We start from the raw sequence: 57,671 nt of genomic DNA, 5'->3' as shown, positions 1-57,671 counted from the left end.
CCTCGATCCCCATTCCGGCTGAAGAATTAATTGATATTATGTTAACCTTATCTTTGCTAGATAGTAGATAAATTTCCAAAGGTAATTTATTAGATAAAAATCTCACTCCTTTTTCTTTGAAAGATAAATAATCTGAATCACTTTCCTTTGGGTGCAACTTCAAAATTGGGGTGAAACCTTTACGTTTACTCTCTAATATTAATTTACTATAGATTTCATAAAAGAAATCATTGTCTTTAAGCTTACCTTTTAATTTGTTAAATATGGGTTGCGTGGCGATGATTAATGTCTTATTGTCGAAATTACTAGTATTATCAAACTTAAAGCATTGTTGGATCTTTGATATTTTTGCTTTATCTTTTGATAAAACAAGTCTTCTTCCTTTGTGTTGTACTGATTTTGGTAACTTTTCTGGGTGTATTACATAAATGTGGTCACATTGCTTTCTTTCACCAAATACGTAATGCTTAGGCGGTTGATTTGATAGCAAACGAAATAATTGTTTGGGCTTGTCATCAATCTGGTGCTTAACGTAATTCCCCATTCCATCTTCTATCATTGAATAAGATTTAACTAGAAGGCGAAATAACCTAGACATCTTATTGTTATCATTGAATAAGAATAGTTTATTTATCCCACCCGTTAAGTCTACGTTTTTATTGCTTTCATATATTGATGCCACCAAGATTTTTTTAAATTTATCTGGCATTGGCCAACCACGAAGAGAGCAAAATAAAATATATTTACCAATATATCCCATTTTCTTTATATGATTAACTAGCGATTCCCTATTCATTAACACTAACTCTATTTTTTTAGGGAGTTGATCTGTGTCTATGTCTTTAGGATCTATATCTTGATAATCGTAGAAATGAATTATGGTCGACGGATTCATCTCATCTTGTGCTTTATACAAACTAAGTAATAAGTGCCTTACCGTCGAGCAGACATAAATATCTTTATGTGTTAAGTTCATGATTTACTTCTACTCAGTTTGAATTTTAAATTATGTAAGTGACGTTGAATAGTTTCGCTTAAATTGAAGTATTCACGCTTACACTTCTTAATAAAACTTCGAGTAGTAGTACGCTTAGTATAGCCAATGTCTGAGTCGAACTTAGGGTCATTAGTTAAACAAGGAGCTTCAGTCCCATAGCATTCAACGCCATGTTTCCAGAATCGATCCATGTAAATATCGACAGCCATATACCATTCATTTGAATTATTAAGTAGTTTTTTTGCTCCTGAGGGTGTTAGGAAATAACCTGTAGCACTCATATGACCTTTAGTGAACTTATGTATGCTGGTTGAGCAACACTCAAAGATAGAATAAGAACGAAATTTACGACGTTTATTGTTAAATAACCGAACACATTCTACATTTTTAGGAAGTTCAGGAATGTCCTTTATAAAATTAAGAATTTCCTCCTTAAATATAAGAGCATCATCTTCAATTACGATTATTGGTTGATTGAGTTCAACACATTTTCCCCATAATAAAAAATGGCTCGCATAGCACCCTAGTTGCCCGGCACTAAGTGTCTTTGCCCGGAAGGTTTGGCTCAACTCATCATTATAATAGCTGAGAAGCGGGTGAGAGGGAGATGTTCTTCCATCTACTGCAGAAAATAGCTCAAAAGGAAGAGATAGTTCGTCTAATTGACGACTAATGTTCTTTTTTCTTTCTGTGGAAGATTCTAAATTTATGACGAAAATTTTAGTCATTGATAACTCTCTTACATCTTGAGCAAATAGGGACTAGAAATAACAAATACAACATCATGGGCTGAGAATGATTAAAAGGAACATCAGTTAAACCAGCAATGAAAAATAGACTAACTAAACCAATTACTATATATGCATCGAGTGATGATAATTTTTTCACCATCATTAGTGGATAAAGTAGAAGTCCAATTACAAGTATTAGCCCTATAACCCCAGACTTAACCATTTTATCTAAAACTTGATTATGGTAGTGAGCTGAAGCGAAGTGAAATAGTTGATTAGATATTCCACCATTTTTTAACTTATCTTTTAATATTTCCCGTTGCTCTTGTCCATGCCCTAGTATTGGTTTTTGTTTTATTAGATCTGGTGCCAACATCCACATTTGCAACCTAAGACCAACAGAAGTGCTATAGTCATCGGCTTGAATTCTGTTGATTTCATAGATGGTGCTATCATATCGTTGATTTATTTTATCTTTAAATAAAAAAGTACCAGAAGAGGTTAAAATGGCTGTAAATATAAAGGTAGATAATATTTGTTTTCTTGACGGAGGGTTTTTAATACATTTAACTACGATTATAATAAAGATACTCAAAGTGAGCGCTAACCAGATACCTCTAGTCTCACTTAGGATTATAGGAGGCAATGAGAGTAAAAAAGCTACCAAAGGAAGAGCTTTTCCCTTTAAGGAGGAACTCTCTAGCAGTAAAGAGAAAGCTATTATGGATATTAAAGCGCACGCTGTTGCGTATGGTATCGGGTTGATATAACCAGCATCACGGCCTATATTCATATAAAGATTAAAATAGATACTATTGATACATACAGCAAAACTACCAACTAAAACTATCCATTGAATCACTTTTTGAGTCAGGATTTGATATGGGAAAAATAAAAGAAATAGGGTGGAACCAAGTAGTGCTCTCATTTCTCTAGAGCTTGAACCATGGTAATAGTAACTAAATATTGTATATGCACATAATAGAGATAATAACCATATAAATGGCGATTTTAGATTTTTAATTATTAGCTCTTTTTTATACAAAAAAATACTAATGATTATGCTAAGTATAATAAATGGGATAAGCTTTTTATCACCGCTATCTAATACAAGCATGACTGTTACTGCAATAAAATAAGGTAGTATCAGTAATATGGACAGGTTACGTTTGATAAGAGTCATTATGATTATTAAGCACTAGTTATGATAAGGGTTTACATTACTTTCAGGACGAGTCTTAATCAGTCTTAAGATCCACATATATTGTTCCGGGTTCTTATTCACGTAATCTTCAATACATTGATTCATCATTCGTGCGTCCTCCTCTTCGCTCCCTGTTGGGAATGGTAGAGCAGGGTAGAAGTCCAGGGTGTATTGGCCAGTATTACTATCGTATTGAGCAAACAAAGGAACGATTTTGGCCTTGCTCAGTTTTGATAGGCGACCAAGGCCCGAAATTGTTGCTTTTTGAGTAGCAAAGAAATCAACGAACACACTGTGCTCACGACCAAGATCTTCATCAGGGAGATAATAACCAAGGTACCCGTCACGAACTGACTTGATGAAAGGCTTGATTCCTCCACTACGGTCATAAACACGACCGCCATATTGCACGCGCTGTCGGTGCATTAGCCAGTCACTGAGTTTGTTTTTCTGAGCTTTCGCCATCGCAGACACAGGTAAATTGCGTGATGCTAATAATACCGCTGGGATATCGATAGCCCATGTATGAGGTACCAACAAGATAACATTTTCACCGCTGTCCGTAATATCAGTTAGGTTACTCAGGCCGTTTATCGAGGTGTTATTCTCTAGCCAAGTTTTACTCTTTAGTGTCAGTGAAGCAAATCCCATCAAAAATGAGATGGAAGTAACGTATGACTGATAGAGAGTTTCTTCACGTTGTTCTACAGATTGCTCAGGAAAGCACATCTCAAGGTTTACGCGAGCTCGGCGGTTAGCCTTATTCTTGATTTTTACAGCCTGCTTAGCCATAAACTTAGCGAGTGCTAAACGAACGCTATTAGGCAAGAAGCAGACTAAAGACGATAACAAAACAGCAATCCAAGTGCCCCAGTATTTAGGTGCCAGAAATCCCCATTCAAACTCAGGATTGTAAGCTTTTGGATCAAAATCATTGCGTTGTGTGGTCATTCGTTCACTACATTATTTAAATCAGAGAGTTAACTTTATATCGGTCACTCAGGGAATGATTATGTTTATTAGATTGTCCAATAATGCACCCCAAAAAGTAGGAGCACTATTGGTCTTAATCTTAAATATAAAGCTTACAGCTATGCGTTTACGAGCTTCATGTACTCAGCGACGCCATCTGCCACTGTTCTAAACTCGATGTCGCAACCTGTGTTGCGTAGCTTAGTTAAGTCAGCTTGAGTGAATTCTTGGTAAGCACCTTTCAAATGCTCAGGGAAAGGAATCGTTTCGATTTCGCCTTTACCGTGGTGCTTGATTACGGCTTTTGCTACTTCTTCAAAAGACTCTGCGTTGCCTGTACCTAGGTTGAAGATGCCTGATACGCCATTTTCTAAGAACCATAGGTTTACCGCCGCGACATCACCTACATACACAAAATCACGCTTGAAGGTCTCGCTACCAGCGAACAACTTAGGGTTTTCACCGGCATTCATTTGGTTGTTTAGGTGGAATGCTACCGACGCCATGCTGCTTTTGTGTTGCTCACGAGGGCCGTAAACATTGAAGTAACGGAAGCCAACGATTTGTGGAAGTGCTTCGTTATGAGCTGCTGCATCTGCGGTTAAACGGCGAACATAGTTATCAAACTGTTGTTTTGAATAGCCGTAGACATTCAATGCGCCTTCGAATTCTCTCTCCTCGATAAAAGTATCGGTTTCGCCATAAGTCGCAGCTGAAGAGGCGTATAAGAACGGAATTTCACGTTCAACACAGTAATGAAGTAGCTCTTTTGAATACTCATAGTTGTTGAGCATCATGTATTTGCCATCCCACTCAGTGGTCGCAGAGCACGCACCTTCATGGAAAACAGCCTCAATATGACCGAAATCATCACCGGCCATAACTTGAGTTAAAAAGTCATCACGATCCATGTAATCAGTGATGTCTAGGTCTACAAGGTTCTTAAATTTCTTACCATCTTTTAAGTTGTCGACGACTAGAATATCGTTGTGGCCCGCTTCATTGAGCGCCTTAACAATATTGCTGCCAATCATGCCAGCACCACCAGTTACGATAATCATAATTTTCTAACTCTTTTGAATACAAAACTATAACGAGTATAGCAAGGAATGGATAAGGCGGGCTAGTGGAATAATTCCCCAACCAGAGTATGATACGGCAAGCTAAGTTATAAATTATGTTGAGTTAATTACTCAAAACTATAGGTATTATCATGAAGATTGCAGTAGCCGGTACTGGGTATGTGGGTTTATCAAACGCTATGCTTTTGGCACAACATCATGAAGTTATTGCGGTAGATATCATCGATGAAAAAGTGGCAATGCTAAACAATAAGCAGTCACCGATTGTAGACAATGAGATTGAGCACTTTCTATCAAATAAGTCGCTGAATTTCAGGGCGACAACAGATAAGTCGGCTTACAAAGATGCTGAGTTTGTCATTATTGCTACTCCAACCGATTATGATCCAAAAAACAATTATTTTGATACCAGCTCTGTAGAATCGGTCATTAAAGACGTCATGGGTATCAATCCAAATGCCGTCATGGTGATCAAATCAACTGTGCCTGTTGGTTATACTGAGCGTGTTAAGCAAGAGCTGAACTGTGAAAATATTATGTTCTCCCCAGAATTTTTGCGCGAAGGCAAAGCTTTATACGACAACTTACACCCATCACGAATTATCGTAGGTGAGTGCTCTCAGCGAGCTAAAGTGTTTGCGAATCTGCTGGTTGAAGGCGCAGAAAAAGAGAACATCGATGTTTTGTTTACTAACTCAACAGAAGCAGAAGCAGTAAAACTGTTCTCAAATACCTACCTAGCGATGCGAGTTTCTTACTTCAATGAACTTGACTCTTACGCAGAAGCTCACGGTTTGGATTCTCGCCAGATTATCGAAGGTGTTGGCTTAGACCCTCGAATTGGTAATCACTACAACAACCCTTCATTTGGTTATGGTGGTTACTGCTTACCAAAAGATACCAAGCAACTGTTGGCGAATTACGAAGATGTACCTAACAATATTGTGGGTGCCATTGTCGATGCTAACCGCACTCGTAAGGACTTCATTGCGGATTCAATTATTAAGCGCTCGCCTAAAATTGTAGGTATTTATCGTTTGATCATGAAGGCCGGTTCAGACAATTTCCGTGCATCGTCGATTCAAGGGATTATGAAGCGTTTGAAAGCTAAAGGCATAGAAGTGGTGGTGTTCGAACCAGTATTGGAAGAAGAGCATTTCTTTAACTCGAAGGTTTATTCTGACCTAGAAGAGTTCAAAGCTGTATCGGATGTGATTGTATCCAACAGAATGGTAGAAGAGATTGCAGACGTTGCAGATAAGGTTTACACACGAGATCTGTTTGGCAGTGATTGATTACAGTAGTGATTGATTCGGCTCTATTTTAGCTAATGCTAATTAGACCAGATGTTAACAGCTCGATCTATCCGTTTAGTGGCGATATACTGAGCCACTAAACGGATAGGGATACTAATAACTAATGAAAACACGTGACAAGATTGTTTACGCTGCTCTAGAGCTTTTTAATGAGCATGGCGAGCGCAGTATTACGACCAATCATATTGCTGAGCATATCGAGATTAGCCCTGGTAACCTCTACTACCACTTCCGTAACAAACAAGAAATTGTCCGTGACATCTTCACTCTCTATTCAACAGAGTTGCTTGAAAGGTTCACGCCGATTCAAGGCCAACAAGAAAGCCTGACGCTACTAAAGACCTACTTAGATTCTATCTTCACACTGATGTGGAAGTACCGATTCTTCTATGCGAATCTGCCTGAAATATTGTCACGTGATGAAAAACTCCACCTTGATTACATGGCCGTGCAAGAAAGATTGCAAACCAACCTTGTCGATATCATGAGGGCCTTTGTTGAGTTGAACTTGCTTAAAGCGACAGACTCAGAGATGAAGTCGATGGTAACGTCGCTTCACTTGATCGCATCGGGTTGGTTAGCTTATCAGTCTGCGATGTCTCCAAAAGCTCAAATTACTGAGCAGGTTGTACATCAAGGAATGTTGCAGATGATCGCGACCGTTAAACCAATTGCGACAGCTCAAGGTTTTGAGCAGCTGACATTATTGGAAGATGGTGTGAGAGCGTTGAACTCTAAGTAGAAAGAGACGAGTAAGCGAGATACGGGTAACGAAGAGCGGGAAAGAGCAGATTCGAGTTACGGGATACGAGTAAACGAAAAGCAGGGTAGAGCGACGACGAGGCTCCGTTTTTCATGTAACGTTTTACTCTGATTTGTGTCGGATTTTAAGCTCTTTGTGTCTTGGTGACTCGAACCTTACGTCTGCTCCTAAGCTCTTCGCATCTCGATTACTCGCACCCCATATCTGATCTTTACCTAACCAACCAACTCTTCGGGTTTTGAGCTTGGCTGTTTCGGCGGATTTCAAAGTACAATGATGGACGAGTTTGGCCGCCAGTGTCACCAGCAAGCGCAATCGCTTCGCCAGCTTTAACTTTGTCACCTTCTTTCTTTAAAAGTGCTTGGTTAAAGCCATAGAGCGTCATATCGCCTTTACCATGGTCAAGCAGTACCACTAAGCCATAACCACGTAGATACTCGGCAAAGACCACAGTCCCTGAGTAAACAGATTTTACTTGCTGACCATACTTGGCGTTGATCACCATGCCTTTCCAGTTAACTTGACCAGTTTGGCGTGAGCCATAGTTGTGCAATACTCTGTCTTTGATTGGCCAAGGTAGTTTGCCTTTGCGTTTAGCTAAACCATCCATAGGAACGGCGTTACGTCTTTCGCGAGCCGCTTTCTCCGCTTTCGCTATTTCAGCTTTCAGGCGAGTCTCATTTCGTTGAAGTTCAGCCAAGTAATTTTTGTCACCCGAGATGTTTTTCTTAATACTACCAACAGTTTTCTTACGTTGTGTTTGGGTTTTGGCTAACGTATCGCGCTTGGTGGTTTGTTGTTTTAGCAGTGTTGCTATCTGTTCTTGCTCAAGTTGACGCTGCTTATGGCTCTCTTCTAATTCAAGTTGTGTCTGTTCAATCGTTTTGATTGTTGCGGAGCGAGCTTTGGCAAGGTGTTGGTAGTAGTGACTGATACGATCTTCTTCCACACCTGTGTTGAGGATGTGAGAAGACGCTTTAGCTCGACTTGTCATGTAGTAAGTCTGAATCAGTTGTTCTAATTTGTCGGTATGAACTTTTTTCTGAGCAGTAAGCGCTTTAATCTTAGTGTCTAAGTTAGCAATATTTGCATTGGCCGTATTGAGGTGCTTTTTACTGTCTAGAATCGCTTTTTCAAGCGAAGCGATGGAGAGCTCTTGTTTCTTGAGGTTTGCTTGTAGGCTATCGAGTTTTTTCTGCTGTGAGGAAAGGTTCTTTTGTTGGCGAGATATTTCGCTCGATACGCCTTTAAGTTCACCTTGAGATGCTGCAATTGACGATGTAGATAAAAGAGCAACACCAAGGCTGGCAGATATCAGAAGAGTCCGGCTAATGGCTCGAATTTGTTTCATCATTATCTTCATTTTGCTCTTATTTATTCATTCATTAACAGCTGTTGTGAGTCTTTTCGCACTTCGGTTACTCGTATCCCGAACCGGCTCTTAGTCTTTTCGAATCTCGGTTACTCGAATCCCGTACCTGCTTTTAAGCTCTTCGCATCTCGGTTACGCGCATCCCGTATCTGCTCTTAAATCCCATCACCATGGATGAAGTTTTGTGAGCGACCATTGAACCCTTGGTCCATATCTAGAGATGGCTTATCTGTCTTAGGCTTGCCGACAATCTTTGCGGGGACACCAGCGACAGTCGTATGAGGCGGTACGGCTTGTAGAACCACAGAGCAAGAACCAATTTTTGCGCCTTCACCGACCTCAATGTTGCCGAGTATTTTAGCACCGGCACCGATCATTACACCCTCTCGGATTTTGGGGTGACGATCCCCACCTTCTTTACCCGTACCACCTAAGGTAACGTCTTGAAGGATCGATACATCATTTTCGACGACAGCAGTTTCACCAATCACGATACCAGTCGCGTGGTCGAGCATGATCGCTTTGCCGATACGAGCGGCTGGGTGAATATCCACTTGGCAAGCAACCGAAATTTGGTTCTGTAGGTAAGTGGCAAGTGCGATACGACCTTGTTTCCATAACCAGTTCGCCACTCGGTAACCTTGCAGAGCGTGGTAGCCTTTTAGATAAAGCAGAGGCATCGAGTACATCTCGACCGCAGGATCTCGATTTACTGTCGCGCAAATATCACAAGCTGCCGCATCGATAATCGATTGATCCTGCTTAAATGCTTGTTCAACCACTTCACGCACTGCCATTGCTGGCATTGACGCTGTCTTTAACTTGTTTGCCAGAATGTAGCTGAGGGCTGCCCCCAAGCTTTCATGGTTGATAATGGTGGCATGATAAAAACTCGCAAGCATAGGTTCTTGCTCTGACTGTTGTCGAGCTTCCTTCACAATGCATTGCCAAACTTTTTGTTGTTCACAGTGTTTCATTTTACCATCCATTATTTTTAAGGGGCTGATACAAGTGGGCTTAGAAGAGCAGATTAGAGTAGCAAAAACCATTTTCGTCGAACTTTGAATGTGCTTTCATCCTTTCGTATCTCGTTTACCCGAATCTCTCTACTGCTCTTATTCTCTTCGTATCTCGATTACTCGAATCCCGTATCTGCTCTTATTATCTTTCTGACTTCTTGTCTCGAGCAAGTAAGTCTTGTGCTGCTAAGTGTGCATCTTTTCCTTGATACAACACTTGATAAATTTGTTCAACAATTGGCATCTCAACGCCCATGCGTTCTGATAATAACCAAACTTCTTTGGTGTTGCGATAACCTTCAACAACTTGACCAATTTCTTCTTGTGCAGTGTCGACGTCTTTACCTGAGCCTAAAGCTAATCCAAAGCGACGGTTACGTGATTGGTTGTCGGTACATGTCAGTACTAAGTCACCCAATCCGGCCATGCCCATGAAAGTCTCTGGTTGTGCACCAAGTGCGGCGCCTAAGCGACTCATTTCAGCTAAACCACGCGTGATCAGGGCTGTACGAGCATTGGCACCAAAGCCAATACCATCCGACATTCCTGCGCCAATTGCGATAACGTTTTTAACCGCGCCGCCAAGCTGCATGCCAATGAAATCTGAGTTTGCGTACACACGGAATGTTTTGCCACAGTGAATCTTCTCTTGCAGCTCTTCTAGGAATACTTCATCAGGTGAAGCAACTGAAATTGCAGTCGGCATGCCCATCGCTAGCTCTTTAGCAAAAGTAGGACCAGATAAAACAGCCAGTGAGTAGCCATCACCAAGCACATCATGCGCGACATCTTTAAGTAAACGACCGGTTTCTGGCTCTAAGCCTTTAGTTGCCCAGCAGATACGAGAGCTTGTCGTTAAGTGTGGTTTCAGGCTATTTAGAACGATACCAAACACGTGGCTCGGTACAACAACGAGAAGGTCACGACTTGCTGTTACAGCTTTCTCAAGGTCTGATTCGATAATCAGACTTTCTGGAAAGTCGATATTTGGCAGAAACTCATTATTCGCACGTTCAGATTCAAGGCGATCCATATGAACAGGATCATGCCCCCAAAGAACAACATTTGCACCGTTACGCGCTAGAGATATCGCTAAAGAGGTTCCGTAGGAACCTGCACCAATTACAGTCATGGCGATGTCTTTGCCGTAAGCGCTGTCTTTACCGTAAGCGCCTGTCGTGTTCGTCGGGCGAGTTGTTTCTGTCATGCTTCCACCTAAAAATAATGAGGGAAATCGAAGAGTTTTGGAAAAGCTATCCACTAAAATAAGCAGAGCTTTCAATCTTAGTACAGTGTAAAGAAAAAATGCACATCGCAGAAGTTACGACGTGCATTTAAAAGCTAACTAGCGCTTGATACGTTAGAGTTAAGTTCTACTTTGAGACTTAAGCCTGTTCGCCTTCAGCTTGCTGAGCTTGGTTCTGTAGGTAGTTCATGAACAAAGCATCAAAGTTTACTGGTGCAAGGTTCAGTTGTGGGAACGTACCTTTAACCACTAGGCTAGAAATTGTTTCACGAGCGTATGGGAATAGGATGTTCGGGCAGAATGCACCTAGGCAATGAGCTAGTTGACCAGCTTCCATTTCGCTTGCAGAGAAGATACCGCCTTGTTGAACTTCACAAAGGAATGCAGTGTCTTCTGCATTCTTAACCGTAACAGTTAGACGTAGGATTACTTCGTAAACGCCTTCGCCAAGTTCACGGCTTTGAGTGTCTAGGTCCAGTTTTACATCTGGGTTCCACTCTTTTTGAAACATGTCTGGAGAGTTTGGCGCTTCAAAAGAGACGTCTTTTAGGAAGATACGTTGGATTGCGAAGTTTTGTTGTGCGTCTTGTTGTGCTGCTTCAGCCATTTTCTTGTCCTTAAAAATTTATAATTAGGTTTTGTTCGTTATATTTGCCGAACAAAACCTTAAAGTCATATTCGTTGAATCAGGTCAGCTTACTTCTTGCCTTTAACCAAAGGTAGATTCGCTTCGCTCCAAGCCACTAAGCCGCTTTTCAGCACGCTTACGTTTTCGAAACCTGCTTTAACCAGTAGGTTCGCGCTTTCTTGAGCGGTTTGACCTGTCTTGCATACTACGATGATTGGGTCTGCTTTGTGGCTTTCAAGGCTACCAAAGCTATTTGCTTTGATGTCTGACGGCAAAATGTGAACTGCGTCCGTAATATGGCCCTTTTTGAACTCATCCTTAGTACGAATATCAACCACAATGCCGTTTTCACGGTTAATCATGTGTGTGGTTTGCGCTGCCGTGATCTCTTTGTAGGCTGCGTTTGATGTCTTGATAACGTTCGCAATGATGGCAACAACCAAGCCGATCCATACGATGGCTAAAATCATATTCTCTTGAACAAATGGAACTAACTCTTGCATATCTTGAACTCTTATTCGTTATTGGGTGAAAAACTATAGGTCAGGAGTATAGCGATAAAGGATAGGAGAATACAGAGGAAGGGTGCTGTGGTGCAAAAAGCGTTATCTCAAGAAGGTTTTATAAGGTATTGCTTATGATTTACTCATTTACTTGATTGTGGTTATTATCTATCATGATCAATCAGTTGTTTAAGCTGAGCAACTGATTGAGGGTGTGAAAATCATCTTCTACATATAAACGTTTATATCAATGGAAATCATTATGAAAAAGATGGCTCTAGCAGCTGCATTAGCAGTTAGCTTCTCAGGTGCTGCATTTGCAGCTGAAACTACAGCGGCAGCGGGTACTGGTTCAGGTACTGGTACAGCAGCAGGCGCTGGTGCATCTGCAGCAGCAGCTGGCACAGCTACAACAGTTGCAGTAGCGACAGCAGCAGTAGCGGCAGCAGCAGCAGTAGCGGTTGCTTCTAACGAAAGCGGTGCAACAACTACAACAACTACTCGATAATTTTTGAGTAGGCGTTTAAAACCATTTTATGTGAAAGCATAAAGTGGTTTTTTTATATCTAATTGATTAATTTTCCATATTGGACAGCAGCAACCAGATTTCTAGGAAGCAGAACTCGTCATGCTTAAACCTCTACTCATATCTCTTGGTCTTTTTCTCGCTGGTTGTTCTCAGCAGTTTCAAGACGTTAACTCTACTTTTGATGAAGCCTTTTTTGGAAGCTCTGATGTTGAGCTATCCAAGGAATACATTCAAACCTTACCTTATTCCAGCATTTATGCAGAAGTGAATGACCAAGGTAAAATCTTCATGGTTTTGGCCTACGTCGGTGAAAACCCTCAAACGGGTGCAGAGCAGTTAAAGTGGATGTCTTCTGACAAAGCGATGATCGTCACTGAAAATGGACGCATCGTACAAACGCTATTGCTTCCTTATGAAAACCTCTCTGGTTTGGCATTCCAACCGTTGGATTCATTCTCTTTTGCAAACAGCTCGTCACCAGATTCTTCTTCTGCGTTTGATGTGTCAGGCAGATCCGGAGCCCAAAAGTGGCAAGCGGTTTACGACTGGCAGCCTAACTATCGAATTGGCTATAAAGCAAATATCACCCGAACGTATGCAGGGAATGAAACGGTAGAAACACCGTTAGCATCTATCGATACCAAGAAGTTCCAAGAAAAAATCAACTTCCCAATGTTAGAGCAAGAGATGACCAACGAATATTGGGTCGACGGCAAAGGAAAAGTGGTCAAAACCATACAATATTTAGGCCCTAATATGACAAGGCTTGAGTTAACCGTCCTTAAGCATTATCAAAGCAATTAACGAACAGGGTAATGAACTAAAATGATGAATTATATTAGTCACGCATCAAAAATGACGGGGCGTCGGTTGCCTTTGGTGAGAGCTCTATTAACGGTGAGATCTACGTTAACGATGAGAGCTCTGTTGACGTTGAGTGCGTTGTTATCTCTGTGTACTTTTAGTTACGTTTCTGCGGCATCTAACGTTGTTACGCCTTCGGTTAAAACTACAATAGAGCTTCCTCTTCGAGGTGTGACGCTTGAGTATAAAGCTAACGTTCGATTGCTTCAGGTATTAGACGACGCGAATGCTAGCTCTAACGAAAATGCTATCGGCAGTATTGGTTACTTCCCCCTTTCAGCTCAACTGTTTGATAAAACCAATACTGAAGCTAACGAATCTAAGAAAGCTATCGAAGCCAAAAAGCGCAATGTATTTAACCAACTTGATGCTTTCTCGGTAGAAGAACCAGAAGCAAAGTTGGTAAAGCAACAATTAGCTTCTTTCCAATATCTCAATCGAGTTTTTATTGAATTAGACCGCAATGCGGTTATCTCGCAATCAGATAAGAACCCGTTACTTGTTTCAAGTTCTCATACTAACAAGTCGTCGACCAGTCAAACTCAAATGTTTTCTCTGTACTTACCACAACGACCAACTTCCATTCAGTTGATGGGTGCAATGAAAGAGTCGGTAACAATGAGTCTGATTGAGCATGGAACGTTGAATGATTATCTCGATGCATTACCGAACGGCTTTGTTGGTGAATCCGCAGATAAAAGCGTGGCTTATGTTGTTCAGCCAGATGGCGTGGTACAAACCATTCAATACGCTTACTGGAACGAACAGCCGGTTTACCTAGCACCAGGTGCCATCGTATTTATGGCGTTTTACTCTTTGCCATCGGAATACTCAACGTTGAACCAAGATATCGTCGATTTGCTACGTCATAAGGTTGTCCTGTAATGCTGAAACAGAAATCATTCCCTCTATCGGCAGTGTGCACATCGGTTACCTGTGCCTTGTTAATGTCCAGTAGTGTGTCGGTTTTTGCCGAAACAGCCATTGATTCGTCTTCGATCAGAGCAGAAAAATCATCATTCGATGACACTGAATACCGAACGTCGCAAATGAACTTTGGTGGTGTTGGCCTAATGCAAATGCCAACAGGCCGAATGGCACCAGAAGGGGAGTTCAACTTTAGCGCCTCATTTAATAACGAATACTACTTTTATAACGTCAGCCTACAGGTGATGCCTTGGCTTGAAACCACCATTCGTTATACACAAGTACAAGATCTGCTTTATAGCGGAGGCGCAGACCAAGACTGCTCACAAAACTCATTCAGTGGTTGTACCAAATACACAGATAAAGGCATCGACTTTAAACTGCGTTTGATCGAAGAAGGGTACTACTTGCCTGAAGTATCAGTCGGTATGCGTGATTTTGGTGGTACTGGGCTATTTGATGGCGAATTTGTCGCGGCCACCAAACGCTTTGGCCCTATTGATTTTACCTTGGGCATGGCTTGGGGATACATGGGCACCAGTGGTAACTTCACTAACCCATTGTGTAAAACCAGTGACAAGTATTGTGAACGTCCATCTGACACCAAAGGTAATGGCGGCAGTGTCGATTTTGAACGCTGGTTTAAAGGTGATGCAGCAATTTATGGCGGCTTTGAATATCAAACCCCTTATAAGCCGCTAACCTTGAAGCTTGAATACGATGGCAATGATTACTCTCAAGACTTCCCAGTAGTACGTGGTGGTGTCGACATGACACAGCACACACCATGGAACGTGGGTGCGGTGTACCGTTTCACCGATTGGAGTTCGGCTAAAGTGAGCTACGAGCGAGGTGATACTCTGACCCTTGGCTTTGACCTCTCGACTAACTTCAATGAAATGTATTCTGTGTGGCGAGACACTGAAACAGCAGAATTGCGCCCAAGCGATGTCGAGACGGTTGACGATATTGACATGGAAGCCCTCGCGGAAGAGCTTGAAACGATCGCTGGCTATGAACAAGCGCAAATTTTGGTCGACGATAACAGCATTGTGGTTAAGGGTACTCAGGTTAAGTACCGAGACAGAGATATCGCCCTTGAGCGCGGTGCGACCGTGATTGCCAACGCGGTACCAAGTTACATCGACACCTACAAAATCATTGAAAACGACAAATCGTTGGAACTCACCGAGACAACGGTAGATGCCCAAGTGTTCAAAGCGGCAGCTAACAATAGTTATCTCAATGCTCAAACCAGTGATGCAACAAACACCCACGAATTAGAGCGCAAGAAATCCGTTATTTATCATGATGGGCGTGAACGATTCGACGTGTCGATTTCACCAAACCTAGCTCAATCGTTCGGTTCGGCTGAAAACTTCTACTTATACAGTTTGGGCTTATATACCAACGCTTCGTTCTGGGCGTTAAACAATGTTGAACTGTCGGGCTCTCTTTACGTTAACTTAGTCGATAACTACGACAAGTTTAATTACGAAATCCCATCAGACGGCACTGACCAAACGCCAAGAGTAAGAACCTTGTTCCGCTCTTATGTGGATGATCCGGTTCGTTTAGACCGTTTACAACTGACTTGGTTTGAAGACTACGGCAGCGGTGTCTACACCCAAGCCTACGGTGGTTACCTAGAGAGCATGTTCGCGGGTGTGGGGGGCGAAATCCTGTATCGCCCATTCAACCAAAACTGGGCCATTGGCGCAGACATGACGGCAATAAGCCAGCGCGACCCTGAAAGCTGGTTTGGTACGTTTGATCAAGAGATCCAAGTCAACCCAGACGACAGCAGCAGAACATACAAAGTCATCGATAAAGGCACGACTGGCTTCATCACCGGTTACTACACCCCACAATGGGATTTTTTGAGCGATACTTTGCTTAAAGTGGGCGTCGGTAAATTCCTTGCGGGTGATATCGGTACTCGTGTCGATTTCTCTAAGCAGTTTAAGAGTGGTGTGATTGCTGGCGCGTTTGTCAGCCTAACCGACATGACAACCGAAGAATACGGTGAAGGCAGCTACACCAAAGGCTTCTACGTGTCGATTCCGTTTGATTTAGTCACCGTGAAACCAAGTTCAAGCCGCGCTGGCTTTACCTGGTTACCGATCACGCGTGACGGCGGACAAGTGCTGAATAAACAGTACAACTTGTTCGATCAAACCGATGCTCGCTCACCTTGGTTCCAAAGACCAAGTAGCGTTAAGTAGATCGAAAGCAGATGCGGGTAAACGAGTAATCGTGTATCGAAGAGCAGGGAAAAAGCAGTAACGAGATTCGGGTAATCGAGTAACGAATAGCTTAAGAGCTAGTGATATTAATTGGGTCTAGCTTTTGGTTCTCCTCCTTGAACGCCGTTCGTGTTTGAGCGGTGATGTTCATCAAAGGGGGAGTTAAGGGGGATGTTAATCTATGTGTTACCAACCCCTCCCAGCCTCCCCTTATTTTGGTATTTTCTGCCAAGCAATAGCTGTGATAAAGGGGAGGAGAGGAGCTAAAAGCATCCCGTCACGGCTTTACCTGCTCTTCGCATTTCGTTTACCCGCATCCCGAATCTGCTCTTGCGCTTTTCGTATCTCGTTTACTCGAATCTCGCATCTGCTCTTATCTACACTTAAACCATTCAACTAGGTTGATAATAACCACAATTTGTGGATAATGCTTACGGATTAAACTGACCTTATGCAAGTATACTTTTTACTACTTTTTACTACTTTTTACTACTTTTTATACAAAATACCCCTAATCAACCCCATCCTGATAGGAGTAACATAACTACGCAGTGTGATGTCGCGGAATATCAAGGGGCGGTAGCGTTCCTATCTTTGATATTAAGTGGGAGCGAGGTCACGGTAATCGCTCTCCTTAACTCTCCTAAATACTTCGTAGCTGATAAAATTGTTTGTTCTAACTTCTTTGGGTGTCCTTTGGGATATCACGACACATTCCGTTTCTATGACTTGGTTAACATGAAGATTAATAAAAATCGTCTCCTTTTAGCGCTCCTTCCTGCATTGCTTGCAGGGTGTACTACTCCAGGAACTCACCTTTCTACTGGCAACAAGAATGTGATTCAGCCCTCAGAGGAACAGCAAGAATCTGATATCTCTGATGTGGTTAACCTTTACCCTCTGACCGCTCAATCAGTATCGAGTTATCGAAATGAATCTTTATCGGTTTCCCAAGCTAACCCGAGGTTAGATGTTGATATTGCAAAGTATGAATATCAAGTGGGTGTCGGTGACATATTAAACATCACCATTTGGGATCACCCTGAACTGACAATTCCTGCGGGTTCTTACCGTAGTAGTACCGAAGCAGGTAACTGGGTTCATGCGGATGGCACCATCTTCTATCCGTACATTGGTACCGTGGAAGTGGCGGGAAAAACCGTTCGTGAAGTGCGTGCTGATATTGCCAGTCGCTTAGCAAAGTACATCGAAAGCCCTCAAGTTGATGTTAATGTAGCGGCTTTTCGATCTAAGAAAGCCTACATTACTGGTGAGGTCTCAAAGCCAGGTCAGCAAGCTATCACCAACATCCCTTTGACCTTATTGGATGCCGTGAACCGTTCTGGCGGTTTGTCTGAAGATGCCGACTGGCGTAATGTTTCATTAACGCGTAATGGCGTGGAAGAAAACCTCTCACTTTACGGCTTAATGCAACGTGGTGACCTAACTCAAAACCGCTTATTGCAAGCCGGTGACATTGTTCACGTGCCGCGTAATGATAAGCAGAAAGTGTTCGTGATGGGTGAAGTTAAAGAACCGAAGCTCTTGAAGATCGATAGAGTGGGGATGAGCCTGACGGAAGCGCTCAGTAATGTTGGTGGAATAAATGAACTGACAGCTGATGCAACCGGAGTGTTTGTAATTCGTACTTCTGATGATAAATCAGAACGCATGGCGGATATCTACCAGCTTAATATAGAAGATGCTTCAGCTTTGGTGATCGGCACCGAGTTCGGCTTAAAACCTTATGATATTGTATACGTTACAGCCGCTCCTATCAGTCGTTGGAACCGTGTTGTTGGGCAGCTTCTTCCAACCATTAGTGGGTTTAATAACTTGACTGAAGGTGCGTTACGTGTCCGTAATTGGCCTTAGGCTAAGATAGAACAGTAATCAGGCCGCACTTCACGTGTGGCTTGATTTTTTATGTTTAGAATTACATTCGGCTTATAAGTACGTGCAGCTTATAAGCTCATTATAGTAGAAGTCAGTTATGTTTAATAAAATTTTAGTGGTCTGCGTGGGTAACATTTGTCGTTCACCTACTGGAGAACGTGTTCTTCAAAAATTGCTTCCGAATAAAGAAGTGGCCTCTGCAGGTATTGCTGCCGAAAAAGTCGTTTAATCGGGAAGCCAGCAGATGAAACGGCGATTTTTATTGCCGCTAAAAATGGTGTCGATATTGAAAATCATCAATCTCAGCAAGTCACACCGCAGCTTTGTGCCCAGTATGATTTGATATTGGTGATGGAGAGGGGGCATATGGAGACACTCACTCAGATATCACCGGAAGCTCGTGGTAAAACAATGCTGTTTGGCCTGTGGATTGGCCAAAAAGACATTCCCGATCCGTATCGTCAAAGCTGTGAAGCATTTGAACATGCCTATAAAATGATTGATGAAGCAGCGCAAGCTTGGGCAAAAAAACTGTAGGTTCAAATATACAGCTTTTTAAATGTCATGCTCTAAACGTAAGTGTGGCTAAGCCATCAACAGAATCATATAAAAGAGAAGTACGCGGAGCGTATTTAACTTCTCTTCAAAACACTAGTTTAGGAAGTAGCAATCTGATGACAACACAACCATCTCAGCAATCATACGCAGATAACCCTGATGAGATAGATTTAGGAAAATTGCTTGGTATCTTATTAGATGCTAAATGGCTAATCATGCTCACCACATTTGCCTTTGCTGTGTTTGGTATTGCGTTTGCCCTACTTTCAACACCGATATACAAAGCCGATGCATTAATTCAAATTGAGGAGAAGAGTTCTGGCGGCATTTCATCAATGGTTGGTGACATGGGCGAATTGTTCTCTCAGGAATCCTCTGCGACGACGGAAGTTGAGATCATCAAATCACGTATGATCTTGGGTGAAACGGTTGATAAATTCAATTTAACTACTGTAACTTCACCGAGTTATGCGCCAATCGTCGGCAAAGGGTTTGCTCGCTTAACCGGCGACATTAACCACATCGTGGTGAGTCGTTTTACGTTGCCAAGCTATGCGAGCGACTATGCACATGCGATTCAGATTGTCGATGCCGAACAAGGCACCTACCGACTGGTACGTGACGATGAGCGTGTTATCTTGAAAGGCAAAGTGGGTGAGCTAGCTACAGTCGATGACTACAGCTTGTTTGTGGCGGGTTTTGAATCGCATAACGATTTTGAATTCTCGATTGATCAACGCAGCCAGTTAGAAGCGATCGAATGGCTTAAGGCATCTTTGTCTCTGTCTGAACAAGGTAAGCAAACCGGCATTCTGAAGCTGAGCTTTGAAGGGGAAAACAAACAGCAGATTTCTGAAATCCTTAATCATGTTAGCCAGATCTACTTCTTACAAAACGTGCAGCGTAACTCAGCGGAAGCAGAGAAGAGCCTATCATTCTTAGAAAGCCATCTTCCTGGCATTAAATCTGAGCTAACTGGTTATGAAGATGTACTAAACAATTACCGCCAAGAAAACGAATCGATCGATTTGGGTTTAGAAGCAGAATCAACCTTGAAGGTAATGGTAGAGCTTGAAGCGCAATTAAATGAGCTGACGTTTAAAGAGAGTGAAATTAGCCAACGCTTCACCAAAGATCACCCAGCATACAAAGCCCTGCTTGATAAGCGTAAAACGTTGATGGGGGAGAGAGAGCGCTTAAATAGGCAAGTGCAGAAGTTACCGAAAACACAACGTGAAGTACTGCGTATGACACGTGATGTTGAAGTAAACCAACAAATCTACATCCAGCTTTTAAACAAGGTTCAAGAGCTGAGCATTATTAGGGCCGGTACCGTCGGTAACGTTCGCATCTTAGATGACGCTCAAGCCTATGCTCGTGCAGTAAAACCAAAGAAGCCACTGATTGTTGTGTTAGCAACGTTATTGGGTGGTATGCTAAGTGTTGCGTTTGTACTAGTGAAAGCGGCGTTCCATCGTGGTGTTGAAAGCCCAGACCAAATTGAACAAATTGGCCTGCCCGTTTACGCGGCGGTGCCAAAATCTGATTTGCAAATTGAGTTAACCAACCGCTTTAAATCGAAGAAACAGCAAACTAAGGGTACCCAAGTACTACTTGCTGAGTCTAACCCTGCGGATCTTTCTGTTGAAGCATTGCGTGGCCTTCGTACTAGCTTGCATTTTGCTATGCTAGAAGCGAAAAACAACGTATTGATGATCTCTGGCCCCGCACCGGGTATTGGTAAATCCTTTATCTCCACTAACTTTGCTGCAGTAGCTGCGAAAACAGGGCAAAAGGTGCTGTTGATTGATGCCGATATGCGTAAAGGTTACCTACAACAAAGCTTCGGTGTTAACTGGGACAACGGCCTTTCTGATGTATTAAGCAGCAAGACCGAATTCGCTCAGTCAGTTAAAGCCACACCTATAGATAACCTAGACATTATTACCCGCGGCCAAGTCCCCCCTAACCCATCTGAACTGCTTATGCACCCGCGTTTTGCAGAACTCATGGTGTGGGCAGAAAAAGAATATGATTTGGTGATTGTCGATACTCCACCAGTACTGGCAGTCACCGACCCAAGTATTGTTGGCGCCTTCGCTGGCACCACATTAATGGTGGCGCGTTATGGCCAAAACACCATTAAAGAGATCGATGTTGCTCGTAACCGTTTCGAACAGTCGGGCATCGAAGTGAAAGGCGTTATCTTCAACGCTATCGAGAAGAAAGCATCAAGTTCTTATGGTTACGGTTACTATAATTACGCTTATTCAGGCGACAATAGTTAGCTTGAGGGTGGAAGTGACGGAGGTGAAGTGTAAAAATCATCTTTTGTCACAAAGATTACGAATTAAGAATTAATGAATAAGAGATGATTATGGCTAAGAAGAAGGTTCTTACGGTTTTTGGAACTCGTCCAGAAGCCATCAAAATGGCCCCTTTGGTTCATGCTTTAGCGGCTGATGAGCGCTTTGAGGCAAAATGCTGTGTGACTGCACAACATCGTGAAATGCTAGATCAAGTGTTAGAGTTATTTGAAATTACGCCTGACTATGACTTAAATTTAATGAAGTCTGGCCAAACGTTGAACGATGTGAGTGCACGTATTTTGTTGGAACTTAAGCCAGTACTACAAGAGTTTAAACCTGATGTGGTTTTAGTTCATGGTGATACAGCAACAACTTTTGCTGCAAGTCTAGCTGCTTATTACGAACAAATCGCTGTGGGGCATGTTGAGGCGGGTCTTCGAACGGGTAACATTTATTCTCCTTGGCCGGAAGAAGGTAACCGTCGTCTTACTGGTGCCTTGACTAGATATCATTTCGCTCCAACACAAAACTCAAAAGAAAATCTTCTTAAAGAAAATTTCAATCCAGACAATATTGATGTTACGGGAAATACCGTAATTGATGCTTTGTTGTTGGTTAAAGACAAAATAGACGCAAATCAAAACTTAAGCATAGAGTTGTCAGCACAATTCCCATTCCTTCGTGAAGATAAAAAATTAGTGCTAGTTACCGGTCATCGCCGTGAAAGTTTTGGTGGCGGCTTTGAGCGTATCTGTGAAGCCTTAGCTTTGACTGCACAAAAGTATCCAGAAGTTCAAATTGTTTATCCTATGCATTTAAATCCTAATGTCCGCGAACCTGTCAATCGCATTCTTGCAGGTATTGAAAACATCTACCTTATTGAACCTCAGCAGTATTTACCATTTATATACTTGATGAACCGCGCTTATATCATCTTAACTGATTCCGGTGGTATTCAGGAAGAGGCTCCATCACTGGGTAAACCCGTATTAGTGATGCGTGATACTACAGAAAGGCCAGAAGCAGTTGAAGCAGGAACTGTTAAGTTGGTGGGTACTGATGTACATGAAATAACAAGTAATCTGAGTGAGTTGTTATTAGATGAAAAAGCTTATCAAGCGATGAGTTTTGCCCATAACCCTTACGGTGATGGTAAAGCGTGTCAACGAATTCTAGATGTTCTAGCAAAATAATTTAACGAGAAGTATATATGTCTTTCGAAACAGTATCCGTTGTAGGTTTGGGCTACATTGGTCTGCCAACGGCAGCAATGTTTGCATCACGTAAAAAACAAGTCGTTGGTGTTGATGTAAATCAACATGCTGTCGACACTATCAATCAAGGAAAGATTCATATCGTTGAGCCTGAGCTTGATATGATCGTAAACGCGGCGGTAACAGAGGGCTATCTAAAAGCGGTGACTGCCCCTGAAGCGGCAGATGCCTTCCTGATTGCTGTGCCAACCCCTTTTCTACCTTGTAAGGACGGTGAAGTACCTGCTCCAGATCTTTCCTACATTGAAGCTGCAAGCAAGGCTATTGCTCCTGTGCTGAAGAAAGGCGATCTAGTCATCCTAGAGTCGACGTCACCCGTTGGCGCAACAGAGCAAATGGCTGATTGGTTAGCTCAAGCTCGCTCGGATTTGACTTTTCCACAAACTCACGGGGAAGATGCTGACATTAATGTTGCACATTGCCCTGAGCGTGTATTACCGGGTCATGTGGTTCGTGAGTTGGTTGAAAACGATCGTGTTATTGGCGGTCTTACACCGAAATGCTCACGACGCTCAGTAGAGTTATATCAAACATTTGTCAAAGGTGAATGTGTTATCACTAATGCTCGAACTGCAGAAATGGCGAAACTGACGGAAAACAGCTCTCGTGATGTTCAAATTGCGTTTGCAAATGAGCTTTCAGTTATCTGTGATAAGTTAGGTATAAATGTTTGGGAACTGATTGCATTGGCAAATCGTCACCCTCGTGTGAATATCCTCCAGCCAGGTCCTGGTGTTGGTGGTCACTGTATTGCCGTTGATCCTTGGTTTATCGTTTCAAAGACACCAGTTGAAGCTCAGATGATTCATACAGCACGAAAAGTTAATGACAGCAAACCTGGTTGGGTTGTCGGTAAAACTAAAATGGCAATTGCAGACTGTCTACAAGAAAACTCTGAAAAGACAGCAAAAGATATTACTATTGCGTGTTATGGCTTAGCTTTTAAGCCTGATATCGATGACTTACGTGAAAGCCCAGCAATGCAGATTGTAAAAGAGATTGCTTCTTTCCACACTGGGAATGTAATTGCTGTTGAACCTAATATCCATCAAGCACCAAGAGCATTAGAGTCAGTTGAACTTAGAAGTTTTGAAGTTGCAGTCAAAGAAGCTGATATTCATCTATTGTTGGTTGATCATAAAGAGTTCAAGGAACGAAAGCTTCAAGCGAATTATATTGTTGATACTAAGGGTATTTGGTTATGAAAATACTAGTAACCGGTGGTGCTGGTTTTATTGGCTCTGCAATCATAAGACACATCATTCGTGATACCCAAGATACCGTCATTAACCTAGATAAATTGACTTACGCTGGTAATTTAGAGTCCTTAGCGGAAGTATCGGATAGTGAACGTTACCATTTTGAGCATGTTGATATCTCTCAACGTGACAAGCTTGATCGCGTATTTTCAAAGCATCAACCTGATCTCGTGATGCACCTTGCGGCTGAATCGCACGTAGACCGTTCCATTGATGGACCTGCGGCGTTTATTGAAACCAATGTCATGGGGACGTATCACCTTCTTGAATCGGCTCGTCAATACTGGTCGACACTGGATGAGACACGCAAAACCGCTTTCCGTTTCCATCATATTTCTACCGACGAAGTGTATGGTGACTTACAAGGTACGGATGATTTGTTTACTGAAACTACATCCTACGCGCCGAGTAGCCCGTACTCCGCTTCTAAAGCGTCCAGCGATCATCTTGTTCGAGCGTGGCAACGCACTTACGGTTTTCCTACCTTGGTTACCAACTGCTCGAACAACTATGGACCTTACCATTTCCCAGAGAAACTGATCCCACTGATGATTTTGAATGCCTTGGATGGCAAGCCGTTGCCTGTGTACGGTGATGGTATGCAAATCCGTGATTGGCTGTTCGTCGAAGATCATGCTCGCGCACTCTACAAAGTTGTGACAGAAGGTGAAATTGGCGAGACATACAACATCGGTGGTCACAATGAAAAAGCGAACATTGAAGTCGTGAAAAGCATTTGCTCGCTACTTGAAGAATTTCGACCAAAAAAACCTGCAGGTGTTGAATCTTATGAATCGTTGATCACGTATGTGAAAGATCGACCTGGTCATGATGTACGCTATGCAATTGATGCAACAAAAATTGCTCAAGAGCTGAGCTGGACGCCTGAAGAAACATTCGAAAGTGGCATTCGCAAAACCGTTGAATGGTATCTAAACAACCAGCAATGGTGGCAACGTGTGCTTGATGGCTCATATAGTCTTGAACGATTAGGAGCGGGTGAATAATGAAAGGTATTATTCTTGCTGGTGGTTCTGGTACGCGTTTATACCCAATCACGCGAGGTGTCTCTAAGCAGTTATTGCCTGTATACGATAAGCCAATGATCTACTACCCACTGTCAGTACTTATGCTTGCTGGTATTCGTGAGGTTTTGGTGATTACCACTCCTGAAGACCAAGAAGGTTTTCAGCGCTTACTTGGCGATGGCTCTGACTTTGGTATTGAACTGCAATACGCAATTCAACCCACGCCAGATGGTCTAGCTCAAGCATTCATTGTTGGTGAAGAGTTTATCGGTGATGACTCAGTCTGTTTGGTGTTAGGTGACAACATCTTCTATGGACAAGGCTTTTCACCGATCTTACAGCAAGCGGCGATGAAAAATCATGGAGCGACAGTATTTGCTTATCAAGTCAAAGACCCTGAACGCTTTGGTGTGGTAGAATTTGACGCTGATATGCATGCAATCTCGATTGAAGAAAAACCAGCAGTACCGAAATCAAACTACGCCGTTACAGGCTTGTATTTTTATGATAACCAAGTTGTAGACTTGGCTAAGAAGGTTAAACCATCCATGAGGGGGGAACTAGAAATCTCGACTCTCAACCAGATGTACCTTGAGCAAGGCAGTCTGAATGTTCAATTACTAGGTCGTGGTTTCGCTTGGTTAGATACTGGCACGCATGAAAGCCTTCATGAAGCGTCTTCATTCGTTCAGACCATTGAGAATGTTCAAGGTTTGAAAGTTGCGTGTCTAGAAGAGATTGCGTGGCGTAATGGTTGGTTAGCAAAAGACCAACTACTCACTATTGCGAAACCAATGCAAAAAAATGATTACGGTCGTTACCTTTCCGAGTTAGTGATTGAGCAAAAATAATACTGGTCGCTAATTGCAATGAGATATTAAATGATGAGCAGTGAAATTATTCCTGTAACAAAACCATATTTACCATCAAAAGATAAATATAAACAGTATGTTGATCGGGTGTACGAGAGTGGTTGGTTGACCAATAGTGGTCCTCTTGTTAATGAGTTAGAATCTCGACTAGCTGAATACCTTGGTGTTAAGCATGTTGTATTAGTCGCAAATGGCTCATTAGCACTTCAGGTTGCTTATAAAGCATTAAATCTTACAGGAGAGGTGATCACAACACCTTTCTCTTTTGCTGCGACTACAAGCACGCTTAGTTGGGAAAACTTAACCCCCGTTTTTTGCGATATTGAAAATGATAGCTTCAATATTAATCCTGACTTAATAGAAGCCCTTATTACAGAAAAAACGTCTGCAATAGTACCAGTGCACGTGTTTGGTAATCCATGTAACGTCAATGAAATTCAAGCTATAGCAAACAAGCATGGTTTAAAAGTTATCTATGATGCCGCTCATGCTTTTGGTGTGGAGCTAAATAAAGAAAGTGTATTAACGCACGGTGATATCAGTACATTAAGTTTCCATGCTACAAAGTTATTCCACACGATAGAGGGTGGTGCTGTGATTACGCAATGTGATGACCTAGCAGCGAAAATACGCTCTATGATTAACTTTGGAATAACGGGACCGGATTCGATAGAAGGCGTTGGAACCAATGCTAAGATGAATGAGTTTGAAGCAGCTATGGGTCACTGTGTTCTAGATGATATAGAAAGTATCATGACTAAGCGAAGAGGCTTATGGCAAAGCTATCAAACTCACCTTTCTGGTGTTTTCCAAATGCAAAATTGGTTGGATAGATCAAAACCTAATGGTGCATATGTACCAATTGTGTTTGATTCGGAGCAGTCATTACTTAGAGCTAAGGCTAATTTGGAAGCGAATAACATCTTTCCAAGAAGGTACTTTTATCCAAGTTTAGATCTTATTGATAGTTATGGTCATGACGGAACTCCATGTGAAGTTAGCCGCTCGACTAGTAAAAGGATCTTATGCTTGCCTATATATTTTGATTTGTGTGAATCAATGTTAAACAAGATAAAACAAATACTTAAAAAATCATGATTGGTTGCAAAAAGAGAGTATAAGATGAGAAACAGCATCCTGAAATATCTACAAGCATCCTCGATGAAACACCCAGAAAATATTTGTGTTTCGGATTCGAGCCACTCTTTGACTTATGCAGAAAGTGCAGCAAAGTCATATGCTATCTCATTGCAACTAAGACTGCTGGGAAGTTTAAACAAGCCTATTGTTGTGTTTGCGAAAAAATCTGTAAATGCACTCTCCATGATCTTTTCTGCGACAATGGCTGGAGGGATTTACTGTCCCGTAGACATTAATTCACCTAAAGAACGACTATTAAAGATCTTATCTAACCTTCAAGGTTGTCTTGTTCTTTATGATGAAACGTCAGGAAATTTATTAAATTCATTAGAATTAAATAGTTCAATTTCAACTATTAATATCGATGAAATACCGGCATCTAAGCTACCTACGCAAGATATTTGGGCTGATATCGAAAAGTTTAATCAAACCGTTATTGATAAAGATCCATGTTATATAATTTTCACTTCAGGCTCTACTGGTACACCAAAAGGTGTCACTATTTGCCATTCTAGCGTTATTGATTATATTGATTGGGCTAATTCAGCTTATGAAGTGAGCAAGGTTGATATTATTGGTAGTCAAGCACCACTATTCTTTGATAACTCGACTTTAGACATCTATTTAGCGTTGTCTAATGCGGCAGAATTGCATGTTATCCCTGAAAGCGTGTTTATTTTTCCTCAGAAAACACTTGAATATTTAAAAGAAAAAGCAATAACAACGATCTTCTGGGTTCCTTCATTACTTGTAAATATTGCGAACCTTAAGTTACTTGATCAATTTCAATTTCAATTGCCATGCTTGAAGAATGTCTTGTTTGCTGGGGAAGTAATGCCAGCGAAAACGATTAAGTACTGGTTAGATAAGCATCCTAATGCTCATTACTCTAACTTGTACGGACCAACAGAAATTACCGTTGATTGCACCTACTATGATGTGCCGCCTAACTGGGACGGGGATAGCTTACCTATAGGGATCCCTTGCCATAACTCAGGCATTTTAATCCTAGATGAAAACGACCAGCGTAATGATGAAGGTGAATTGTGTGTTCGAGGCTCTAGCTTAGCGCTTGGGTATTGGGCTAACTCAGAAAAAACGAAAGAGGTATTTTGTCAAAACCCACTTCAAGATAAATACATTGATATGATCTATCGTACCGGAGACTTAGTTAGACTTGTTGATGGTTTAATTTATTATATTGGTAGAAAAGACTTCCAGATTAAGCACAATGGCTATCGCATAGAACTTGGTGAAATTGAGTCTCAGATCATGGAGTTAGATGCTATCGAACAGTGTGTTGTTGGTTATTTATCAGAAGATAAAGTGCTTTATGCTTTTGTTCAATGCAGTAGTTCGATGAGTGAAGTTGAGCTTAAAGTTGCACTGACGAAATGTTTACCAAAGTACATGATTCCAAGCAAGATTAGCTTTGTACAAGAAATGCTTTTTACGCCAAATGGTAAGTTAAATAGAAAAGATTTTTCAGAGAAAGCGCTACAAGAATTTGTAAAGGTTAAAGAGTAGTATGTGTGAAAAAATTATAGCAATCCTAACCACAATGAAACCAGAATATGAGTTTGCTAAAGATACTGAACTTTTTGAGTCAGGTCTGTTGGACTCTTTTGATTTGTTAGTCCTAGTAAGTGAGATCGAAGCTCAGCTAGCTATTTCAATCCCTGGTGAAGGCTTGGTTCCTGAGAATTTTGTCTCTCCGCATGTTATTGGTGAGTATCTTAAAACGATTCAAGGTTAATTTATGAAAAGTGATATTAGCAATATCTCGTTGAAAGGGATAGTTGCAGCCGTTCCAAAGCATATTTCTTACTTTGATGATGAGATAAAAAACTACTCACACACAGAGCAGAGTTCTAAAAAGCTGAAGAAGCTAATGGGATACAATCAACATCATGTTGTTTCAAAAGAAACGGCGCTCACTGATATGATTTTTCCTTTGCTTGAGGACCTGTCAACCACTCTCGGGTGCGACTACCAGGATGTGGATGGAATTTTGGTGGTAACCCAAACCCCTGACTATCCTATTCCGTCAACAGCTTCGATGGTACATGGCGCTTTTGACTTTAAAACCGATTGTTATTGTATGGACATCAACGATGGTTGCAACGGTTATATTCGAGGTTTGTTTGAAGCTTCTAGCCTAATTCGTAATAGTGATGCGCAAAAAGTTTTGCTAATTGCTGGTGATGTTTTAAGCCGTAAGGTTTCTTTAAAAGATCGTAACTCATACCCTCTTATTGGGGATGCAGTTACGGTCACCTTAATAGAAAAAAGAGCGGAAAACGTGGAGGCTCCTCTAGAAATCAAGCATGATGGTAAAGGCGCAAAAGCTTTAATGATTCCATCTGGTGGTATGGTAAGCCCTTGTACCTCTGATACTGCAAATCTTGCTGAAGATGAAGAAGGGAATTGGCGTTGCTCTGAACATTTGGTCATGCAAGGTAGAGACGTTTTTACGTTTACTCAAACAACGGTAATCAATTTTATTAAAGAGTTTATTGAAAAAAACACTAAACCAGAAGAAATTGACTACTTTTTCTTCCATCAAGCAAACAAATTTATCTTGGATCGTTTCCGTTCAGCACTGAAGGTAACGGAAGAGCAGCTACCTTCAGATGTAGTTACTCTTTATGGGAACTCTTCGTCAGCAACGGTTCCTATGTCGATTCTATTGTCTTGGATAAAGAATTCGGGCTTTGAGGGTAAAAAAGCACTATTATCAGGCTTTGGTGTAGGTTTGAGTTGGGGTGCGACCTTGGTTGATGTCAATGAACTTACACTATGTAAACTAATTAAGTTGGATGTATAAATGACTGTTTTTTTGGAAGAACTAGCTGAGATCCTAGAACTGGAAGTAGAAGAGCTAACCCCTGATTTTGAATATCAAGAAACGGAAGAATGGGACTCTTTGGCCCAGTTATCTCTTATCACTTTATTCGCAGATGAATATCAAGTAGAAATTGGGCACGGTGACTTAATCGAACGAAAAACTGTGGGTCAATTGCTCGAGCTACTTCCTCAGTGATGTCGATGAAAAGAAAAGTTCTTATTACAGGAGCGACTTCAGACATTGGCTTGAGCATTGCTCACAAACATGTTCAAGAGGGAAACTTTGTGATCCTTCTTGGACGTAATGAAGAGAGTCTTAAAATCGCTGAGGAATCTTTAGGAAAAGAATCCTCGGCCGCTTATGTCTGGGATTTGAAGTCTCCTTCCTCATTAAAACCACTGCTGAAAAAGATCGTTACCGAGCAAGGTAAAATTACAGATCTTATCTGTGCTGCGGGATATCATAAAATCTTACCGTTGAAGTTAGTATCGGATGAAGAACTTCTTTTGACTATGCAAACGAACGTGAATAGTCACTTGCTCCTTTGCCAGCTTTTTTCGAATGCTTTGTATTCAGATAAGTCTCAGGATAGAAGTATTACACTGATTTCTAGCATTGCCCATTTTGTTGGTGAGCCAGGATTAGTTGCTTATTCTGCAGCAAAAGGTGCATTGATTTCTGCAAGTAAATCAATGGCTAGAGAATTAGCCCCGCGTAAAATCAGAGTAAATACCGTTTCGCCTGGATGGGTAGAGACCAAGCATACAAAAGATGTAGCGGTTGATTTGGGCGAAATAGCGCTTGAGAAGTTACATAACCTATATCCTTTAGGTTTAGGCAAATCTGAAGATGTTGCAGAGGCCTGTTATTTTTTGAGTAGCAGAGCGTCTCGCTGGGTGACTGGTTTAGATCTTGTGATTGATGGGGGGCGCAGTGTCTAAATTAAAGTTTGAAACCGTAATCGTTATCGGTTTTGGTAAGATAGCTCAAGACGTTGCTTCCATGCTTCTTCAATATGATGTGACGCTGAAATTGTTACAGACAGAGATGCAACCTTTTTCTACTCTTGAGTCATTTGCTCAAAAACACGGCGTCACATATCAATATAAGCATACGAAAGAAGAAATCGAGTCCTCGTTACTCAAGTGGCTGTCTGGTAATACGTTAATCATCAGTGCAAATAATAACTACCTTTTTAAAGGGCCGTTACTTACTCTAAATAATGTAACTATTATTAATTTTCATAATGCACTTTTACCGAATTTGCGGGGAAGAAACGCACCTAGTTGGGCTATTTATCATCAATTAGAAAAGACAGGTATCACTTGGCATTATGTTGATGAAGGTGTAGATACAGGTAATGCGATTGCTTTTTCAGAGGTGTTGATTGATAACAACGACAAAGCATACAAAGTGGCTCATAAATGTATGCGTGCTGGGCTAGAAGCCTTTTCGAGCGTAATTTCTGAGTTGTTACTGGCGGGATTTGTTCCTTGTTTGGCTAAACAACCATTGAGGTATGATTATCTGTACCTATCAAGAGACATTCCTGGAAATGGTTGGCTAGATACGAAGCAATCAACGATTGAGAACTATCGTATATTGAGAGCAATAGATTACGGGCCTTTTGACGTGTTCCCTAAAGCAAAAATCAATAATGATGGCACTAACTATTCTGTGCATGCTTATCAGTTTATTGATAAATCAAGTAGTAGTTCTTTAATCAGTAGTGAGAATAGCATAGTGTTAAGTGATGAGTTTGGCTTGTTAAAATTACAAGTTGAAAAAGTCGAAATTGAGCTGAGATAAATAATGTCTAATCCAATTATTATATTTGGAGCTAGTGGCCTAGCTGCGGAAGTGTACAGCTGGATACAGGATGTAAATGATATTCGAGAACGTTTTTTGTGTTTTTGTGTGACGGACGAATATTTTGTGCCAGCAGCAACATTTTATGAATACGAAGTGAAATCAGTGTCTATGTTGGACGATATTGAGCAGTTCGACTTTATTTTGGCATTTGGGGGGGCGGGGTATGCACGCGCTGGTATTGCAGATATATTGAAAAGCAAAGGCGGTAATGCTATATCATTTATTCACCCTAGTGTGGTGCTGAGTAAGTTCTCGCTAATAGGTGAAGGTGTAATCATTAACCCTAATTGCAGCATCTCTCCTGGTGTAGTGATAGGAGATTTTTCGCTGATCAACTGTAATTGTGCTATTGGGCATGACACTAAAATTGGGTCTTATACCTCTTTATTAGGGAGTAATACGATCAATGGCTATGTAGAAATTGGTGAGCGAGTATTAATTGGCTCTGGAGCAACTATACACCCTAAAGTCAAGGTAGAAGATGATGCTACAGTTGGTATGGGGGCTGTTGTATTTAGCAAAGTTAGGAAAAATACTACTGTTCTAGGAAATCCTGCGACAAAGCACCGTAATTAAAAGAATGTTTAAAATTATAAAAGGTCGCTATGATAGGAAAGGTTTAAAGGAGTGTTGTATTGTTTATATTTATGAATAAAGTTTTGCAAAAGCTAATAAATTTAATATATGTGAATAGAACATTATTAGTATTTGAGCTTAATTATAACCTAATCCCAGTTGATAATTCTAGATTGAAAAAGGAAGTAATAGGAAATAATGAAGTTAAATTATTTTTAAATAGTGGCGAGGAAGAAGTTCACTACTCCTATTTAAAATCTGGAACTATCTATTGTAAAGAGATAGATGCTAATATTTTAACAGATTCAATTTACATGTATCGTTGCTTTACTTCTAAGAAGCATAGAAGGAAAGGGATATACAATGAAGCTCTAAAAATAGCTAGTCAAACTTTTCCAGATAAAAAAACTTATATAAGTGTTCTTTCATCAAACGAAGCATCTATCAACGCAATAATGAAACAAGCAGATAGGATGTGTGGTGTTTGTTGTTATCAACGATATTTTTATTTTTTTAAAGTTAGACGGTTCTTTTTTGATACCAAAGATATAACACTAGGAATACCAAGTGGTTTAATCGAAAGATGATTTTAAGTTTTAAAAAAGATTAGGTAATTTTTGCAATGAGCTAACATTACTAATGCTGGCTAGTTAAGTGCTATGTTTAGAGTTTATGACCGATGAAGATTGAAGAATTATATAATAGCCTCACTAAAATCAAAATTGATTTGGGTAATGGTGAACAACTTACTTTATTCAAACAAAGAGGTTGCTATAGAACATACCCAAGAATGCTCGAATATTTTTTATATGAAATGGAAGAGATATTCAATAATAACGGCGTGAAACGTGAAACAGATTTTTTTGAACGCCTAATTAATATTAACGAGAAGATAGAGGTATACTGCTTCCAGAATTCTAAATTGTTCTCATATTTTCCAGAGTATTTCGAAAATTCTAAGTTTAAAACACTAAACTTAGAATTTGTGACGAACGTCCTAGAAGTTGACTATAGAAAAAATGATGACTTCAAAGGCTATTTATCCAAATTGAGTCGAAAAAGACGTTATAAATTCAATAAGGCACTAAGTAATAATGAACTAGAGCTTGTATATTGTGATAGTAATGAAGACTTTGTTGAATTCAAAAAAATGCATATAAAACAATGGAATGGAAAAGGTGATCCATCTATATTAAATAATGAGGATTGGTCGGATTTTTATCGTAAAGGATATGAAGTTGGCTTGTTCTGTATCCATAAAATAGTTGATATAAAATCGAATAAACCTATTGCATATCATTTAGGATTTGAAAAAAATGGCGTGTTCCATTATTTGATGCCAACTTACGATACTAACAGTAGTTATGACTCTCCAGGATTTATATTGTTAACTAAGTTGATCAAAGAATATTCCGAACATACTGAGATAAAGAAGTTCTCTCTTGGCGCTGGAGATTACTCATATAAAAGATGGATATGTAATGAATCTAGAGCTGTTTTTAGGCTGAATATTAATAAAAACATATTTAAACATTATATTTCTCGTGCTTATCGCCTTGCGAAAAGTTTTGCCAAAAAAACATTGAAAACAAAAATTGGAATTTAGATAGGTTTTTATCTAAATATTTTGTAAGGCTAAACTTTCTTAATGTGAGTTATTTTTATTTTTATGTCATATAGAAAAAATGTAGTGTATAACTACACTAGTCAAATATTGGTAACACTGCTTGGTATTGGTTTTATCCCGCAATACATAAAAATATTAGGCCCAGAAGGTTATGGTTTAATTGCTTTTTATACTTTGCTGCAGTCGTGGTTTAATATTCTTGATTTAGGACTAACACCTACGATAAGTCGAGAGACAGCAAAGAATATATCTGGTGAGTTAGATTCCAATAGTTACTTAAAATTATATAAAGTACTAAACTTATTCTTTATAATATCTTCGATGACTATCACAGGGTTATTAGTTTCTAATTCTGGTTACCTTGCTGAGCATTGGATAAAAAGCGAGAACATAAATGTAAGTATAGTTGCTCAGTGTATTACTGTTATGGCTATAATATTATCTATTCGATGGTTAAGCTCTCTAAATCGGGGTGTGTTAACTGGGCATGAAAGAATAGTTTGGTTATCGATGTACAACTTAGTATTCTCTTTTTTGAAGTTTGTTGGAGTTTTTGCCGTACTAATTTATATCGATAAAACAATTGTAACGTTCTTTTATTATCAGTTGATATTATCGATAATCGAGCTATTAATATTAAATTATAAAGTTCGTACAGTAATGCCAATAAAAAGTAAGAGTAAAACTAATTCGACATTTGATTACCAATCGATTGCCAAGTTTTCATTATCTATTGCTTTGACGGGGGGGATTTGGGTTATTGTTACTCAAACAGATAAACTCATTTTGTCAAAACTGCTTAGCTTAGAAAATTTTGGTTACTTCACGCTGGCTGTACTAGTTGCCAATGGAGTAATGATTTTATCAACCCCTGTAGGCACTGCATTAATGCCTCGACTTGCTAACCTATTTATTAAAGGGAAGCATGATGAGGCTAAATCTGTTATTTCATATTCAACAAAAGTTACCGTATCTTTAGCAGGTTCTGCTGCCTTAGTCTTGATGTCTTGTTCGAAACATATATTATTCGCATGGACTAATGATATTCATATCGCTAATGAAGTCTACTTGGTTTTGAAATTATATGCTTTTGGTAATCTTTTTCTAGCATTTAGTGCTTACTCATATTACATACAATACGGATTAGGCAATGTTAAGTATCATTTAATTGGAAATTTGATTTTTGTTCTAATTCTTGTGCCGTTAATCAGTTTTTTCGCTACTAAATTTGGAACTATTGGGGCCGCAAGTGTTTGGGCGCTTCTGAGCTTTTCGTATTTTGTTACTTGGGTTTCATGGGTCAATTATAAGATATTCCCAGGTTTCCATGTATCTTGGCTGTTACATGATATCATTAAGATTATCTATCCAAGTTTATTTATTAGCATTATCTATATTTATCTTTCAACCGACCCTACTAGTAGGTTAAACAGTTTTGTACAAATTATTGTATTTGGTTGCATTATCCTGTTTATTAACTTGATTCGTTCGAAATTAGTAAGGCTACCTATAATTTATATGAGAAGTAAAAGTGAATAGTCCTGTAGAAGTTTCAATATGTGTGATCACATACAATCATAGTAAATATATAAGAAAATGCTTGGACTCTATGTTGAGGCAAAAAACTAGCTTTCGGTATGAAATAGTTATTCGGGATGACGTGAGTACCGATAATACCCAGCAGATTTTAGAAGAATATGAGCGCAAGTACCCAAATATCATAAGAGTTTTGAAGTCAAAAGTGAATTTAGGGATGAATACTAACTTTATGACGGTAGTGAGGGAGGCTAGAGGGCAATTTATTTCTGTTTGTGAAGGGGACGATTACTTCATTGATAATGATAAATTACAAACACAATTTCAATATTCAAAAAAGTATAAAGATGTAAACTTCTTTATACACAAAGTGAATTTGGATATTAACTCTAAGGTAGTAGATTCTTGTGAGTCTTCGCGTTTTTTTGGCTCTGATGTTGAGGCTCGATTCACTATAAAAGATATTATGACTTTTAAAGGACAGTTTGCAGGGACTAGTTCTTATTTTATTAAGGCTGAGAAACTAAAAAGTTTACCGAAGATATATGAGACTGCACCAGTCGGTGATTTATTCGCTGAGGTCATTGCTTGTGGGAATGAGGGCGGGGTATTCATTCCTAAAGCTATGAGCTGTTATAGAGTAGAGTGTGCTGGTTCATGGTCTGAAAAAGTTCGGGAATATACTCCTGAACAATGGTTGGAATTTGTGAAAAATATGAAACCAATGACTTTTTACCTTATTAACGAATACCCTAATCACAAGCAGTATTTTATACAGCGTTTAGACTGGTTAAATTATGTTTCTTCAATATCCTATTTGGAACTCGGACAATATGGAGAATTTAAGAAGCATATAACTCCAACATCTAAAAATTATATATCTATAGTACATAAAGTCCTAGATAGTATTAAATTTAGCCATTTATTATCTAATGTCACATTGAGAATTTATCGTTACTCGAGGAAGTTTAGGTGATTGGCCTAGTTATATTTAATTGTTGGTGGCTAGGTTGGTTAGCTTTATCAAACACTAATCTCAATCCTCTTTTGTCTGCTAGTTTTTTTACCCAATTAGTCTTCATTTTATGGGTAGTTGCTTTTAACTTAGGGGCGATTTTACTTTATCTTAGTAAAGGGAATAGTGTATCTGAGACTAGCTTTGGAACTTTTACTAATGCTAGATTAAATAAAAGGTTTAATATACTTCTTAGTTTTATTCTCATTTCGGTTACTTGTCTTTTATATAAATCTGGTGCGTTGACATCTTCATATTATGAGTACTTTATAAAGCTTCGTGGAGAGGGTAGTCTAGGTAATAGTATAGCAAGTGGCTTTTGGGCATATTACTTAAAGTTTATCTGTTATTCAATCTCTCTAGCTTTATTATCAATATTATTTTCAAATACAGATCATGAAAAAATATATGTACGATTTGCTTTTGTACTATTGTTTTTTTTGGGGTTTTCATATTACTTCCAAGTTAACTATCCAGTTATGACATTGGCATATATAATTGTGATATCTGTCATCGACCCTCCTGTTAAAAGTAGTTTAGTTAGAAAGAGAAGAAAAGTATTTTTTTCCGCTATTTTCTTGTTAGCGATTATTTTAATTTTTTCCGCTTTTGGCCGTTATGGTTCTTCAAACTTTTTAGCGGTAATGAACCATTATTTGATTTCTTATAATACGTTAGGATTTGTATTTTTTGATGAAAAAATCAATGATGTAAATAGTGTGCTACATAGCCATACATTTGGAATGTCCTTTCTAGGGAGTCTTGAATATGTTTTTGTTTACTTACTAAATATGCTTGGTGATAGCTTCTCATCTTTATCAACTATCCAAGAAAATGTACATGAAAATATGGTCCCCTTGTACCTAAGCAAAGATCCAAGTAGAGGTCTGAACGCATTTGGTACCATCCTCTTTACTTTTTACAGAGACTTTGGATTGTTTGGAGTTGCGTTTTTAGGTGTAGTATCGGGTTTTTTTACCTTTAAATTTAGATATTTAGGTAAGGTAAAATCACGTGTATATTATGCATGTTACATATTTCTTTTACAGTCAATGATCGCTGGTATTGGAGTTAGCCCGTTTGATTTTCCTTACTTTTGGTCGACAGTAATATTTATATTTATATTTGGTAAAACATTCACATTTAGATCTAAGGCAGTTCATGAAAAGTAGTCTCAAACTATCCTCTTGGCTTGATTCCTGCCAAGCTCCTTCGGTTCTAATGATTGACGATCTTTCCGATGCTTATGTCGATAAATATCGAGAGCCGTACAAAAATGATTGGGGGTATTTAACTGATCAAACTGGCGGATGTTTTGACTATATATCAAAAAACCTACTGTCAAAATATCCGCATATAAAGATTTCATTTTTCGTACCATACTTAAGACATAACGTAATTAAGGATTCAAGTAATGTTATTAAATATGATATTGCAGATAGAGAGGAGTTTATTTCTTTCCTTAATCAATTGGTTCAGTTAGGTCATGAGGTTTGTTGTCACGGTTCAAATCATGGTATGTATATAGATGGAAAATGGTTTCAGGAATGGGATTTATTTGAGTCTCAAGACGAAGCTAATACTATGGTTAAAAAAGCAAAAGAGTATTTTTATAATAACTTTGATTTTAGAATATCTGGAGGTAAATATTGTGGATATAAGTACAATGAATATTCAGATGTTTCTATTGCTTTCGGGGATTTTAAATATTGGTGCAAAGACGCTAGATTAGATCTAAAAAGCGATATAAAGGAAAATGATAATGGTTTTTTGGAATTTCCTACTAATATAGCCGGAAATGTTTTTGTGAAATATTTGTATAAAAAGGAAGTTATCTGGAAAGATATTCTATCTAAAATCCTTTTTCCATTGCAATATTTTAAGAATAGAAAATCGACACGAGAATTACGTTGTGCCATAACTCTTGGTAAAATAATTAGTATTCAAGAACATTATAGTCCTTCTACAACAAGGGGGTTAGTTCAGTCGTGTAATGTAATATCAGATATTGAAAGTTTACAAAGAATATATTCAATTTTGTCAGATTACGACATTTGGTATGCAACGTGTGAAGAAGTAACTGACTATTATTCACTTCGTGAATCATCTTCAATTGTTGTTTCTCATGATAATATCAACGTTAGAGTTGGATCTCAGAGTGTTGTAAAAGAGGCGCTGACTATCGAAAGCAATTGTAAGTTTAAATTAATTTCGGAATTTGGCGAAGAATTTGTTGCAATATATAAGGACAGTCGATTTTTTATCACAATCGTCGTGTCTTCAGGTGATAATAATTACACATTAATTAAGTGAGGTGATTGGTATTTATGGGATTATTAATCGTTGGTTCATTGCCTTCTCCAATTGGTGGAGTCAGTACTTTTTGTGAAAGGTATTGTTGGAACAAACTGAACTTTGGCTCTAATATAGAGTTTATTGACTTATATGAAGGAGGGAAAAATAGTCCTTTACTATCTAGGGAGAATTTTTCTTATCGTAATATTGCTAGCCAATCCAATTTTTTTGTTTATTTTAGATTGATATTGTTAGTTTTTTTGTTCGGTAATAGAGATGTTTACTTTAATTTTAGTCGTTCTCAAGCTATTTACCTAGTAATGGTTCTATCATTTATGGTTCGTATTAGAGGAGGGCGCTCACATCTTATCTTACATCATGGGCATCTTGAGAATAACCTAGGTAAGTATTGTAACTATATTGTTAATTTCGTGGATTGTATTTTTTATTTGAGTAAAGAGCAAAAAAAATTTTACGAATCAATCGGATTTTTAAATAAGCTGGAGAGTATTGATTCCTACTTGCCTCCACTTTATTCTGGGGTATCGAATGTACGACCATTGTTCCCACGCAATGTGTTAGTCTCTGGAAGCGACAACGAATATTATAATGTTGTTAGTACCTTAGAGTCACTAATCTCTGTGTCAAAGAGTAGGTTTATTTATCTTAATATTTCCGTTGTTATTTATGGTAGGTGCAACCAAAAGTTTAAATCAAGGTTAAGAGAACTATGTAATTTTTCTGATGAATCACCTTATTACAATGTTAATATATATCAAGATCTTGTCGAATATGAATTTATAGATCTTTTATCTGGTCAGGATCTCTATATTAGAAATAATTCAATTGACAGTTTTGGAATTGTAGTCGCTGATGCAGTAAATTTAGGTGTTAAAGTGTTAGCATCTAATGTTTGTTCTCGATATGTCGGGGCTAATATTTTTGAGTATATTGATGAAGCCTCTTTCATTCCTTTTTTTCTAAGTTTTTATGATGAACAGATTCCAAGTTTTCGAGTATTGTGAATTTTAATTAAAATATTGGATTATTATGAAAGTAGTAAGAGTGTATCACACCGTTAAGTATTTAAAAGCCATTCAAATTATAAGTAGAATAACAAGAAAGTTGAAATTTGTTAGGTGTAAAAAAACAAACGGGAAACTGTCCCCAATTTCATCGAATTATAAAAATATTACCTTACTTCCTTCATCTTATGTTGGTGATAATCAGTTTGTTTTCTTGAATGATCCTGATTTTATTACGAACTGGAACGATCCCAATAAAAGCAAACTTTGGCTTTATAATTTGCATTACTTCGATGATTTAAACCAGTCTGGGTGGCAAAACAGAACCGAAGTTCATCATAGTTTAGTCAATACCTGGATAGAACAAAATCCGAAGATGATGGGAAATGGGTGGGAGCCTTATACCATTTCACTTCGGGCTGTTAACTGGATCAAGTGGTTTTTATCGGGTAACGAACCAAAAGAAGAATGGCTGACTAGCTTATCATTGCAGGTTCAAGCTTTAGAGCAACAATTAGAATATCACTTGCTGGGTAATCACTTATTTGCAAACGCAAAAGCTTTGTTGTTTGCTGGTTGTTATTTCAAAGGAGAATTAGCTGATGAATGGTTAAAGCGTGGCTTAGGTATTTTAAATGAAGAAATCCCAGAGCAAATTCTTGCTGATGGCGGTAATTTTGAGCTAACGCCTATGTATCACAATATCATTCTTGCCGATATGCTCGACTTGTATCAACTGAGCCTCGTCTATCCGGACTTAATTCCTGAGCACACTAGCAGTTACTGGAGTGAAAGCATTGAAAAAATGTTTGGCTGGGCTGAGTTAATGCAACATCCAGATGGCGATGTTTCGTTCTTTAATGACTCTGCTATTGGCATAGCGCCTAAGCTTAATCTATTAAAAGAATATGCTTCAATCTTGAACGTTGATGTCCCCGTACTTCAAGACAATAGAGTTACCCTGTTAAAATGGAGTGGCTATGTTGTTGCGAAAGTGAGCAATAAAAAGCTGATTATAGATGCCGCTAAAGTCGGCCCTGATTATATTCCCGGTCACGCCCATGCCGACACACTCTCGTTTGAGTTAAGTATTGATGAGCAACGTGTGTTCGTGAACAGCGGTACTTCAGTCTACGGCTTAGGTGATGAAAGGCTCAGACAGCGTAAAACTGAGACTCATAACACTGTCGTCGTTGACGATGAGGACTCTTCGGAAGTGTGGAGTGGTTTTCGAGTAGCAAGGCGGGCCTATCCAAGTACACCTGTTATTACTGATGATGGTCAGTGTGTTAGTGTTGAATGCTCCCATAACGGATATATGCGGTTGCCTGGAAAAGTTACACACACACGTAAGTGGCAACTGGGGCAAGAGAGTTTAACCATTGTGGATACACTAACAGGTTCGTTTAATTCAGCGCGGGCCCATTACCACTTTCACCCAAGTATTGATATTTTGACTGATGGTGATGACATCGTTCTTCAATTACCTGATAGTAGCCAATATCAAGTGAATATCGAAGGTGCTGATGCAGTAGTAGTTGATTGTACATGGCACCCCGAGTTTGGTCTCTCTATAGCCAATAAAAAGTTGGTATTAAATTTTAAACAGAATGAAGTGAACTTTGTTCTAAAGCGAGCGTAGCAATGCATATTCTTTTTCTGACTGATAACTTTCCGCCCGAAGGCAATGCGCCAGCAACCAGAACTTATGAACATGCCATCCGTTGGGTGAAAGCGGGGCATAAAGTTACGGTGATTACGTGCGCACCAAACTTTCCTGAAGGTAAGGTATTTGATGGGTTTAAAAACAGCTGGTATCAAACTCATGATATCGATGGCATAAATGTCGTTCGTGTAAAAACGTTCATTACTGCAAATGAAGGTTTTGTAAAACGTATTCTGGATTACATGTCATTCATGGTAACGGGCTTTATCGCAGGGCTGGTTCAGAAAAAACCGGATGTCATCGTAGCGACTTCACCTCAGTTCTTCTGTGCTTGCGCCGGTTGGGCGTTATCAGCAATTCGTAGAAAGCCGTTTGTGTTTGAACTGCGCGATATATGGCCTACGTCTATTACAGCTGTTGGTGCGATGAAAGACAGCTTTGCTATTCGTATGCTAGAAAGAATAGAAATGTTTTTGTATCGAAGAGCCGATTCCATTGTTTCGGTAACCCATGCCTTTAAAAAGGAGTTGATTGAACGTGGGGTGGATGGAGAAAAAATAGAGGTTGTTTTAAATGGCGTTGATCTGACTAAGTATGAACCTTCTTTATCCAAAGATGCTGGTTTAGCGCAACAATATGGCTTGGAAGGTAAGTTTGTAGCCGGTTACATTGGTACTCACGGTATGGCGCATGGCCTAGAATATATTGTGGATGTAGCTGAACGGTTGCAAAACAATGATGATATTCGGGTTGTATTTGCAGGTGGTGGTGCAGCAAGACAAAAGGTTATTGATCTTGTCGAAAATAAACAACTCAAAAATGTAGTATTAATTGATCGACAACCAAAAGAGATGATGCCTAAGTTATGGTCTCTTTGCGACGTTTCATTGGTTCCCTTAGTTAATAGCGATCTCTTTAAAACTGTTATCCCTTCTAAAATTTTCGAGTGCATGGGCATGGGGATACCCACGATCATGAGTGTTCCTGAGGGTGAAGCTACAGAGATTATCCGTGAGACGGATTCGGGGTTAGTGGTTGAAAGTGAAAATGTGGATAAAATTACAGCTGCAGTTTTAAAATTACAAGAGGATAAAGAGCTATATCAGCGCATACGTAATAATAGTATAAAAGCCGCGCCAAAGTATAGCCGAGATATTATGGCGATGGATATGGAATCTATTTTTACAAAGTGTGCTAGTTAGTATTTTAAAATATACTTAGTCGCATATTAAAAGTATCCAATTTCATATTCCTAACTTGGATACTTTTAATTCTAGCATTCACGTAAGCTTCCTTTCAAGCATCTCACGCTATAGCCACAACTTAGTCGTACTTACATCTTTTTCCTATTTGAGTTGTGCTTTTCTGATATAAGATGTGATTTTCCAGATATTGCTCATTAATGTTAGGTAAATTGCGAAGCAAATTATAAAGCTATAGAACATAACATATTCTGGTATATTTAACATTTCAGATGTAATGCCTATTACAGCATATAGAATCGCAATACTACAAATTACGATAAGTGTTTGTGTTGAGCTAAACCCCAAGCGTTGAAATATGTGATGTAAATGTTCACGATCGGGTTTGAAAGGGGAGTCACCTCTTCTTATTCGTCGCACCATAATGGCAGCCATATCCATCAGAGGAACGGCAATTAACCACAATGCAGTAACTGGGCGCAACGGTGGCGTGCTTCCATTTTGGCTAGAGAGTAATAGTAACCAGATCACCGTGAAGCCAATTAACATACTCCCAGCATCTCCCATAAACACTTTTCTTTGTCGACCAAATACACCAAGGTTGAGTAGGATATAGGGAACAATTGCAACAACTAATATCAAACAAGTATAGGCTAGCTCCGACTGCCCATCAAAATTAAGCATAATACCGAGTCCACCAAAGGTTACTATGGATAATCCTCCTAACAGGCCATCTATACCATCAACCATGTTGAATGCATTAATTGCCCCCACAACAGCAAGTATAGTGACAAAGTAACCAAACCAGCCTAACGTGATAACATCACCATTACCAAAGACATCACCTATAGTATTGAGCTCAATTCTACCAACTACCATCATGATGACAGATAACCCAGCTTGTACTGCAAACCTTAGCTTAAAGCTAATGTCGTATTTGTCATCTAAAACGCCAATGCTTACCAGGATCAAGATGCATGCAGCGTAGAGTTCTGTGTTTGGCAGAATATTTGGGTTATTGAATAGAAAGTAGAGGATAGAGATACAAATTGACACGCCTCCAACTAAGGGGATAGCACCTTTATGCAGTTTACGAGCATTTGGCTTGTCGACTAATCCTATTCTTTTTGCAAATTTACGCATGGTAAAAGTGGTCGCAAGAGAAAAGAAAAACAGGAAAGAGAGATCAATAAATGAAGTGAACACGATTAAGCCTAATTATAGTATTTGGAGGTATTTTAGTTTATCTCACATCGAGTTGAAAGAACGGAGGGCAATCTACGTGATCTTTCTCTATTGCACGTAGAAGGGCTTCTGGCGTTGCATGACTAATCGAACACATTTAGTTGGGACAAAGATCGAAATGACATTTTTTTTCACATCCGACCCGCCTACCTGCGACGTTTCTTGATCTTCCGCTACAGTTTTGACTGTAAACTGTAGTAAAATTACGCTAATTTGTTTCTATACCGATTTATTTTGAATTGAACGAGGTCAGTCCTATGTCAGCTAAGAAGCCAATGGCTCTAGTGATCCTTGACGGTTACGGTTACCGTGAAGACAACCAAGACAACCAAGACAACGCTATCGCGAACGCTAATACACCTGTATTAGACGGTCTTATTGCTAACCAACCTAACACGCTAATCTCGGCTTCTGGCTTAGATGTAGGCCTACCTGATGGCCAGATGGGTAACTCTGAAGTGGGTCACACCAACATTGGTGCGGGTCGCGTGGTATACCAAGATTTAACACGTATTACTAAATCAATCGCAGACGGTGAATTCGGTCAAACTGAAGCGCTAGTGAATGCTGTTGATAAAGCGGTTAAAGCGGACAAAGCGGTTCACATCATGGGCCTTATGTCTCCAGGTGGCGTTCACTCTCATGAAGATCACATCTACGCAGCCGTTGAAATGGCAGCAGAGCGTGGCGCAGAGAAAATCTACCTACACGCTTTTCTAGATGGTCGTGATACACCGCCACGTAGCGCAGAAAACACACTGGCACGTTTCCAAGCGCTATTCGCTAAGCTAGGTAAAGGCCGTGTGGCTTCGCTTATTGGCCGTTACTACGCAATGGACCGTGATAACAACTGGGATCGCGTTCAAGAATCTTACGACCTGCTGACTCAAGCAAAAGCTGAGTTCACATTCGACACTGCAGTAGCTGGCCTAGAAGCGGCTTACGCTCGTGATGAAAACGATGAGTTCGTGAAAGCGACTGAAATCAAAGCGGAAGGCGAAGAGTCTGCCGCTATCGTTGATGGCGATGCGGTTATCTTCATGAACTACCGTGCTGACCGTGCTCGTGAAATCACACGTGCATTCGTGCCTAGCTTCGACGGTTTTGAGCGTAACGCATTCCCAGCGATCGATTTCGTGATGCTAACTCAATACGCAGCAGACATTCCTCTTCTATGTGCATTCCCACCGGCTTCTCTAGAGAACACCTACGGCGAGTGGTTATCGAAAGAAGGCAAAACGCAGCTGCGTATCTCTGAAACAGAGAAATACGCGCACGTGACGTTCTTCTTCAATGGCGGCAAAGAAGACGAGTTTGAAGGCGAAGAGCGTCAACTTGTTGCTTCTCCAAAAGTAGCAACTTACGATCTACAGCCAGAAATGAGCGCGCCAGAGCTAACTGAGAAGCTAGTAGCAGCAATCAAAGGCGGCAAATACGACGCTATCGTTTGTAACTTCCCTAACTGTGACATGGTTGGCCACACTGGCGTTTACGATGCAGCAGTTAAAGCCGTAGAGTCTTTAGACGAATGTCTTGGCCAAGTAGTTGAGGCAATCAAAGAAGCCGATGGCCAACTGCTTATCACTGCAGACCACGGTAACGCGGAAATGATGGTAAACCCAGAAACGGGCGGCATCCACACGGCGCACACGAACCTACCAGTGCCACTTATCTACGTGGGCAGCAAAGACGTTGAGTTCAAAGAAGGCGGTAAGTTGTCTGACTTAGCACCAACGATGCTTTCTCTATCTGGTATCGCAATTCCGGCTGAGATGTCAGGCGACGTGATCGTTAAGTAATCACTTAACTTTCATCGAATACTAGAACGGCTGCACGCGAGTGTGGCCGTTTTTTTGTATTTGGAATTTGAGTATAGATGCGAGATACGAGATACGAAGAGCTTAAGGCCAGATACGGGATTCGGGTAAACGAGATTCGAAGAGCGATAAAGCCCAAAGATCATTCCTTCTTTGCATTTCGCATCCCGAATCTCGTTTACTCGTTATCTTCTTATCCTGTCATTCCAGAATTGAGGAACGAAATATCTGGAATCTCATGCCTAGCTGTAGGGAATGACGTTGTCCAAAGTGTAATGATAAGGGGCAGAGGCGGGGAATCGAACCGGGATACGGGTCGTGACAGGACTAAAAACAGAGAAAGAAATCCTTCTTTGTTTCTTTTCGCATCTCGTCACTCGCTACTCTCATCTTGCTTTCAAAACCGAACGTTCAAAATCCAACAACCACTCTTTGCGGTTCATGCCGCCGGTGTAGCCAGTTAATGTTCCATTCGCGCCGATGACTCTATGGCAAGGTACAACAATACTAAACGGATTCTTGCCGTTCGCACCACCCACTGCTCTTACTGCTTTTGGGTTGTCCATTCTCTTTGCTTGTTCGCCGTAGCTGATGGTTTCGCCATAAGGAATGGTAGTTAAAGCCTGCCAAGCTGCTTTTTGAAAGTCAGTGCCTTTTATCGATCTTAATGGTAAATCGAATTCTGTTCGTTGACCTGCGAAGTACTCATCTAACTGTTTTGCCGCCAGTTGACATAGCTCATCTGGATTGCTGGTAATAGGCTCATCATGGTTTACATGATCGATTTCTATTATCGACTCGCCATTGCTTATGATTATCATCTTACCAATCGGCGCGTCATAGAGCATTTTGTAAGTACTGTATTCCATGTCATCTTCCTTCTTTCTTTCTAGTCTTTAATATCTCGTACCTGCTTTTAAGCTCTTCGCATCCCGATACCCGAATCTCGTATCTGTTTTTGAGGCTCTTCGCATCTCGATTACTCGCATCCCGCATCTGCTTTAGCCCTTACACGAAGTGCAAAGCAATACCCTGAAATACCACCCATGATGTTCCCCAAGGCTAAACCGATAAACAACCCTTCGACACCATCAATCTGGCTGCCGGTCCAAGCGAATGGAAGAGTAAATACAAACAGGCGCATGAAGCTCCACTGAAAGGCTCTGAGTGGTTGATGCATCGCATTCATGGCACTAATCAGCATCATGACAATCCCTTGGAATCCATAGCTAAATGGGACAACTAACAAGTAATGCCACAAGATGCCTCGTACGGATTCTTCTTGAGAAAAGAGGGCGGCTAAAGGGATGCTCAATGGCACCATCATTAAGAAAATCAAACCTTGGAACATCACGGCGAAGCGCATGCTTAAGAACAGAGCTTTGAAACTACGCTGTGGATTATCAGCGCCAAAGTTTTGCGCCATAAAAGGCGTGAGGGCAGAAGTTAGAGACATCAACACGATGATCAAAATCGATTCAATACGCTGGGCAGCTCCGTAAGCCGCCACAGCTTCTGTCCCTTGTTTGGCTAACATCACCATGATAATGGCGCCAGCAATGGGGTTCAAGGCATTGGAAAGGGCAGCTGGAGTGCCGATGGTTAAGATCTGTTTCCAGTCATCGAAGATGTTTTTTAGTTTGGGCGGAGCAAGCAGCTTTTCTCGTATGGTTAACACATACAGTGAGCTACACAACGCACCAAACCAACTGAATCCGCTAGCAATGGCTGCGCCTTGAATTCCTAGCTCAGGGAAAGGCCCGTAACCGAAGATCAGTAGCGGGTCGAGAATGCCGTTAATAAGGCCAGCCAACATCATAATTTTAGCGGGGGTTTTGGTATCGCCACTCGCTCGTATCGCGCTGTTGCCTGCCATAGGTATCACAAGCAGCGGTATCGCTAAATACCAGACCGACATATATTCGGATATCAGTGGCAGTAACTCAGGCTCTGCTCCCAACAGTGTAAACATGGGTTCTAGCGTAACGAGCCCCAGTGTTGATGCAAAACCAACAAGAAGCACAGCAAGCAGTAAACTGTGGCAAGTAAAACGAGCTGCATTTTTAGCGCAACCTTGGCCAAGTAATCTTCCTATACATGTCGACAAGCCAATGCCTATGCCCATGGTAATGCAGTTGATGGCGAAGGTGACAGGGAAGGTAAAGCTCACCGCTGCAAGGGCTTGTGTGCCGAGCAATGAGATAAAGAAGGTATCGACAAGGTTAAACATCAAGATCGCGACCATGCCGAATATCGTCGGTATGGTCATAGTGCGCAGAGTCTGTGCTATCGGGGCCGTGAGAAGCCCATGCTTATCTTGCATGTAAAACGCCGATTGAACTAGAATAGTAGAGGTAGAATACAGTGAATTGTCATCTCTCTGAAGATCACTTTCATAAAGTTTACAAATCGTACAATACTAACAGCATACGGTGTGATAGCATTCTGCCGTTAATAATTTAGATGTTTTGAGAGATTTAAAGTGAAACAGCAGACACAACCACAGCCGTACTCCCCGCAAAATCCACCGATGTATACAACGAACGATGAGATTGATCTGAGAGAGCTTTTTAAGGCACTGTGGGACGGTAAGTTAATAGTCATATTGGTGACTGCTTTACTCACTGTTAGTAGCATTGGGTTTGCTTTATTAGCTCAAGAATGGTGGTCTTCTAATGCCAAGGTCACAGAGGCTCAACCTCAAAACTTAGCTGCATATCAGCAGCAAGTGAAGCAGTTTCAACCTATTTTCAATATTTATCAAGAGGATGGCACAGTCCTTGTTAGTAAGGGCCTAGATAGTTTGGTTGACTCTGAGATTTTGTTCCAACGTTTTGTGAATACCTTTAATTCAACGAATAATAAGAGAGATTTCTTAGATAATAATGTTGAGTTCCAGGAATTTAAACGCTCTGTTGTTGGCAGTTCTGAGATGATAACGGATGAAATTAGAGCCTTATATGCAGAATGGTTTGATAGAATTTCTGCTTCTAAAATAGATAAAAAGGATCGTAATTCACCATACACTATTAGCTTTCAAACAACGTCTAAGGAAAGTAGTTTTGACTTGTTAACAGCTTACATTTTAACGACAGAGTTAAAAGTTCATGAAGATGCGTTTAATAACTTACGAGCGGTAGTGAATGGCAAGCGTAATGAATTGATTCAACAAAAAAGAATTTTAGAAAGCCAAGCAAGCAATAAGTTGTTAGTTGAAACTGAGCGAACAAAATATGCAGCCCAAATAGCCAAGTCTGCAGGAGTCGACAGACCTATTCAAACAGGTAATGAAAGTGAACTATTTAGTATTGATTTAGGTGCTAAGGGCTTAGATGCAAAAGTTAAAGCTCTAGAGTCAGTTAAAAATTTAAGTGTTATTGAGCCTCATCTTCAACAAATAAATGCAAAACTGGATATGTTGAAGAACCTTGAAATTGATCGAAATGCTGAATTTCAAACATTCCGTTTCCTAGAAAATGTAGCACAACCAATTACTCAAGATAAACCTAAGCGATCTTTGATTGTCGTTCTTGGCACATTGTTAGGTGGCATGTTGGGTGTTGCGATAGTTCTAATACGCTTTGCGTTTAGAAAAGAAGACTAAGTTTTAAAACGGCTAGTGTTACTCACTAGCCATTTTTTTTAACATCCCTTGTTGTTTGAGTTCCCTCACAAAAAGTCTCTTTCCCCCCTTGGGATCTTTCACATTGCCCCAACATACTGATTAACCCATGCCAATCGTGGCAACTATCATATTAAATGGAAATTATCAGGAGATACGACCGATGAATATCCGTCCTCTACACGACCGAGTTATCGTTGAGCGCCAAGAAGTTGAATCTAAATCTGCTGGTGGCATCGTTCTAACTGGTTCTGCCGCTGAAAAATCAACGCGCGGTACTATTCTAGCTGTTGGCAAAGGCCGCATTCTAGAAAATGGTTCAGTACAACCATTGGACGTTAAAGTTGGCGATACCGTTATCTTCTCTGAAGGCTACGGCACTAAAACTGAAAAGATCGACGGCAAAGAAGTTCTGATCATGTCTGAAAACGACATCATGGCGATCGTTGAGTAATCCGACCCATAAACTGAACTGACTGAATAAAGAATTTTAAAGGAAATTAAGATGGCTGCTAAAGACGTTAAATTTGGTAACGACGCACGTATTAAAATGCTAGAAGGTGTAAACGTTCTGGCTGACGCAGTAAAAGTAACGCTAGGTCCTAAAGGCCGTAACGTTGTTCTAGACAAATCATTTGGCGCACCAACGATCACTAAAGATGGTGTTTCAGTTGCACGTGAAATCGAACTTGAAGACAAGTTCCAAAACATGGGCGCACAAATGGTTAAAGAAGTAGCTTCGCAAGCGAATGACGCGGCGGGTGACGGAACAACTACAGCTACAGTACTGGCTCAGTCTATTATCGCTGAAGGCCTAAAAGCGGTTGCTGCTGGTATGAACCCAATGGATCTTAAGCGCGGCATCGACAAAGCGGTTATCGCGGCTGTTGAAGAGCTGAAGAACCTTTCTGTTCCTTGTTCAGACACGAAAGCTATCGCTCAAGTAGGTACTATCTCTGCGAACTCTGATTCGACAGTGGGTAACATCATTGCTGAAGCGATGGAAAAAGTAGGTCGTGATGGCGTAATCACGGTTGAAGAAGGTCAGGCTCTACAAGACGAGCTAGACGTCGTTGAAGGTATGCAGTTCGACCGCGGTTACCTATCTCCTTACTTCATCAACAACCAAGAAGCAGGTTCTGTTGATCTAGAAAGCCCATTCATTCTTCTTATCGACAAGAAAGTTTCGAATATCCGTGAGCTTCTTCCGACTCTAGAAGCGGTTGCTAAAGCATCTCGTCCACTTCTTATCATCGCTGAAGATGTAGAAGGCGAAGCGCTAGCGACTCTTGTTGTGAACAACATGCGTGGCATCGTTAAAGTGGCTGCAGTTAAAGCACCTGGTTTCGGCGACCGTCGCAAATCTATGCTTCAAGACATCGCAATCCTAACGGGCGGCACGGTTATCTCTGAAGAGATTGGCCTAGACCTTGAGAAAGTAACGTTAGAAGACCTAGGTCAAGCTAAGCGCATTACTATCACTAAAGAAAACTCAACCATCATTGATGGTGCGGGCGATGAAGTGATGATCAAAGGTCGCGTTTCTCAAATTCGTCAACAAATCGAAGATGCAACGTCTGACTACGACAAAGAGAAGCTTCAAGAGCGCGTAGCTAAGCTAGCTGGCGGTGTTGCAGTAATCAAAGTTGGCGCAGCAACTGAAGTAGAGATGAAAGAGAAGAAAGACCGCGTAGAAGATGCACTTCACGCGACTCGCGCTGCTGTTGAAGAAGGTGTGGTTGCTGGTGGTGGTGTTGCACTTATCCGCGCTGCATCTAAAGTTGCTGGCCTTGAAGGCGACAACGAAGAGCAAAACGTAGGTATCCGCGTTGCACTACGTGCAATGGAAGCGCCTATTCGTCAAATCACTAAGAACGCAGGTGATGAAGAGTCTGTTGTTGCTAACAACGTTCGTGCTGGCGAAGGTAACTACGGTTACAACGCGGCTACGGGTGAATACGGCGACATGATTGCAATGGGTATCCTAGATCCAACTAAGGTAACTCGTTCTGCACTTCAGTTCGCAGCATCAGTTGCTGGTCTTATGATCACAACAGAAGCGATGATCACTGACAAGCCTCAAGATTCTGGTCCTGCAATGCCTGATATGGGTGGCATGGGCGGTATGGGTGGCATGGGCGGCATGATGTAATCATCCCCTTTTCTCGTAACAGAGAAAGTCATACATAAGCTTTAGAACGGAGACCTCGGTCTCCGTTTTTGTTTTTGAAGAGCAGATACTTAAGAGCAGATACGAGATGCGAGTAATCGGGATACGAAGATCTTGAAAAGCAGATGAGGGATTCGAGTAATCGAGATACGAAGAGCTTGAAAAGCAGATGAGGGATTCGGGTAATCGGGATACGAAGAGCTTGAAAAGCAGATACGGGGTTCGAGTTATCAGGATTTGAAGAGCTTTAAAGGCAGATTAGGGATGCGGGTAGTCGGGATACGAAGAGCTTTAAAGACAGATGATAGGTGCGAGTAAGCGAAATTTGAGAAGATAAAAGCATAGAATCTGAACTATCTCTAACTTGGTTCTTTATTAATACTTTTCTACGATGTTCTTTTGAGATGATTAGGTTTTCGGTCTTTAGGTAGAAATTGTGCTTTATAGAAAACTTGATGTTTGGCAACGAAGTCGGCAGTTATCGATAAATGTTTATCGGGGAATGTCTATGTGTAGAGACTTTGGTTTCAAAGATCAGATTACCCGCAGTGCTTTATCTGTACCCAGTAATATCGCTGAAGGCTGTGAGCGAAAGTCTCTTAAAGAGCGTAAGCACTTCTTTGCAATCGCGAAGGGCTCCATCGGTGAGTTTGCAACACAAGCTGACATAGGCTCTGAGGTTGGGTTCATTTCCAAGAATGTTGGTGAGCAATGGCAATCGGAAGCACTTCAAATATCACGCATGTTAGGAGCTTTAATCAAGTCACTAGAACAGTAAGCTTCTTTGCCTTTCGCATCCCGTGTACTCGAATCCCACATCTGCTTTTATCTCAGCTCTTTGTCTTTCGCATCCCGTTTACCCGTATCTCTCATCCGCTCTTATTCTTTTCGCATCTCGCTACACGTATCTCTCATCCGCTTTTAGTCTTTTCGCATCTTGTTTACTCGAATCCCGTATCTGCTCTTAACCATTGCTCTTTATGACTTAGCGGCTTATATTCAACAGTACAGTTATGACATCAATTTAACATGGCTAGCTGTTTAATTAAGGATAATAAATGCTTGATTGGTAATATATAAATCAAGTTAATAATAGTCAGTGGAGACTTCCCCAATGAAAAAATTACTTTCAGTACTCGCTGTGTCTGCCGCGGTAATGGCACCGGCTGCATTCGCTTCTTCGCCTGTTATGTTCTCAACCATTAACGGCTTCAATGCACCGGATTCAGATGCTGTTGGCGGCGTTCGTTTAGCGCTTCTTCATGGTCAAGTTAATGACCTTAAAGGTGTCGACCTTGCGGTTATTGGTATGTCAGAGACGCAAACCACAACTGGTGTGAACCTAGGTATCTTTGGTGCATCAAAAGTGAACCAAGAGATGACTGGTGCTTCACTTGGTTTCTTCAACTGGAATACAGGTAAAACAACGGGTCTAAACCTAGGTGCTGTAAACATCACTAATGATGTGAAAGGCGCGAACGTGAGCTTCGTAAACTACTCTGAAGGCGACACTATGGTCGATGTTGGCGCAGCTAACCTTTCTGATGTATCAACGGTTCAAGTGGGTATTTTCAACAAAACAACGAAGATCGAAGGCGTACAGATTGGTCTGATCAACTGTGCTGACAACGGCTTCTTCCCTTGTTTCCCAATCGTAAACTTCGCTAAGTAAGTTTATTGTTGAATGCTTGGTTTGCTATTTATTGGTAAACCAAGCTTATTAGCAACCGATCTCGTTAGTAATTAAGTTTATTGGTAAATCGGGCTTATTAGTAACGCCTAAACGTCTCTGTTTAGGCGTCATTATTTCAATACCACCTCGAATCCAAATCCCCCTTCCTGCACACAAAAATACAATAGGCATGTTGTTTTATATTAATGGTTGCGGTGTTTTTATTTATAAGTACAATGTGCGATAAATTCACAACGATGATTTATATGCTTTGATTAATACCCATACCATCGATTTTAAAAAGGCTTTCCTATGCCTGACCGCCATCTTTTTTGTAGTATTGAGCTTATTGCTCGTTGATTCAGCGGAAGAATCAAATCAACAGTATGGAATTGAAAACCAAGGCGTGACACGCTCTTTGACCGAGCTGACTCAGATCATCAATGCGCTTGAATACAACATCACTGCGCTCTATCCACTGCATGGGGATACGTACGTGTTTTCGCATGAGAAAAAGCGAGAGGACGAGACGTGTTACTTCATTAGTGAAGACCAGCAAGCTCCTCGTTTTGACTTTATGTTCTCTGGCCCAAGCGAGATGTGTGACCCGAAGTCGGAACTTCACCTCGAAGCCAGTAAGCGTTTATTTATCGCCCCAACCATGGCTTATTTTGCTAATACCATAGAGACTATCTCTGCCATCTATTTCATCTCGAAAGAGAAGTTTATTATCTCTTCCCCCTCCGATATTGCCCAATATATGAAAGGCGATACGTTCGACTCTGTCGTAAATAGCAGGCCATATTGGATTAATACAGTTCGCTTTGGCTTAACTCAACGCCAAGATCAGGTGGTGTATACCGGTCAATATGATGATTACCTCACGAACAAAAAAGTGGTGACCCTGACCAAAGGGATCTACGTTGATGGTGAGTTCAAAGGTATCCTTGGTGTTGATGGTTATGTCGCGAATCTGGTGTCGAACCCAAAACACGGCTATGAGGTATCCAGTACGCTAGGGCCGAATAAGTATGGTTTCATGGACTTCACGCATTCACAGCCACTCTATGTCGATGGCATCAATACTCAGCTTTATCTGAATATTGAGGAGGCAAAGTGGCAGCACTTTCTGCATGTACTTGAGATAGATAAGCTTCAGCTTTCAATACTATTGGCTCTATACATAGTCTCGGTGGTGTACCTATGGCGTTTCTATACCACACAAGAGCATCAGCGATTAAAAGAACTGGCGATGAGAGATCCAATGACGGGATTACTGAATCGCCGTGGCTTTGAAGCTAAATTGTTAGCACAAGAAGAAGCGCCGATTATTGGCTTCGGTGTGTTCGATATTGACGACTTCAAAGAGGTGAATGACCGCTTTGGGCACAAGGTCGGAGACGAAGTGATTTGTCATGTTGCTCAACTGATGATGAACAGTGTTAGACAGCAAGATATCGTCGCGAGGTTTGGTGGTGAAGAGTTTGTTGTCGCGATTACGGGCGAATCATCTGAGCTGCTTACGTCGATTTTTGAACGGATACAAAACGACATCAATTTACAAAGTTACCGTTGTGCGAATGGTGACAAGATTGATATATCGGTTTCAGGGGGCGCGACGCTTTACTCGCTGTATAAGTTCGATAGTGTCGGACACTTGTGGGAAAACCAGAGTATTCGAGCTTCTGACGAGCAGCTTTATAAGGCCAAAGCTTCGGGCAAGAATCAGGTGTTGATTCACGTGTATTAGCATTGTGCTTTGTTCTGGAATACGTTTCCAAACGAGCAAATGTGTAAGCGAATAGCCTAGTTGTTTTTCAACTAGGCTTTTTGATTTGATTTGATGAAGGGGGAGAGTTGTTACTTTTTCATTCGCCCTTTGTTCATCCATTTTTGGTGAACACCACGACGTAGGCTTTGGAAGCTGTTTTCCACCTTGTCGACTCCAAGCAGAATCACTAGAGCCATTAGCGTGATAATGACCGACTGTGAAAGGTGCCCTAATGCAATCATCATCCCCAACGCCGCTAATACCCAAATAATGGCCGCTGAGGTGACACCATGAATTTTGCCATCCAGTGTCATCATCACACCTGCACCAAGGAATCCAACCCCTGTAATGATCTGACCAAGTACACGAGCCTGGTCGAGAGTGTTGGGGGATAGGCTAATCGCCATGGTGAGGAAGAAATAGGTACCGCTGATGATAAGGATCGATGTCCTTATTCCTACGGGTTTACCACGAGTTTGTCTTTCGATTCCGATCAATGAACCACACAGCATACATGCCGCAAGGCCTGCCCAGCTAAAGGGGGCAAGGTTGAGAGTTTGTTCTATAAATTGTGTCATATCACCCCTCCTAAGAATTTAGAATAGAGCCGAGTATGCTAATAATAGACCGGACGATCGAACAAAAAATTTTTGTCTTAACGGTTGGTGCTAATGCTGAAGCGCTAGCAGCCTGTCGTGGTTAGTGTGAAGGCCGGTGTTGTCGTCTCGGTCGCTTCTTGGTACTCAAGATAGCAGTTATCAGACTCATTTTTTCGGCTAGAAGGTGCATACAAAATGATGCCATCATGCGCATCTGTGTTGGTAAAGAACCAGTCAGCTCGACCCGTATCCCAAACAGCATCTAGAAAAGTTGATTCAATGAGCTGTGACCAAGTTTGATCATTCATCGCTGCAGGGTAGCCGTAGACGACTGAGATATCGTCGCCCTCAACACTAATGGATGCGCTAGCTGCTTTATCTAAGCCTAATGCTGATGTCTTACCATAAAGCATAGCACTTGCACCTTCCATTCCGCCCTTGAGGCCATTTAATGTTGAGATACGCGCATCGGTTTGAAGATTAAGAAACTTAGAAGCCGCGGTGACTGACACAATGCCCAGAATCACGATCACCACGACTAGTTCAATGATGGTGAAGCCTTTCTGTTGAGCTTGTGATTGTGAGCGAGCGCTTAAGGCGTTGGGATTCATTGATATGACTTCTTTATTCAATGTGTAGATCGAGTGGCGTTTTGCTGCTGCGGCCGCCTATCTCGCGCGTTAACTTTGGTACTAGGTAACCAGAAACTTCAGAGATCAAGCCTTTGAAGTGACGCTTGGCTTCTTCATCAGAAATATAGAAATGAGCGGCGCCCTGAACTTTATCAAGTACATGCATATAGTAAGGTAAAATACCTGCGTCGAATAGCTTCTCACTCAATTCTTTCAATGAGTTAGCGTTGTCATTGACCCCTTTTAGCATCACGCCTTGATTAAGCAGAGTCGCACCGCTTAGCTTCAACTTATGGAAGGCTTGCTTGAGCTCTAAGTTGATTTCATTGGCATGATTAATATGGCTGACCATCACCACGTTTAGACGAGTATTAGCCAATGTTTGGCACAGTTCGTCAGTCACGCGGGCAGGGATCACGACAGGTAATCGGCTATGGATACGAACCGTTTTCACATGCGGAACCTGTTCGATGGCATTGATCAGCCAATCTAGTTCGCTGTCCTTTGCCATTAGAGGATCGCCGCCAGATAAGATTACTTCGTTGATCTCTGGATGTTGAGCGACATAGTCTAAGCTGACTTGCCAAACTGACTTTGAGCCTTTGTTGTCTTGATAAGGGAAGTGACGGCGGAAGCAGTAGCGACAGTTAATGGCGCAGCCGCCTTTTACGATCATTAGCGCGCGACTTTTGTATTTGTGCAGCAACCCTGGGATCGCGTTGTCTTGTTCTTCCAGTGGATCAGCCGAATAACCTTGATGCACTTTGAACTCTTCGTTTAAAGGTAACACCTGACGCAGTAATGGGTCGTGTGGGTTGCCTTTTTCCATTCGCTCGACAAAACTTAGGGGCACCCGAAGGGCAAATAACTCACGAGCAGCAAACCCTGCTTGCCACGGTGTTGGGTCTATTTCCAATGCTTCAAGCAGTTTTGTCGGGTCAGAGATCGCATTCGATAGTTGTTTGAGCCAGTTTTGCTCAACAGATTCGACTTTTCGGGTTATGATATGCGGCATTGAAATTAACTCAAAGATGTGGAAGAGAAAATCATGGCGTCAGTAAGCACCAATGAATTCAAAGGCGGTTTAAAATTCATGTTAGATAACGAGCCTTGCGCAATTATCGACAATGAATACGTTAAGCCAGGTAAAGGCCAAGCGTTTAACCGTGTAAAACTTCGTAAACTGCTGTCAGGCAAAGTGTTAGAGAAAACATTCAAGTCAGGCGAAAGCTTCGAGCTTGCAGATGTTGTTGACGTTGAACTAGGCTACCTATACAACGATGGCGAATTCTACCACTTCATGAACAACGAAACATTTGAGCAAATCGCAGCAGACGTAAAAGCAGTCGCTGACTCAGCAAAATGGTTAGTTGAAAATGACGTTTGTACTCTAACGTTGTGGAATGATAACCCTATCACTGTTACTCCGCCAAACTTTGTTGAGATCGAAGTAACTGAAACCGATCCTGGCCTAAAAGGCGATACACAGGGTACTGGTGGTAAACCTGCAACTCTAGCAACAGGCGCGGTCGTTCGCGTACCTCTATTCATCGCTATCGGTGAAGTTGTTAAAGTTGATACTCGTACTGGCGAATACGTTGGTCGTGTAAAATAATTTGATTGTGTCCATCTTGTTTAGGATGACTCAGTGAAATAGAAAAGGTCGCTCATGAGCGGCCTTTTTTGTATTTAAAAAGCAGATGCGAGTAAGCGAGATTCGGGATACGAAAAGCGGGAAGAGCAGAT

The 57,671-nt window shown here is 40.8% G+C and carries 53 protein-coding genes and 1 pseudogene (1 of these 54 running past the window's edge); 38 read left to right on the top strand and 16 right to left on the bottom strand.

What is annotated here, in order from left to right; all coding sequences use genetic code 11:
- The 5 genes from BCT49_RS23940 to rfaD form a co-directional block, all read right to left on the bottom strand.
- A protein-coding gene (locus tag BCT49_RS23940) for a polysialyltransferase family glycosyltransferase (protein ID WP_102438709.1) crosses the window boundary here: on the bottom strand, positions 1 to 976 show its 5' portion. 131 nt of this gene lie to the left of the window's left edge; 976 of the gene's 1,107 nt are visible here — the first part of the coding sequence; its start codon is at positions 974 to 976; its stop codon lies off the left edge, out of view.
- Positions 973 to 1,725, bottom strand: a complete 753-nt coding sequence (locus tag BCT49_RS23935; protein WP_102438707.1) for a glycosyltransferase family 25 protein — start codon at positions 1,723 to 1,725, stop codon at positions 973 to 975. The genes BCT49_RS23940 and BCT49_RS23935 overlap by 4 nt, the downstream gene beginning before the upstream one ends.
- Positions 1,718 to 2,845, bottom strand: coding sequence for an O-antigen ligase family protein (locus tag BCT49_RS23930; protein WP_372166578.1), 1,128 nt, complete (start codon positions 2,843 to 2,845; stop codon positions 1,718 to 1,720). The genes BCT49_RS23935 and BCT49_RS23930 overlap by 8 nt, the downstream gene beginning before the upstream one ends.
- A gap of 81 nt (positions 2,846 to 2,926) precedes the next feature.
- Entirely contained in the window at positions 2,927 to 3,883 is a 957-nt protein-coding gene (lpxM, locus tag BCT49_RS23925) for a lauroyl-Kdo(2)-lipid IV(A) myristoyltransferase (protein ID WP_102438703.1), read from the bottom strand.
- A 140-nt stretch (positions 3,884 to 4,023) separates the two neighbouring features.
- Complete coding sequence (gene rfaD, locus BCT49_RS23920) at positions 4,024 to 4,965, bottom strand: ADP-glyceromanno-heptose 6-epimerase (protein WP_102438701.1); 942 nt, start codon at positions 4,963 to 4,965, stop codon at positions 4,024 to 4,026.
- A gap of 152 nt (positions 4,966 to 5,117) precedes the next feature.
- On the opposite strand from rfaD, the gene BCT49_RS23915 reads away from it, so the two are divergent.
- The gene (locus BCT49_RS23915) at positions 5,118 to 6,281 is read left to right on the top strand and encodes a nucleotide sugar dehydrogenase (protein WP_102438699.1); all 1,164 of its coding nucleotides are present in this window, start codon (positions 5,118 to 5,120) and stop codon (positions 6,279 to 6,281) included.
- 124 nt (positions 6,282 to 6,405) lie between these two features.
- Entirely contained in the window at positions 6,406 to 7,044 is a 639-nt protein-coding gene (locus BCT49_RS23910) for a TetR/AcrR family transcriptional regulator (RefSeq protein ID WP_065675998.1), read from the top strand.
- A gap of 232 nt (positions 7,045 to 7,276) precedes the next feature.
- On the opposite strand, the gene BCT49_RS23905 is transcribed toward BCT49_RS23910, so the two are convergent.
- The 5 genes from BCT49_RS23905 to BCT49_RS23885 form a co-directional block, all read right to left on the bottom strand.
- On the bottom strand, positions 7,277 to 8,428 hold the full coding sequence (locus BCT49_RS23905; RefSeq protein ID WP_102438697.1) for a murein hydrolase activator EnvC family protein: 1,152 nt from the start codon (positions 8,426 to 8,428) through the stop codon (positions 7,277 to 7,279).
- Positions 8,429 to 8,592: 164 nt separating this feature from the next.
- Positions 8,593 to 9,414 (bottom strand): serine O-acetyltransferase, encoded by an 822-nt coding sequence (gene cysE / locus BCT49_RS23900; RefSeq protein WP_009847961.1) that lies wholly within the window; start codon positions 9,412 to 9,414, stop codon positions 8,593 to 8,595.
- A 184-nt stretch (positions 9,415 to 9,598) separates the two neighbouring features.
- A complete protein-coding gene (gene gpsA, locus BCT49_RS23895; protein WP_102438695.1) occupies positions 9,599 to 10,663 on the bottom strand; it encodes an NAD(P)H-dependent glycerol-3-phosphate dehydrogenase in 1,065 nt (354 codons plus the stop codon).
- Positions 10,664 to 10,841: 178 nt separating this feature from the next.
- Positions 10,842 to 11,309, bottom strand: coding sequence for a protein-export chaperone SecB (gene secB, locus BCT49_RS23890; protein WP_009847959.1), 468 nt, complete (start codon positions 11,307 to 11,309; stop codon positions 10,842 to 10,844).
- Positions 11,310 to 11,398: 89 nt separating this feature from the next.
- Entirely contained in the window at positions 11,399 to 11,833 is a 435-nt protein-coding gene (locus tag BCT49_RS23885) for a rhodanese-like domain-containing protein (protein WP_012603060.1), read from the bottom strand.
- 262 nt (positions 11,834 to 12,095) lie between these two features.
- On the opposite strand from BCT49_RS23885, the gene BCT49_RS23880 reads away from it, so the two are divergent.
- The 28 genes and pseudogenes from BCT49_RS23880 (at position 12,096) to BCT49_RS23745 (ending at position 42,397) form a co-directional block, all read left to right on the top strand.
- A complete protein-coding gene (locus BCT49_RS23880) occupies positions 12,096 to 12,341 on the top strand; it encodes a hypothetical protein (RefSeq protein WP_016784037.1) in 246 nt (81 codons plus the stop codon).
- 120 nt (positions 12,342 to 12,461) lie between these two features.
- Positions 12,462 to 13,166 (top strand): YjbF family lipoprotein, encoded by a 705-nt coding sequence (locus BCT49_RS23875; RefSeq protein ID WP_102438693.1) that lies wholly within the window; start codon positions 12,462 to 12,464, stop codon positions 13,164 to 13,166.
- A 21-nt stretch (positions 13,167 to 13,187) separates the two neighbouring features.
- A complete protein-coding gene (locus BCT49_RS23870; RefSeq protein WP_102438691.1) occupies positions 13,188 to 14,111 on the top strand; it encodes a capsule biosynthesis GfcC family protein in 924 nt (307 codons plus the stop codon).
- On the top strand, positions 14,111 to 16,378 hold the full coding sequence (locus tag BCT49_RS23865; protein ID WP_102438689.1) for a YjbH domain-containing protein: 2,268 nt from the start codon (positions 14,111 to 14,113) through the stop codon (positions 16,376 to 16,378). Before BCT49_RS23870 ends, BCT49_RS23865 begins: the two co-directional genes overlap by 1 nt.
- A 759-nt stretch (positions 16,379 to 17,137) precedes the next feature.
- Positions 17,138 to 18,274 (top strand): polysaccharide export protein, encoded by a 1,137-nt coding sequence (locus BCT49_RS23860; RefSeq protein WP_102438687.1) that lies wholly within the window; start codon positions 17,138 to 17,140, stop codon positions 18,272 to 18,274.
- Positions 18,275 to 18,392: 118 nt separating this feature from the next.
- Positions 18,393 to 18,832 (top strand): annotated as a pseudogene (locus BCT49_RS23855) (low molecular weight protein-tyrosine-phosphatase).
- A 137-nt stretch (positions 18,833 to 18,969) separates the two neighbouring features.
- Positions 18,970 to 21,141 carry a polysaccharide biosynthesis tyrosine autokinase gene (locus BCT49_RS23850; protein ID WP_102438685.1) on the top strand — a complete coding sequence of 724 codons (2,172 nt, stop codon included), beginning with the start codon at positions 18,970 to 18,972 and terminating at the stop codon, positions 21,139 to 21,141.
- An 89-nt stretch (positions 21,142 to 21,230) separates the two neighbouring features.
- The gene (gene wecB, locus BCT49_RS23845) at positions 21,231 to 22,355 is read left to right on the top strand and encodes a non-hydrolyzing UDP-N-acetylglucosamine 2-epimerase (RefSeq protein WP_102438683.1); all 1,125 of its coding nucleotides are present in this window, start codon (positions 21,231 to 21,233) and stop codon (positions 22,353 to 22,355) included.
- A gap of 17 nt (positions 22,356 to 22,372) precedes the next feature.
- On the top strand, positions 22,373 to 23,641 hold the full coding sequence (gene wecC / locus BCT49_RS23840) for a UDP-N-acetyl-D-mannosamine dehydrogenase (protein WP_102438681.1): 1,269 nt from the start codon (positions 22,373 to 22,375) through the stop codon (positions 23,639 to 23,641).
- Positions 23,638 to 24,702: a dTDP-glucose 4,6-dehydratase gene (rfbB, locus tag BCT49_RS23835; protein WP_102438679.1), complete on the top strand. Its 1,065-nt coding sequence runs from the start codon at positions 23,638 to 23,640 to the stop codon at positions 24,700 to 24,702. Before wecC ends, rfbB begins: the two co-directional genes overlap by 4 nt.
- Positions 24,702 to 25,574 carry a glucose-1-phosphate thymidylyltransferase RfbA gene (gene rfbA, locus BCT49_RS23830; protein ID WP_102438677.1) on the top strand — a complete coding sequence of 291 codons (873 nt, stop codon included), beginning with the start codon at positions 24,702 to 24,704 and terminating at the stop codon, positions 25,572 to 25,574. Before rfbB ends, rfbA begins: the two co-directional genes overlap by 1 nt.
- Positions 25,575 to 25,604: 30 nt before the next feature.
- Entirely contained in the window at positions 25,605 to 26,693 is a 1,089-nt protein-coding gene (locus BCT49_RS23825; protein WP_198595899.1) for a DegT/DnrJ/EryC1/StrS family aminotransferase, read from the top strand.
- Positions 26,694 to 26,717: 24 nt separating this feature from the next.
- A complete protein-coding gene (locus BCT49_RS23820) occupies positions 26,718 to 28,262 on the top strand; it encodes an amino acid adenylation domain-containing protein (protein ID WP_102438675.1) in 1,545 nt (514 codons plus the stop codon).
- Between the two features lies 1 nt (position 28,263).
- Positions 28,264 to 28,491, top strand: coding sequence for a phosphopantetheine-binding protein (locus BCT49_RS23815; protein WP_102438673.1), 228 nt, complete (start codon positions 28,264 to 28,266; stop codon positions 28,489 to 28,491).
- Positions 28,492 to 28,494: 3 nt separating this feature from the next.
- Complete coding sequence (locus BCT49_RS23810) at positions 28,495 to 29,562, top strand: ketoacyl-ACP synthase III (RefSeq protein ID WP_102438671.1); 1,068 nt, start codon at positions 28,495 to 28,497, stop codon at positions 29,560 to 29,562.
- Positions 29,563 to 29,778, top strand: a complete 216-nt coding sequence (locus BCT49_RS23805; protein WP_021453150.1) for a phosphopantetheine-binding protein — start codon at positions 29,563 to 29,565, stop codon at positions 29,776 to 29,778. It begins immediately after the preceding gene.
- A 5-nt stretch (positions 29,779 to 29,783) separates the two neighbouring features.
- Positions 29,784 to 30,524 (top strand): SDR family NAD(P)-dependent oxidoreductase, encoded by a 741-nt coding sequence (locus tag BCT49_RS23800; protein WP_157938623.1) that lies wholly within the window; start codon positions 29,784 to 29,786, stop codon positions 30,522 to 30,524.
- Positions 30,517 to 31,392, top strand: coding sequence for a formyltransferase family protein (locus BCT49_RS23795; RefSeq protein ID WP_157938622.1), 876 nt, complete (start codon positions 30,517 to 30,519; stop codon positions 31,390 to 31,392). The genes BCT49_RS23800 and BCT49_RS23795 overlap by 8 nt, the downstream gene beginning before the upstream one ends.
- 3 nt (positions 31,393 to 31,395) lie before the next feature.
- On the top strand, positions 31,396 to 32,031 hold the full coding sequence (locus BCT49_RS23790) for a NeuD/PglB/VioB family sugar acetyltransferase (protein WP_102438665.1): 636 nt from the start codon (positions 31,396 to 31,398) through the stop codon (positions 32,029 to 32,031).
- A 59-nt stretch (positions 32,032 to 32,090) separates the two neighbouring features.
- The gene (locus BCT49_RS23785) at positions 32,091 to 32,618 is read left to right on the top strand and encodes a hypothetical protein (protein WP_133151666.1); all 528 of its coding nucleotides are present in this window, start codon (positions 32,091 to 32,093) and stop codon (positions 32,616 to 32,618) included.
- 92 nt (positions 32,619 to 32,710) lie between these two features.
- The gene (locus tag BCT49_RS23780; protein WP_102438661.1) at positions 32,711 to 33,637 is read left to right on the top strand and encodes a GNAT family N-acetyltransferase; all 927 of its coding nucleotides are present in this window, start codon (positions 32,711 to 32,713) and stop codon (positions 33,635 to 33,637) included.
- Between the two features lie 84 nt (positions 33,638 to 33,721).
- Complete coding sequence (locus BCT49_RS23775; protein WP_157938621.1) at positions 33,722 to 35,197, top strand: lipopolysaccharide biosynthesis protein; 1,476 nt, start codon at positions 33,722 to 33,724, stop codon at positions 35,195 to 35,197.
- Entirely contained in the window at positions 35,190 to 36,170 is a 981-nt protein-coding gene (locus BCT49_RS23770; RefSeq protein WP_102438657.1) for a glycosyltransferase family 2 protein, read from the top strand. The genes BCT49_RS23775 and BCT49_RS23770 overlap by 8 nt, the downstream gene beginning before the upstream one ends.
- Entirely contained in the window at positions 36,167 to 37,381 is a 1,215-nt protein-coding gene (locus BCT49_RS23765; protein WP_102438655.1) for an O-antigen polymerase, read from the top strand. The genes BCT49_RS23770 and BCT49_RS23765 overlap by 4 nt, the downstream gene beginning before the upstream one ends.
- Positions 37,371 to 38,522: a hypothetical protein gene (locus BCT49_RS23760; RefSeq protein WP_102438653.1), complete on the top strand. Its 1,152-nt coding sequence runs from the start codon at positions 37,371 to 37,373 to the stop codon at positions 38,520 to 38,522. The genes BCT49_RS23765 and BCT49_RS23760 overlap by 11 nt, the downstream gene beginning before the upstream one ends.
- A 14-nt stretch (positions 38,523 to 38,536) precedes the next feature.
- On the top strand, positions 38,537 to 39,529 hold the full coding sequence (locus tag BCT49_RS23755) for a hypothetical protein (protein ID WP_102438652.1): 993 nt from the start codon (positions 38,537 to 38,539) through the stop codon (positions 39,527 to 39,529).
- Between the two features lie 25 nt (positions 39,530 to 39,554).
- Positions 39,555 to 41,171, top strand: a complete 1,617-nt coding sequence (locus BCT49_RS23750) for a heparinase II/III family protein (RefSeq protein ID WP_241908115.1) — start codon at positions 39,555 to 39,557, stop codon at positions 41,169 to 41,171.
- Positions 41,172 to 41,173: 2 nt separating this feature from the next.
- The gene (locus BCT49_RS23745; protein ID WP_102438648.1) at positions 41,174 to 42,397 is read left to right on the top strand and encodes a glycosyltransferase family 4 protein; all 1,224 of its coding nucleotides are present in this window, start codon (positions 41,174 to 41,176) and stop codon (positions 42,395 to 42,397) included.
- Between the two features lie 144 nt (positions 42,398 to 42,541).
- Here BCT49_RS23745 and wecA read toward each other — a convergent pair whose 3' ends face one another.
- Entirely contained in the window at positions 42,542 to 43,603 is a 1,062-nt protein-coding gene (gene wecA / locus BCT49_RS23740; RefSeq protein ID WP_102438646.1) for a UDP-N-acetylglucosamine--undecaprenyl-phosphate N-acetylglucosaminephosphotransferase, read from the bottom strand.
- Between the two features lie 296 nt (positions 43,604 to 43,899).
- Between wecA and gpmM the strand changes: the two genes are divergently transcribed.
- Positions 43,900 to 45,441 carry a 2,3-bisphosphoglycerate-independent phosphoglycerate mutase gene (gene gpmM / locus BCT49_RS23735; RefSeq protein ID WP_102438644.1) on the top strand — a complete coding sequence of 514 codons (1,542 nt, stop codon included), beginning with the start codon at positions 43,900 to 43,902 and terminating at the stop codon, positions 45,439 to 45,441.
- A gap of 404 nt (positions 45,442 to 45,845) precedes the next feature.
- On the opposite strand, the gene BCT49_RS23730 is transcribed toward gpmM, so the two are convergent.
- Both BCT49_RS23730 and BCT49_RS23725 read right to left on the bottom strand, forming a co-directional pair.
- Positions 45,846 to 46,328 carry a methylated-DNA--[protein]-cysteine S-methyltransferase gene (locus tag BCT49_RS23730; protein WP_102438642.1) on the bottom strand — a complete coding sequence of 161 codons (483 nt, stop codon included), beginning with the start codon at positions 46,326 to 46,328 and terminating at the stop codon, positions 45,846 to 45,848.
- A gap of 110 nt (positions 46,329 to 46,438) precedes the next feature.
- A complete protein-coding gene (locus tag BCT49_RS23725) occupies positions 46,439 to 47,782 on the bottom strand; it encodes an MATE family efflux transporter (protein ID WP_102438641.1) in 1,344 nt (447 codons plus the stop codon).
- 159 nt (positions 47,783 to 47,941) lie between these two features.
- On the opposite strand from BCT49_RS23725, the gene BCT49_RS23720 reads away from it, so the two are divergent.
- From BCT49_RS23720 to BCT49_RS23695, 6 genes are all read left to right on the top strand, one after another.
- Entirely contained in the window at positions 47,942 to 49,063 is a 1,122-nt protein-coding gene (locus BCT49_RS23720; RefSeq protein WP_102438639.1) for an LPS O-antigen chain length determinant protein WzzB, read from the top strand.
- Positions 49,064 to 49,244: 181 nt separating this feature from the next.
- Complete coding sequence (locus tag BCT49_RS23715; RefSeq protein WP_004733324.1) at positions 49,245 to 49,535, top strand: co-chaperone GroES; 291 nt, start codon at positions 49,245 to 49,247, stop codon at positions 49,533 to 49,535.
- A gap of 51 nt (positions 49,536 to 49,586) precedes the next feature.
- On the top strand, positions 49,587 to 51,233 hold the full coding sequence (gene groL, locus BCT49_RS23710; RefSeq protein ID WP_065113252.1) for a chaperonin GroEL: 1,647 nt from the start codon (positions 49,587 to 49,589) through the stop codon (positions 51,231 to 51,233).
- A gap of 454 nt (positions 51,234 to 51,687) precedes the next feature.
- On the top strand, positions 51,688 to 52,029 hold the full coding sequence (locus tag BCT49_RS23705) for a four helix bundle protein (RefSeq protein ID WP_102438637.1): 342 nt from the start codon (positions 51,688 to 51,690) through the stop codon (positions 52,027 to 52,029).
- 336 nt (positions 52,030 to 52,365) lie between these two features.
- Positions 52,366 to 52,923: a VC2662 family protein gene (locus tag BCT49_RS23700; protein ID WP_102438635.1), complete on the top strand. Its 558-nt coding sequence runs from the start codon at positions 52,366 to 52,368 to the stop codon at positions 52,921 to 52,923.
- A 271-nt stretch (positions 52,924 to 53,194) separates the two neighbouring features.
- Positions 53,195 to 54,673, top strand: coding sequence for a sensor domain-containing diguanylate cyclase (locus BCT49_RS23695; protein WP_102438633.1), 1,479 nt, complete (start codon positions 53,195 to 53,197; stop codon positions 54,671 to 54,673).
- A 110-nt stretch (positions 54,674 to 54,783) separates the two neighbouring features.
- Here BCT49_RS23695 and BCT49_RS23690 read toward each other — a convergent pair whose 3' ends face one another.
- The 3 genes from BCT49_RS23690 to epmB form a co-directional block, all read right to left on the bottom strand.
- The gene (locus BCT49_RS23690) at positions 54,784 to 55,272 is read right to left on the bottom strand and encodes an MgtC/SapB family protein (protein WP_102438630.1); all 489 of its coding nucleotides are present in this window, start codon (positions 55,270 to 55,272) and stop codon (positions 54,784 to 54,786) included.
- 104 nt (positions 55,273 to 55,376) lie between these two features.
- Entirely contained in the window at positions 55,377 to 55,904 is a 528-nt protein-coding gene (locus BCT49_RS23685; protein WP_102438628.1) for a prepilin-type N-terminal cleavage/methylation domain-containing protein, read from the bottom strand.
- Between the two features lie 13 nt (positions 55,905 to 55,917).
- Complete coding sequence (gene epmB / locus BCT49_RS23680; protein ID WP_102438626.1) at positions 55,918 to 56,940, bottom strand: EF-P beta-lysylation protein EpmB; 1,023 nt, start codon at positions 56,938 to 56,940, stop codon at positions 55,918 to 55,920.
- A gap of 33 nt (positions 56,941 to 56,973) precedes the next feature.
- Between epmB and efp the strand changes: the two genes are divergently transcribed.
- Positions 56,974 to 57,540, top strand: a complete 567-nt coding sequence (gene efp / locus BCT49_RS23675) for an elongation factor P (RefSeq protein ID WP_009847919.1) — start codon at positions 56,974 to 56,976, stop codon at positions 57,538 to 57,540.
- Positions 57,541 to 57,671: the final 131 nt, after the last annotated feature.

This window comes from Vibrio lentus (genome assembly GCF_002875945.1).
In the GTDB taxonomy this organism is placed as follows: Bacteria; Pseudomonadota; Gammaproteobacteria; order Enterobacterales; family Vibrionaceae; genus Vibrio; species Vibrio apostichopi.
This window is presented reverse-complemented; position numbering and strand designations above follow the sequence as displayed.

Bases quoted from the DNA above. Each gene is read 5' to 3' on its own strand.
- BCT49_RS23700 (WP_102438635.1), top strand. From the start codon at position 52,366: ATGAAAAAATTACTTTCAGTACTCGCTGTGTCTGCCGCGGTAATGGCA.
- cysE (WP_009847961.1), bottom strand. From the start codon at position 9,414: ATGAAACACTGTGAACAACAAAAAGTTTGGCAATGCATTGTGAAGGAA.
- rfbA (WP_102438677.1), top strand. From the start codon at position 24,702: ATGAAAGGTATTATTCTTGCTGGTGGTTCTGGTACGCGTTTATACCCA.
- BCT49_RS23780 (WP_102438661.1), top strand. From the start codon at position 32,711: ATGAAGATTGAAGAATTATATAATAGCCTCACTAAAATCAAAATTGAT.
- BCT49_RS23915 (WP_102438699.1), top strand. From the start codon at position 5,118: ATGAAGATTGCAGTAGCCGGTACTGGGTATGTGGGTTTATCAAACGCT.
- BCT49_RS23865 (WP_102438689.1), top strand. From the start codon at position 14,111: ATGCTGAAACAGAAATCATTCCCTCTATCGGCAGTGTGCACATCGGTT.
- BCT49_RS23810 (WP_102438671.1), top strand. From the start codon at position 28,495: ATGAAAAGTGATATTAGCAATATCTCGTTGAAAGGGATAGTTGCAGCC.
- BCT49_RS23885 (WP_012603060.1), bottom strand. From the start codon at position 11,833: ATGCAAGAGTTAGTTCCATTTGTTCAAGAGAATATGATTTTAGCCATC.
- BCT49_RS23880 (WP_016784037.1), top strand. From the start codon at position 12,096: ATGAAAAAGATGGCTCTAGCAGCTGCATTAGCAGTTAGCTTCTCAGGT.
- BCT49_RS23820 (WP_102438675.1), top strand. From the start codon at position 26,718: ATGAGAAACAGCATCCTGAAATATCTACAAGCATCCTCGATGAAACAC.
- BCT49_RS23725 (WP_102438641.1), bottom strand. From the start codon at position 47,782: ATGCAAGATAAGCATGGGCTTCTCACGGCCCCGATAGCACAGACTCTG.
- rfbB (WP_102438679.1), top strand. From the start codon at position 23,638: ATGAAAATACTAGTAACCGGTGGTGCTGGTTTTATTGGCTCTGCAATC.
- BCT49_RS23755 (WP_102438652.1), top strand. From the start codon at position 38,537: ATGGGATTATTAATCGTTGGTTCATTGCCTTCTCCAATTGGTGGAGTC.
- wecB (WP_102438683.1), top strand. From the start codon at position 21,231: ATGGCTAAGAAGAAGGTTCTTACGGTTTTTGGAACTCGTCCAGAAGCC.
- BCT49_RS23805 (WP_021453150.1), top strand. From the start codon at position 29,563: ATGACTGTTTTTTTGGAAGAACTAGCTGAGATCCTAGAACTGGAAGTA.
- BCT49_RS23815 (WP_102438673.1), top strand. From the start codon at position 28,264: ATGTGTGAAAAAATTATAGCAATCCTAACCACAATGAAACCAGAATAT.
- BCT49_RS23750 (WP_241908115.1), top strand. From the start codon at position 39,555: ATGAAAGTAGTAAGAGTGTATCACACCGTTAAGTATTTAAAAGCCATT.
- BCT49_RS23875 (WP_102438693.1), top strand. From the start codon at position 12,462: ATGCTTAAACCTCTACTCATATCTCTTGGTCTTTTTCTCGCTGGTTGT.
- BCT49_RS23790 (WP_102438665.1), top strand. From the start codon at position 31,396: ATGTCTAATCCAATTATTATATTTGGAGCTAGTGGCCTAGCTGCGGAA.
- BCT49_RS23715 (WP_004733324.1), top strand. From the start codon at position 49,245: ATGAATATCCGTCCTCTACACGACCGAGTTATCGTTGAGCGCCAAGAA.
- BCT49_RS23690 (WP_102438630.1), bottom strand. From the start codon at position 55,272: ATGACACAATTTATAGAACAAACTCTCAACCTTGCCCCCTTTAGCTGG.
- BCT49_RS23905 (WP_102438697.1), bottom strand. From the start codon at position 8,428: ATGAAGATAATGATGAAACAAATTCGAGCCATTAGCCGGACTCTTCTG.
- BCT49_RS23910 (WP_065675998.1), top strand. From the start codon at position 6,406: ATGAAAACACGTGACAAGATTGTTTACGCTGCTCTAGAGCTTTTTAAT.
- BCT49_RS23935 (WP_102438707.1), bottom strand. From the start codon at position 1,725: ATGACTAAAATTTTCGTCATAAATTTAGAATCTTCCACAGAAAGAAAA.
- efp (WP_009847919.1), top strand. From the start codon at position 56,974: ATGGCGTCAGTAAGCACCAATGAATTCAAAGGCGGTTTAAAATTCATG.
- BCT49_RS23745 (WP_102438648.1), top strand. From the start codon at position 41,174: ATGCATATTCTTTTTCTGACTGATAACTTTCCGCCCGAAGGCAATGCG.
- BCT49_RS23825 (WP_198595899.1), top strand. From the start codon at position 25,605: ATGATGAGCAGTGAAATTATTCCTGTAACAAAACCATATTTACCATCA.
- BCT49_RS23760 (WP_102438653.1), top strand. From the start codon at position 37,371: ATGAAAAGTAGTCTCAAACTATCCTCTTGGCTTGATTCCTGCCAAGCT.
- epmB (WP_102438626.1), bottom strand. From the start codon at position 56,940: ATGCCGCATATCATAACCCGAAAAGTCGAATCTGTTGAGCAAAACTGG.
- rfaD (WP_102438701.1), bottom strand. From the start codon at position 4,965: ATGATTATCGTAACTGGTGGTGCTGGCATGATTGGCAGCAATATTGTT.
- BCT49_RS23870 (WP_102438691.1), top strand. From the start codon at position 13,188: ATGATGAATTATATTAGTCACGCATCAAAAATGACGGGGCGTCGGTTG.
- secB (WP_009847959.1), bottom strand. From the start codon at position 11,309: ATGGCTGAAGCAGCACAACAAGACGCACAACAAAACTTCGCAATCCAA.
- lpxM (WP_102438703.1), bottom strand. From the start codon at position 3,883: ATGACCACACAACGCAATGATTTTGATCCAAAAGCTTACAATCCTGAG.
- gpsA (WP_102438695.1), bottom strand. From the start codon at position 10,663: ATGACAGAAACAACTCGCCCGACGAACACGACAGGCGCTTACGGTAAA.
- groL (WP_065113252.1), top strand. From the start codon at position 49,587: ATGGCTGCTAAAGACGTTAAATTTGGTAACGACGCACGTATTAAAATG.
- gpmM (WP_102438644.1), top strand. From the start codon at position 43,900: ATGTCAGCTAAGAAGCCAATGGCTCTAGTGATCCTTGACGGTTACGGT.
- BCT49_RS23930 (WP_372166578.1), bottom strand. From the start codon at position 2,845: ATGCTTGTATTAGATAGCGGTGATAAAAAGCTTATCCCATTTATTATA.
- BCT49_RS23685 (WP_102438628.1), bottom strand. From the start codon at position 55,904: ATGAATCCCAACGCCTTAAGCGCTCGCTCACAATCACAAGCTCAACAG.
- BCT49_RS23800 (WP_157938623.1), top strand. From the start codon at position 29,784: ATGAAAAGAAAAGTTCTTATTACAGGAGCGACTTCAGACATTGGCTTG.
- BCT49_RS23860 (WP_102438687.1), top strand. From the start codon at position 17,138: ATGAAGATTAATAAAAATCGTCTCCTTTTAGCGCTCCTTCCTGCATTG.
- BCT49_RS23730 (WP_102438642.1), bottom strand. From the start codon at position 46,328: ATGGAATACAGTACTTACAAAATGCTCTATGACGCGCCGATTGGTAAG.
- BCT49_RS23850 (WP_102438685.1), top strand. From the start codon at position 18,970: ATGACAACACAACCATCTCAGCAATCATACGCAGATAACCCTGATGAG.
- wecC (WP_102438681.1), top strand. From the start codon at position 22,373: ATGTCTTTCGAAACAGTATCCGTTGTAGGTTTGGGCTACATTGGTCTG.